Origin of the sequence: Permianibacter fluminis (assembly GCF_013179735.1) — a bacterium.
Lineage (GTDB): Bacteria > Pseudomonadota > Gammaproteobacteria > Enterobacterales > Permianibacteraceae > Permianibacter > Permianibacter fluminis.
This window is the reverse complement of sequence record NZ_JABMEG010000001.1, coordinates 1089854-1147524: the sequence shown is the minus strand read 5'-3', so window position 1 is coordinate 1147524 and position 57671 is coordinate 1089854. Positions and strand designations below refer to the sequence as shown.

Here is a 57671-nt window from a genome sequence, read left to right as displayed (position 1 = left end):
GTAGAGTCGCACTGCGGTCGGCCACTCCCCCTCTGCCATGGCGATACGTGCTTCTTCGCCGAGACTCGCCACGGCGAGCTCCAGGGGATCAGCATTGCCGCTCGCCACGGCAGCGCGCAATTCAGCGAACATCGCTTTTGCGGCAGCCCACTCCTGTCTGCTTGCCAGCAAAACGCCCAACGAGTACTGCGTCCAACTGGTGCGGGATTTTCTTTCCGCTGGCGGCAGCGAGAGCACTCGTTCAAAGTAACTTTTTGCAAGTACTCGGTCATCGACCGCAACAGCGACGGCGCCGGCGGTATACCACCGAAGCTCTCTTGACAACGACTCGCCAACGGCTTCAGCCGACTGAGCATCGGTCATTGACCGCATCTTTTTCACAATTATCCACTGTTCCGACGGCAGTTCCTGCTGCTCGTATTCCGAGCGTAGGCGCGCCTGCTCCGGCACCGATTCGCCGTCATCGTCGCTTTCCCAGAAGTAGGAGTTCGGGCTGACGGTTGCTTCCGTTACCGTGGTCAGTCCTGGTAGTGGCATCCCGAAACGCAGCATCTCATAGCGAAAATTCCCTTCAGGCAACTCGCTTAACGTTGCCGCCCGGTCATCCAGTAACTGATTGGGAAACCGTGCTCCGCACGCATAAGTGTCGGAAGCAATGGGTAGTAATGCAGCTATGGCAACTACCATTGCGGACCTTCTAATTTGAGTCATTTGCAGCATCCTGTTCTATTTTTTTGCAATTCAGCCAACCAATCTGCACTGACTTCCCTGCGGCGAGCATGGTGCGCGAGTCGCTCCGTCTGAAGGTCGCAACTTCACCATCAAAAGAATAGCGATAGCCCGACACGCCATCACCCGCCTCACAATGATTTGCGTTCAGCACAACTTGGTCGGGAAGTGCCGCGGGAGCATTGCCTGTATTTCGGATTGAGACATCACCAGAAAAACCCTTTTGATACAGCAAAATTTCCAACTGAGAATATAGGGACCGCTCGGAAATCACAGCAGCCAGGGTTTGCCAAGGCCACGCTCGCCGGTCCGTTTCCAGCGGTAGTCGAAACCAGATAAGACCCACCAGATGTTTTGGCTTGTGGCTGCGCAGTTTACTTATCAGCCGTGCAACATCTTCTGGGTCGGAATGGAGTTCGTCGCGAGGGCTGTTGTTGTGCAAAATGGTTTCCGACTCCACGCTAACGCCGCCGGCACCGTGGATCAGCGCGACCCCATAGGCGGGGAGTGCCAGAAAAAATGGGCTAGGGCTGCGCTCCGCCCAACGCAAACTCCAAGCGAATGCCTGCTCAACGCTGAACAGCCCGTTTGTCGGTTGTTGAACCGCATGAACCTGCAGGACAGACTGATCGACAACTGCAAGCAGACCATCAAGCGCTGCGCTGTCGAGCCATGACGGCAGCGCCGTAATGCTCAAGGTAAGCGGCGCGGGCACCGCATTGCGCCAACGCACCAGCGCGGCTCGATAGCCAGCCAGCGCACTGGCGGGACAATCGTAATCAAACTCGATGCCGGTCAATCTGACGCCAGCATCGAGCCAAGTCGAAATAGTCCTCTTCAGCTGCAGGGAAACTTGATTGATAGGCAAATCGGCCAAAGCGCCATCCAGCCTAATTACCGCAACGACCGGCCGACCTTCGGCAGCAAGCAGTGGCAGATCAACCCGCGCGAATACCCAACCAGTTCGCGGATGGAGCTGACTGGACAACACTCGAAACCCCGAGATTAAACCCTCTGTTTTGCGTATAGATTCGCGATGCTCTGGTAACCACTGCCGTTGCCAGACATAAACTTGGTGCTCGAAGGTCGTCGGCGAACTGCCGTTTGGCAGTAAAAAGCAAAGCAGCAACGCCCGAGCTAATGCGACTGTCTTTAGCATCTTTTTGGCGGCCACGGGGTGATTCAGATGTCGAGAGTTTGGTGTCGCTATCCTAAATCAAGCATTGAAATTCGCCTAGCGAATGCTCGGCCACCTGCTTGTCGCCAACATGATATCGGTGTTGTGCTGCCATGGCTTGGCATCGCGTGCATTGCTATGCTGTTGGCAGTGACTCCATGAGCTTTGTCCTATGTCTGCCAATATTCTTCTGGTTGAAGACGAACCGGCCATTGCCGATGCGCTGGTTTTTGCGCTCCAGCGTGACGGTTTTCGGGTTAGCCATTGCCTGACCGGGCAGGCGGCGTTGTTGGCAGCTCAGGCACGACGCTTTGACCTATTGATACTCGATGTCGGCCTGCCCGATCAAACGGGGTTTGAGCTATGCCGTGCGCTGCGGGCGATTCAGCCGACGCCGGTGTTGTTCCTGACCGCGCGTAACGAAGAGGTGGATCGTATCGTCGGTCTGGAACTGGGGGCCGAGGATTATGTCGGCAAGCCGTTCAGTCCGCGTGAGTTGATCCTGCGCATCAAAGTGATTTTGCGGCGGCATGCTGAGCCGATGGCGGCCTCGCCTGCTCCAGCGCCAGATGACGAATGGATTCACGAGCCGACGCGCGCAGCAATCCGGTTTCGTCAGCACGATTTGCCATTGACCCGCTCGGAGTATTTGCTGCTGGCCTGTTTGCTGGCGCAGCCCGGGCGCGTGTTCAGCCGCGAGCAATTGTTGGCGGCGCTTGGGCCGCAATCCGAGGACAGTACCGACCGGGTCATCGATACCTTGATCAAACAGCTGCGCGCCAAATTGCGCGCGGTGGATTCGGCGGCTGACCCCATCATCACCCATCGCGGCTTCGGCTACAGCCTGAAGCGATCATCGTGATGGCCGCCGCGAGAACATGACGTCATGAAACTTGGCCTGCGGCTATTTCTCGGTTATTTCCTCATCGTTGGCCTGACGGCGTGGTTGAGCCTGAAGCTGGTATTGGATGAACTGAAGCCGGTGGTGCGGCAAGTCAGCGAGGAAAATCTGGTCGAGTTGGCGCAAACCCTGGCGCTGGTGGTGCAACCGAGCATGCAACGCGGCGATCTGGTCGGCAGCGACATTGCCCGACAATTGCAGACGCTGGCACAGACCCGTCTCGACGCGACGATTTGGCGCCAGCACAAAACCCGACTCGCGCTCCGGATTTATATCACCGATGCCAATGGCATCGTGCTCATCGACAGCAGCGGCGAAGCGGTGGGCAAGGATTTCTCGCGCTGGAACGATGTCTTCCTGACACTGCGCGGCGAATACGGCGTCCGCTCCAGCCGGCTGACACCGGACGACGAACAAAGCACCGTCATGCATGTCGCCGCGCCGATTCGCGACGGCGACAAGATAATCGGTGTGCTGACCGTTGCACTGCCAAATCAAAGCACCCAGCCGTACATTGATGCCGCGCGCGCGACGCTACTGCGCTACGGCGTGGTGCTGCTCGGATTTTCCTTGCTGATCGGCGTTGGCTTCACCAGCTGGCTGATCTGGAGCCTGCGTCAGGTCAGCCACTATGCGTTGGCGGTTAGTGACAACCAGAAATTGCAACCACCGCAGTTCGCCCGCGGCACCGAGCTGGAGAAGCTGACCGACGCGCTGGAAACCATGCGCAGCAAACTCGAAGGCAAGGATTACGTCGAGCAGTATGTGCATACGCTGACCCACGAACTGAAGAGCCCGCTGGCCGCAATTCAGGCCGCCACCGAACTGCTGGCTGATGCCCAAATGCCGGCGGACAAACGCCAGCAATTCCTGCGCAGCATTCATGAACAAAGCGAGCGCCTGCATCAACTGATCCAGCGTTTGCTGGAGTTGGCCAAGCTGGAGCAGCGGCGAGCGCTGGAGCACCGCGAAACCCTGCCGGTGTCGGTGTTGGTCGAAGCGGCCATCGGTCAGCTGACGGCTTTGCTGAGCGCAAAGCAACTGCATTGGCAACTGACTGGCGCGCCTACACTGGCGATCAGCGGCGAACGGTTCTTGCTCGAACAGGCCTTGGTCAACGTGCTCGACAATGCCATAGCTTTCGCTGACATCGGCAGCACAGTTTGCATCGATGCACAGCAAACGGCGTCCGGACTCGTCATCGATGTTCGCAATGACGGTCCGCCGATTCCGGACTATGCGCTGCCGCGGCTCGGCGAGCGGTTCTATTCGTTGCCGCGCCCGGATGGCCGCAAAGGCAGCGGGCTGGGTCTACGTTTTGCCCGCGAAGTCATGACGCTGCATGGCGGTCAATTGACGGTGCAAAACCACGCGACCGGTGTGCTGGTGAGCTTGCGGTTTGCAGCGGCCGATACCTTCGGCGCTGATTGAAGTCTGCCTGTTTGGCAATAAAGTTTGCCATCCTCACCCAATCCTCACCTGACGCTCATTCGCCACTCACCTGATACCGCCACTGTATCGCCACCCGTTCCGGTAATGGAGAGTGACATGCAGTGGCAATGGCTGTTCAAGGCAGGTGCGTTGTTTTTCTTATTTCTGGTGCTGCAAATTCCGCTGATCTGGACCCAGGATCTGGTTCAGGAACGCAGCAATTTTCGTCAGCAGGCCATCGATTCGGTGAGTCAGAGCAACGCCGGTACGCAGGCCGTGGTGGCGCCGGTACTGATCGTTCCGTTCGAGCATCGCTACTGGGCCGATGAACGCGACAAGGACGACAAACCGATACGCGTTCAGCGCACCCGTGCCGGCAAGTTGAGCTTTCTGCCACGGCAATTGCAGGTGGACAGCAAAGTCGACATTGAACAAAAACCGGTCGGAATCTTTCAGGTGCCGGTTTACCGGGCCGCGCTGCAGCTGACCGGCGATTTTGAGCTGCCGGCGGATTACGGCGTCACCGTGCCGACCGATGAACAGTATCTGTTCGACACGCCTTACCTGGCGCTGTCAGTCAGTGAGCAGCGCGGCATCAAGCAGCTGCAAATGCTGCAGTGGAATGCCGCGCCACTCGCCTTCGAGCCCGGCAGTCGACTGCCCTTGCACGATGAACAAGGCGTGCACGCGAATCTGCCACCCTTGCAGGCCGGTGGCCCCCAGCATTTTGTCATCAGCCTGCAATTGCAGGGTTTGAAAACGCTGTCGGTGGTACCGGTCGCCGACAACACCAGTTGGTCGCTTGGTTCCAGCTGGCCACACGCCCGGTTCTGGGGCAACGCAACACCGGATCAGAAAGATCTGCGCGAAGACGGCCTTGACGCCAACTGGCAGACGTCGGTGCTCGCAACCAATATGCCAAGCCGCTGGCAGAACTGCATGGAATCCGAACGCTGTGATGACGTGCTGAATCAGGCGTTCTCGGTCGATTTTCTGGACCCGGTCGATGTCTACGTCAAAAGCGACCGGGCGACCAAATATGCTTTCTTGTTCGTTGGCATCACCTTCGGCGCCTTCCTGCTGTTTGAAATCATGAAGCAACTGGCCATTCATCCGGTGCAATACGGCATGGTCGGGCTGGCGCTGGCGTTTTTCTTTCTGTTGTTGCTATCACTGTCGGAGCACATTGCTTTCGTCTGGGCGTATCTGATTGCGGCGGCCGGCTGTATCGGCGTGATCATCGCCTATCTCAGCGCGGTGTTGCGCAGCGTACTGACGGCTTTGGGTTTTGGCGTAGCACTGGCGGTGCTGTATGGCGCGCTGTACCTGATTCTGGGCTCGGAAGATTTTGCCCTGCTGATCGGTAGTGGCCTGCTGTTTGGTTTGCTGACGCTGGCCATGCTGCTGACCCGAAAGGTCGACTGGTATCACCTGCAACAGCGGGTGCTGACACCGCGCAGCAGCGAAGCGCGCTGAGTACGAATCGGTGACGGCATGGGCGTGACATGAGCGTGACAGATTCATTTGCCATGCCCATGCCAGTCACCGCGACAAGGAAATCCCTCATGCAAAAAATCTGGTTTGAACGCACCGACTGGTTCTGGCAACCGGTTCATGCTGCCGGCTGGTTGTTGCTGATTGGCAGCGGATTGACCGTTTTGCTGTTCGACGGTTTTCTGCTGAGCCAGCGGCTGGAGATCGGCCTGCTGTTGTTTCAGCTGATGCAGAGCAACGCGGTTGCCTGGCTCTGCTTTGATTGGCTGGCACGCCGGCACAGCTATCGTGATGGTCGCGCGCTGCAGCGCCGGCAACGTGATCCGGAGTCGTGGACATGAAGCGATTGTGGTTCTGGTTGCGCATCGTGCTTGATATGGCCGGCGCCGTGATGCTGGCGCTCGCGCTGTTTGTGTCGTATCTGCTGTTTTTTGAATTCCGCAGCCATTCCGCTGATCAGGAAGAAAACGCCAAAACCGCGTTTGTGCCGGACTACCACCAGCAACTGAACGGCATGCACCTTGGCAAGGCCAGCGATTGGCAATTGCAGGGCCATAGCGAACGCGCCTGCAAACCGGACACAAACCAGCACCTGTTGCAGTTCAAACAAACGACCGGAGATGCGCCGACCGCACTCGGCCAACACACTTGGCAACGGCTGGAAGCCAACCCGGCGCTGATCAGTGAACTCATCCGCACGCTGGAGCAATCGCCCTGCGCAGCGGCACTGGCTGGCGAACGGTTAAGCGGACGACTGCCATCGCTGTGGTTCCGGATTCATGAAGCCAATTGGTGGGATGGCCAGCTGCAGCAGTGGACGGTTTACATTTATGACCCGCGGCGCGCAACCGTGCTGATTTGGCAGAACGGGTTTCCGCCCTGACGCGACCAGCGCGGCATCGTGCACAGTTGATCCATCGCAAAGCGGAATGGCGATGGCGGACGACAATAAAGCCCGCTTTTTTATCAGGGTTTTGCCATGTCGCAACCGTTGCCACCGCTGCGCTGGACTCGGCTTTATTCGGTCGGACATCCCGCGCTTGATGCCCAGCATCGCAGGCTGTTTGTTCTGATCAACGATCTGGTCGGGCTGCAACAAGCCGATGCCACCGCCCAACGCCAAGCGGTGATCGACACGCTGCCTCGACTCGGCAAATATGCCGAGCGTCATTTCAAGGCAGAAGAGTTACTGATGGCGCGCGCTGGCGCCGATCATTTGGACGCGCATCGGGAAAAGCACCGCGCGCTGCTGGCGCAGGTGCAGCAATTGCAGGGCGAGATCGATGCCGGCAAACAACCGCCGTTTCACGAGCTGCTGTTGTTTTTACGGTATTGGCTGGCGGAACACATTCTGGTCACCGACAAACGCTATGCGCCGGCAATGGCGACGCTGCTGATGGCCGGTGAATTGAGCGAAGCAGCGGCGGAGCAAGCGGCCGAGGCGGAGCTTTGGTAGTTCAGTGAAAGTGAGCACGTTGAGAGTGAATTCGGTGAAGTGATGAAGATGGGCGTGAATCAATAGTCTGCCTGTGGCATTGAGTCACCGCAGACGGCAAATGAACGGCGTAAAACGAATCCATTTTTATCAAGCAATTGGGCCCCGGCTTTCGCCGGGTTGACCGCTTGATTTTGATTTCAAGACCTATTCACGGCGTCGCTGGAGCTGAAGCAGCTTTGACTTCAAGCCGGCTTGGCACAGCGCAACTCGCCAAAAGCCGCACATCCTTGTGCGTACTCTGGTCGCTATCGCCCGGCTCGCACCGGACGATAGCGAACGCAGCGATGCTAACGCCGTTTCAGCGATCCTGGGCATCGTGTTTTTGCGTCTTGATGCGCTCGCTCTGCACATCCTGGGCAACTTCCAGACGGGCCGACTCTTTGGCCGTGACCACGCCATCCGCCTCGGCCCGACGCTCCATCCGTTTGACGTGTTGCTGGCCGTGGATCATGCGCCGCGCTTCCGGCTTGGTCAGTTCGCCGCTGGCTACGCCATCGACGATACGGGCACGCTGGTTCTGCTGGCGTTGGTCAACGCGGTCTTCGGCAGCAGCGGCGAACGAGAACGTGGCGGCCAGCAGTGTGGCCAGCAGCGACAGGCGGCGAATCGTCATTTTGGCAGTCCTTTTCAACAAGGCCGGAAGTGGCCGTTGCTTCCTATAACGCCGACCGGGCCGGGTGGTTGACCGGGCGGGAGAAATAAGCCGGCCTAGTCGCTGATCGCGCTTGTGAATTGGTTGTTTTTTCGCCAGAATGCGCGCCCCGCGGGAACTGGCCCGACCGCCGCGGGTCTGTCTGGTCTTGCTTCTGGCCGAGCTCGTTTTCGACAGGGCCCGGTTTTGACAGGATCCGGTTTTGGCCAGTCACGGTTCTGTCGCTCGCTCTCGTTGGTTTTTGGTGAAGTCATGATTTGGCGTTTTGTTGTCGCCGCGCTCGGTTGGGTTCCTGCTTTGTTGCTCGCGCTGGGGGTAGTCTCGTTGCCGGCCCGTGCGTCCATTCGTGGTTGCGATCCCGGTTATCTGCAAGCAGCCTATGGCGAGCCGCATCGGCTGGCGGCGGTTGAGGGCGCCATTTACGCGCTGCTGGCCAACAACGCCTATGACGATCGGGAACAACCGCAATTTGCCCTGCCGGGGGATTGGCAGCTGGCCAGCCGCACCGCCGAAGGCGATCTGCAATACAGCCTGTTTGAACAGCATCGCGATGGCGTGATTGTGAAGGTGGTGATCGCGTTTCGCGGCACCGACAGCGAACGCGATTGGTGGACCGGCAACATCATCGGTGAACAATACGAACAGGCGGCGCAGATTGTTCGCAGCGTGCAGCAGCGTTATCCCGGCACCGCACTGATCGCCACCGGCCATTCGCTCGGCGGCGGTCTAGCACTGCATGTGTCGATGCGTTTTGCCGGTGTCAGTGCGTATGCGTTCAATCCGTCACCGCTGGTGCGGCAACCGGAAACCATTGCCCGCAATCGCCGGGTCATCTATTGGGAAGCCGATGATGTGCTGCACTGGGCTCGCTGGGCCTGGCAGAAAACGCCGGGCGCGGTGTACTGGCGGTTTTCGTTTGTCCGTGGCAATGGCCACAATGCGCTGGTGCTGGCAAAAGGTTTGCTGATGCTGGGGGCTTTGATGAATCCGGATTTGGCGAACACACTGCAGCAGAATTGCCAGATCAATCCGCTGCAGGATTAAACATCGACGTTCATGTGCCAGATCATGGTATTAGGCCAGCATTGATGCTCAATGCTGTCGGGCATGGCAGAGCGAAATAACCTGGAGCTACTGGCCCAACACAGCCGCCTAATCAGAGCACTGACTAACAAACAAACTTCGGGACTTCAAAGCCCCAAACATTCCAAAGCAGGTCAGTGAGAAGTGATGCCATCACTCCAATCGCGACGCACACCATCAAGCTGCGATAATTCTTTACAACGCTATTTTGAGAAACCAGCTTAAAGACTACTAGCCATTCCAAAACTCTGCCAATGCCAAACGCAATGACATAAGACCACCAATCACCAAGACCTTTTGCTTGAGCAAAGGCATACGCGGCGGCAATGCACACCCCAAACACCAAGCCAAGCAGCATTTTATAGCCAGCCCATTTGATGCTGAAATTTACTGTATTTTGGATTTCAACACGGAGCAGTTTGAACCAAACAACAAAGACGCCAACATAAGACAGGTATTTAATCAGAAGAAAAAGGGGAACCTCATGCACCTTGCTGACCTAACTAGTGATTGCTGGCCCTGTCAGTTTGAAACTGACATCTGCCAATGAATAGATGCGTTGATTCTTTCTGGATTCCAGCCAATTAGCAATCGAATTCCACTGAGGCGATCGCAGCGGCCATCGCCACCAATCTAGCGCAGAAAATTCCAGACACTGAGCAGCACAGTCAGGCTGCCGACCGAGGCAGTCAATGCTGGCACTGGCAGGACGTTCAGCACGTAAGTTGCGAACGGTGCGGCAATCATACTTCCAACTAGCAGCCCGAGCGGAATCTGCCAATGGCCGATGCCGAGCACGGCAATGAAAACCACAGCCGCCGCGACCGCGACAAAGAATTCCGCCGCTTGCACGGTGCCAATTGCATAGCGCTCCGGCACGCCCTGCGCGATCAGCTGTGTGGTGGTCAACGAACCCCAGCCGCCGCCACCCAACGCATCGAGAAAACCGGCACCGAGCCCCAATGAGATGGCGCCGCGCACGCGCGGCCGTGGCGCCTGTTTGCGCCAGACCCGCGCCAATATCCACACCCCCATCAGCAAGAGATACGCGCTGACCCACGGCTTCAACGTGGCACTGGAAAAATAGCTGAGCACACTCGCGCCAAGCAGCGCACCCACCACGCCCGGCAGCACCAGCCGCCACAGCAAACGCTTTTTGACATTGCCGTGATAGACATGGCTGGCCCAGGACGCGCCACTGGTGAACACCTCGGCAATATGGGTCGCGACACTGGCAATTGCCGGCGTGTGACCGAAACCGAGCAGCAAACCCGACGAGGTGACGCCATAGGCCATGCCGAGCGCGCCTTTGATCAGCTGCGCCAACAGGCCTATCAAGACAAAAGTGGTGAACTCCGGCGCCAACTCCACGGGGTCATGCTCAGCGGCGATATCGAGCCGGCAGTATCGGAGCCAGACCGTGGGACCGGAAATGACCCGGCCGAATGCGGATATAACCAGCCGTTCGGAACGGGATGGCGGCCGTGAATACTGCGCTTGCCGGTCACGACCGCGCCCGGCAGCATCGTGGCTGCGATGGCGCCCAAGGAGAGTCGCATGAAGTCCGAACAACTGGCCGAGCATTTGCTGCGATGCTGTCTCGCGCTGCTGATTTTCATCCATGGCGCACACCGCATTTACGACCACGGGGTCGCTGACTTTGGCAGTTTTCTCGAAGCCCAAAGCTTCCCGTTCGGGCCGGCGCTGGCCTGGGCGATCACGGTTTATGAGCTGGTCGGCCCGCTGCTATTGCTGGCTCGGCGCTGGGTGGCGCCGATCGCGGTGACGTCCGCAATCCAGTACGGCACCGGTATCTGGCTGGTGCATTGGCAGCACGGCTGGTTTGTCGTCGGCGGCGGCTTCAACGGCATGGAATACAGCCTGCTGCTGATCGCCGGGCTGCTAACGCTGGCCCTGTTGCAACCTCGGCGCGCGGGCTAACCCAATCACACATCCGCCAGCACGGTGACGAGGCCAACGCAGCCCTAATGCCACCCGGTTGTAAGCGTGTAACCGGTCGTCCTTTCCGCCCAGCCCGGTTCGGGCCCAGCATTTGGCCATCCAAATGTGGGACCCGAACCATGACTGCCTCTTCTCCGCTGCCGACTCCGCTCGGTGACTTCCGCCAACACCCGCTGGCGCGCGCGCTCGACGGCCTGCCGACCGAGCAGCTGTTGTGGCTGTCGGGCTATGCCTATGGTCTGGCCCAGCGCGGTGCCGCTGCCATCACGACGGTACCGGCCGCAGACAGCAAGCCGGCGCTGACCGCCACCGTGTTGTACGGCTCGCAAACCGGCAACGCCAAGCGCCTCGCTGAACAGCTGCACAGCGATCTGCAGGCACAAGGCATCGCTGCACGCGTGCTGCGCGCCAGCGACTACCCGACCCGCGAACTGGCCCAGGAAAAGCTGCTGCTTGTCGCCATCAGCACTCAAGGCGAGGGCGAGCCACCGGAAGACAGCATCGCGCTGTTCAAATTCCTCGGCAGCAACCGCGCACCCAAATTGCCGCAGCTGAAATACGCGGTGTTCAGTCTCGGTGATCGCAGCTACAACCAGTTTTGCGCCGCCGGCAAAAATTTCGCCGGCTTGCTCGACAAACTCGGCGCCAGCGAATGGCAGCCGCGCGTCGAGGCCGATGTCGAATACGAAGCCGAGGCGAAAAGCTGGCGCGCGCAGATCGTCGAACAGGCCAAGAAACTGCAGCCGGCTAGCACGCAAACCAGCGCCCAGATCAGCGCGCAAGTGCTGCCGCTGCGGCCGCACGCGGTCAGCGCCTACAACCGCGACAAACCGTTTTCGGCGCCGGTGCTGGCAGTGCAGAAAATCACCGCCCGCGACAGCAGCAAGGATGTTCGTCATATCGAATTGTCGTTGGCCGGTTCCGGCTTTGCTTACGAACCGGGCGACACACTCGGCGTCTGGCCGCGCAATCCCGATGTTGTCGTCAGCGAAGTCCTGACCGCGCTGCAACTCGATGGCGAGCAAACGGTCACGGTCGGCGACGAAACATTGAGCCTGCGCCGCTGGTTGCGGGAAAAGCGCGAACTGACGCAATTGTCCAAGCCGGTGCTGGACCGTTATCAACAACTGGCGCAAGACAGCAAGCTGGCTGCATTGCTACAGCCGGCGCAAACCGCAGCGCTGCAAGCTTTTCTGACCGCGCATCAGTTCATTGATCTGCTGCTGCAATTCCCGGCAAAGCTGAGTGCCGAGCAAGTGGTCACCACGCTGCGGCCGCTGACGCCACGGCTGTACTCGATTGCCTCGTCGCAAAAACTGGTTGACGACGAAGTGCATCTGACGGTCGGCGTTATTGACGAGCAAAGCGAAGCCGGTCGCCGCGTTGGTGCTGCCTCGCGCTATCTGGCCGATGTCAACGACAGCGACACCGTTGAGGTATTCATCGAACACAATCCATCGTTCCATCTGCCGGATGACGACAGCCGCGACCTGATCCTGATCGGCCCCGGCACCGGCATCGCACCGTTCCGTGCCTTTGTTCAGGAACGCGCCGAGCGCGCGGGTGCTGGCGTGACAGTAGGCAAGACCTGGTTGTTCTTCGGCAACCAGCATTGCACCTCGCAGTTCCTGTACCAGACCGAATGGCAGGCCGCGCTGAAATCCGGCGCGCTGAGCAAATTGTCGTTGGCCTTTTCCCGCGATCAGGCTGAGCGCATCTATGTCCAGCACCGGCTGCGTGAACAAGCAAAAGAGGTCTATGACTGGCTACAGCGCGGCGCGGCGATTTACCTCTGCGGCGACGCCAAGCAGATGGCGCCGGATGTGCACGCGGCACTGCGCGAGATCATCGCCGAGCAGAGTGACCAAGACGCCGCTTACGCCGACGAGTATCTCGACCGGCTGCGGGAAGAAGGTCGCTACCGCCGTGATGTGTATTGAACAAAGCCGCTGTCAGCTATGCGTGTAGGTTGGGTTAGCGGCAACGCCGCGTAACCCGACACATGGCGCCGGCCCTATCGGCGCAAGAGACAGGCTTCAAAAATTGCACCACGGTGGGTCGAGACCCACCCTACAAAACACAAAATTTTATGAGCGTGAAGATATGAGTAACCCCAGCGAAGTCGAAGGCATCAAGGCACGCAGTCAGTTTCTGCGTGGCACGCTGAAAGAAAGCGTCGCCGATGATCACACCGGCGCCATCCGAGCCGATGACACCACGATCATCAAATTCCACGGCAGCTATCAGCAGGACGATCGCGATCTGCGGGCCGAACGCGCCGAGCAAAAGCTTGAGCCGCTGTACAGCTTCATGCTGCGGGTGCGGATGCCGGCCGGTGTCGCGACACCGGCGCAGTGGCTGAAACTGGATGAGCTGGCACGCACGGTCGGCAATGAAACGCTGAAGCTGACCACCCGGCAGGCGTTTCAGCTGCACGGCGTGCTGAAACGCAATCTGAAAGCGACCATACAAGGCATCAGCAGTGTCGCGCTCGATACTATTGCGGCGTGCGGCGACATCAACCGCAACGTGATCCTGTCGGCCAATCCGGAACAAACCGATGCCTGGCAGCAGGTCTACCCTCATGTTCAGGCGGTTGCCACGCACTTGCTGCCGAAAACCAAGGCCTATCACGAGATCTGGCTGGACGGCGAATTGGTCGAAGGTGGCGAGCCGGAAGAAGAACCTATTTATGGGCCAACTTATCTGCCACGCAAATTCAAGACCGCATTCGTTGTGCCGCCGGTCAACGATGTCGATGTGTTCGCCCACGACATGGGTTTCATCGCGATTTTCGAACACGGCAAATTGGTCGGCTTCAACGTCAGCGTCGGTGGTGGCCTCGGCTCTACCCACGGCGACAAGACCACCTATCCACGGCTGGCTGACGTCATTGGCTTTGTCACGCCGGAACAATTGCTGTCGGTATCGGAACACATTCTCACCACCCAACGCGATCACGGCGAACGCAGCGTGCGCAAGCACGCACGTTTGAAGTACACCATCGCCAAGCACGGCATCGACTGGTTCAAACGCGAACTGGAAGCCCGTACCGGCTTTCCGCTGGCGCCGGCGCGCGCATTCAAATTTGACCATAACGGTGATCGCTTTGGCTGGGTCGACGGCAGCGACGGCCGCGCCCATCTGACCTTGCATATCGATGGCGGCCGGGTGGCGGATCGCGGTGACAAACGTCTGCTCAGCGGCCTGCGCGAAATCGCCAAAATCCACGGTGGCGATTTCCGGCTGACGCCAAACCAGAATCTGGTGATTGCCAATGTGCCGGCCCGGCAACGCGCCCGCATTGATGCGCTGGTCGCCGAATACGGGCTCGGCCAATACGCCCACGTGACGCCGCTGCGACGCGATGCACTGGCATGCGTGTCACTGCCGACCTGCTCGCTGGCGATGGCGGAAGCCGAGCGCTATTTGCCAGAGTTTGTCGGCAAGGTCGAGCAATTGTTGCAGCGACACGGCCTGCTCAGTTTTCCGCTGAATTTGCGCATCACCGGCTGCCCGAACGGCTGCGCGCGGCCATGGCTGGCCGAAGTCGGTTTGATTGGCAAGGCGCCCGGTCGCTACAACCTGTATCTCGGCGGTGACGCGGCTGGCACCCGCTTCAATCAGTTGCATCAGGAAAATATCGACGAGCCGACCATTCTGGCAACGCTGGAGCCGCTGATTGCCCGCTTTGCCAAAGAACGCAGCGCGACCGAACGCTTTGGTGACTGGTTGCACCGGGCGCAAATCGTGACGCCGGTTGCCGCCTGAATGACGCCGATTGCGCACGCAATGAAGACCAGCCATCGGTGGCGGGCCAGACGCGGCACGCCACCGTACGCGAAGGGGATACCTGCATCATGACTGTTGCTGTCACTCGTCTGGTCAGTGAACCAGAAGCCGGTTCGGAGGCCGCTGCCACCGCCTCTTCTTCTGATCGGGTTAGCACCGATGCCAGCGAAGCCAATCAATTGCTGGCACTGAAAAGTGCCCAGCAGCGCGTGCAATGGGCACTGGAGCATTTACCCGGCGAGTTTGCCCTGAGTTCGAGCTTTGGTGCGCAAGCCGCCGTGCTGCTGCATATGGTGACCGCGATCAAGCCAAACATTCCGGTCATCGTGGTCGACACCGGCTATCTGTTTCCGGAAACCTACCGGTTCATTGATGAGCTGACGGAACGCTTGAACCTGAATCTGAAGGTGTACCGGGCGCAGCTCTCGATTGCCTGGCAGGAAGCACGCTACGGCAAGCTGTGGGAACAAGGCCTGGCCGGCATCGAGCAATACAATCAATTGCGGAAAGTGGAGCCGATGCAGCGGGCGCTGCGCGAGTTGAATATCGGCAGCTGGTTTTCTGGCGTGCGTCGCAGCCAGTCGGCGTCACGCGCCAAGGCGCCACTGCTGCAGCGGCAGCAGGAGCGCTACAAACTGCATCCCATTGCCGACTGGACTGATCGCGATGTCGGTCAGTACCTGAAAAAGCACGGCTTGCCGTATCACCCACTGTGGGAAAAAGGCTATGTCTCGATTGGCGACTGGCACACCACGCGCCCGCTCGGCGAAGGCATGAGCGAAGAAGACACCCGCTTTTTTGGCCTGAAGCGGGAATGCGGCATTCACGATTTTTCGATTTGATTAGCCGTTTGCCGTTGGGAGAGGGCGGGCCCAATTGGCAGATAACTTTTGCTGTCGCCGCGGCGACAGCAAATGCGGAAAGTGCCGGTGGGATGCTGGCTCTAATTTTTTTCGCGACAAATGGATGCCGGCATTCGCTGGCATGACAGCGTCTGAGTCATGACGCCAGAATCAAGCACCTGTTCCAATCGCTGTACTCAATCAAAGGCCGCGCACTAATCAAGCTGAAAAACCATCGGCAGCACCATGGGCTTGCCGACCAGACAGGGCGCCGCTTCCGGCGGAAACTCGAACCGGGATTGTCGCAACGCGGCTTGTGCGGGCTCGGCAAATTCAGGATGGCTGACTTCGGCCACCGTGATCGCTTCCGCTTTTCCCTGTTCAGTGACGGTGAAGCCGAGCAGGACACGGGCTTTTTCGATGGCCGGGTCAGCATTGGATGGCCAGCGCGGGGTCGCGATGAACATGCGCCAGGAATAGCTTGCATCTCCGCAGGGAATGGTCATGACCTTGTAGTTGCCGCCGCCAACCTCGGTGTGTCGCGGCGTGGTCACCGGTGCAGTTGTGGATGCAGATGCGGGTGTAGATGCAGGTGAAGAAGCCGGCACCGGCAGCGATTGCACGGGTGCCGTGGCAGCACAACCTGCCAACATCGCCGTCATCAGCACCGATAGCGAAACCGGCAACAAGAGGGTAAAGATCGTTTTGCATTTCACTTGCATTTGTCTCGTCCTTGCCAGCTTTCGGTTTGTCAGGCGGTGACTCTCAGTTTGCCGCTGTCATCATCGGTAAACCAAGCAGGAATAGCACCAGCACAACATACGGAAACGCCACCGTCGGCCGCAGCGCATTGCCGAGATAATCGCGCAGCAGCGCCAGCTGTCCGGGGCGGCTCGCCAACCAGTCGCTGTGCAGTTGCCAGGCGGGCAGCGCATCGCCACTGGCACGCAATGCCTGTTCCAATTTCAATGACCGATCAGCCAGTCGTGCTTGCCAGGTCCGCAGCATCGCTTCCTGCAGCCACAGAATTGCGAGCAGCGGCAACAGGCGCCAATCGGCCAGCTGCAGCACGGCCAGCGCCGTCAGCACAACGGCCAATAACTTGATCAGCAGCGCCTGCTGTTCGTAGCGATAGAAATGCTGCTGCAACAGGCTCCATTCGCTGCTGAGCTCGGTTCGGTTTGTCATATCCATCATTCCTTGATCACATCATCACTTCAGTATGTGCATTTCAATGCATGCTTTTGAAAGCCAAGCACTCAATCACTGTTGTCTATTTGCTGCAACGTACTCCAGCACTCTGCTTCAGCACTTTGCCCCCCGTATTTTGCCGCAACAGCGTCACCGTCACATTCATTCCGTGACGTAGCCATCGCTGCGCGCTTCCTGCAACGATACCTGTTTCTTGCCGTTGGCGACCCACTGCGTTCCGACTTCATGAAAACCAAAGCGGGCGTGGAAACGTCGCGAGGCTTCATTTGGCGGCTCGGTATCAAATTCGCAGGTGATACGGGCCACACCGTGCTGGCGGGCAAAGCGGAACAGATCCGCATACAGCAGGACGCCAAGACCCTTGCCTTGATGGCTGGCGGCAACCACAACCCGATCGATGTAGAGAAACTGCGGGTAACGGGTAGCAAACCAGCGATAGTTCAGGCTGTCATAATCCGCCGCTTCCCGAAACGCCAGCAAAAACGCCGCCACCTCCCCGTCCTGTTCCAACACACGGCAATAGGCCGCCTGCGCAAACAGCTGACTAAGCCGCGGCGCATCCATCGGGCTCAGAAAATGCTCGGATTCGGCATTCAGCGCCAGCAGCGCCGGAAAATCGGCCGGGCCCGCATCACGAAGGGATGCCATTGCCGGGTTGTTCATGTTTCTTGCTCACTCATCGCGCTGCATTCTTTGCCAGATTTTAAAGCCAGGCTTTTATGTCCGGCGTTTATGTCAGCCATTCACATCAGGTCTGGCCGCACCGACTCGGCCATCCGGGTCGTAGCCTCTTTCGGCGGTCCATTCCGGCGGCCATGATGCCAGTTTCTTGATCAGGCTACAGGCCTCGTCCGTCGGCGGCTGCTTTAATGAAGCATTGCTGTGGGCCGTTGGCCCCGTTTCCGGAGTGTGATCATGTCGCCACGCTTGTTGAATCGTCCTGCCGATGTCGTCGAGTTGCTGCCGGATCACGGCTGGCTCTGGACCCAGTCGATGGCCGCGACGCCACGCATCCTGCTGAATGGTTTGGCCGAGCGGGTCCGCGAGCGCCGCGGCCTGCGGCTGATGCAGTTGCACACCGAACGGATGCAGAGCTTGGCGCGCGCCGAGCTGGCGCCACATCTGCGCCATCACTGCTTTTTTGTCGGCGCCCAGACCCGACCTTTGGTGCAGCAGGGTCATGCCGATTACGTGCCGATGTTCCTGTCCGAATTGCCGTTGTTGTTTCGGCGTGGCGAGCAACCGGTGGATGTCGCGCTGATTCAGGTTTCGCCGCCGGACCGTCATGGTCTGTGCACCCTCGGCATTTCGGTGGAGGCAACCAAGGCCGCCTGCGAGCGAGCCAGCACCATCATTGCCCACATCAACCCGCGGATGCCGCGGACACATGGCGACAGCTTTATCCGCTACGACGATCTGACCGCGATTTATGAAGCCAGCGATGACTTACCACTGCACGAAACCGCCGTCGCGGATGCGGTCAACAACGCCATTGGCCAGCATGTCGCCAGCCTGATTGTTGACGGTGCCTGTCTGCAGATGGGCATCGGTGCGATCCCGGATGCGGTACTCGCCTGTCTCGGCAACCACCGCGATCTCGGCGTGCACAGCGAGATGTTTTCTGACGGCGTGCTGGAGCTGGTCGCGCGCGGCGTCATCACCAATAGCCGCAAGCAGGTGCACCCGGGCAAATTGGTCGCGACCTTCGTCATGGGTTCGCAGCGACTGTACGATTTTGTCGACGACAATCCGGTAGTGGTGTTGCTGGAAGCCGATTATGTCAACGATACCCGCACCATTCGCCGCAATCACAATGTGGTCGCGATCAACAGCGCGCTGCAGGTCGATCTGACCGGCCAGATCTGCGCCGACTCCATCGGCACCAAAATTTATTCCGGGGTCGGCGGCCAGATGGATTTCATGCGCGGCGCCGCGTTGTCGGATGGCGGTAAAGCGATCATTGCCTTACCCAGCACCGCTGCCGGTGGTGCGGTCTCGCGGATCGCGCCGGTGCTGACGGTCGGGGCCGGCGTGGTTACCACGCGCGCGCATGCGCAATATGTGGTGACCGAGTTTGGCATTGCAGATCTGCGCGGCAAATCGCTGCGCGAGCGCGCCAGTGCCTTGATTGCCATTGCCCATCCGGCGTTTCGCGACACCTTGCAGCAGGCAGCGGCGGCGCAGTGGCAGTTGTCCTGCTGAACCGTTCAGGAATTCACTTCGACCCGATTGCGGCCATTGGCTTTGGCCATCAACAGCGCGCGGTCGGCACGATCCAGCGTCTGCTCGACCGACTCCTTGCCGCGACGCTCGGCAATGCCGATGCTGACGGTCGCGTGCAGCGTCAACTGACCGTGGCTGATGGTGATTGCGGCAAATGCCTTGTTCAGCCGTTCGGCAATCTGGCGGGCGCCGGCCAGATCGGTTTGCGGCAACAGCAAAACAAATTCCTCGCCACCCCAGCGCGCCAGACTGTCGCTGTGCCGCATGGTCTGCCGCGCCACCCCCACCAATGCCAGAATCATGCGGTCACCGGCGTGATGACCGTGCTGATCATTGATTTGCTTGAAATGATCCAAATCGCAAATCAGCAGCGACACCGGATGATGCCCCCGCTCCGCCTGCGCCAGCTGTTGTTTGGCCACCACCAGAAAACTGCGCCGGTTCAGGGTTTCGGTCAACGAATCCAGAGAGGAAAGCCGGACCAATTCCTCGGTGCCACGGTCGATCAAAATCAGCAGAAAGCCAAAACCGTTGACCACCATGCCGCTGAAATAACCCACCAGCGCAATCTGCTGGGCGAGGCCGGCGTGGCTGAAATTGTATTCCGAGCCGGCATGCGCCGCCTCCCATAGCCGCGCGCACATCGCCACTGCCGCGATCGCGTTGCCGAGCATCAGGCTGTTGGTCAGTGCGCGGCGACCGACTTCGGCGCGCCAGTACAGATAGCTCAGCAGAAAGAACTGCACGGTGATCAGCGCCGAGGCCAGCAGCAGGCGCTGCGCTTCCGAGTGGGTCAGTTCGCGGGCGATCAATTGCAACAGAATGATCACTACCGACACCAGCATCAAGGCGCGAAATTGCCGCTGCAGCAGCCGGGCCATGGCGTAGGTCATCATCGCCAGTGACAACGAAATCAGCGCGTTCGGCAAGCTGGTGTTGAGAAACAGATGTGACGGGTCAATCACCAGCCGGGCGATGTGACCGATGCCAGCAATGACCTGCGCCAATACCCACCAGCGCAGCACCTGCCGGGTAACGCCGGTTTCGTGCACGAGCAGGCTGGCGCACGCCGCCAGCAGCTGCATCACGCCGGTCAAAATCAGAATGGTGTAGCCATTCATCAAGGTCATCGATCTGTACCCAAGCGTTGAAGCACCGGGTTTGCTCCCTTCCATGCCACCACCAATGCCACCATCGATATCCCCATCAATGTCATCTCCTGTGCGCCGTCACGGCCATGCGCTCTGACATTCTGCCGAGTGACCGGTGCGCGGGTGCGACCAGGTTAGTTCACTGCAACGGTGCCCTCGCTCCGGATCAAGATAGTCGAAGTCGTGACCATCGTTGGCGGGGCGGAGTAAATGCAGAGCCGATTGGACACGAAGTGCCGGGCGTAAAAACACCGCAGGCTGAGCACAGGACCCAGGGCACAAACACAAGACTCACCGCGATCAGGCAGCCTCGACCCGGTTGCGACCATGCTGCTTGGCCCGCAACAAAGCTTGGTCGGCGCGGTCAATGGTGGCCTGTATGTCTTCATCCGCCTGATGCTCGGCCACGCCGATGCTGACCGTCGCACTGAGTCGCTGATCGCCGTGCGGCGTAGCACTGACGGCAAACGCCCGGTTCAAGCGCTGCGCCAATTGCTCGGCACCGCTGCGCTGGGTGTACGGCAACAGCAGCACAAACTCTTCCCCGCCCCAGCGGGCAATGCAGTCACCACCGCGCATGGTCCGGCGCGCGGCGGCCACCAGTGTCGAAATGACACTGTCGCCAGCCTGATGACCATGCTGATCATTGAATTGCTTGAAGTGATCGATATCGCACATCAAAACCGAAACCGGATACAGATTGCGCTTTGCCAGCGCCAGCTGTTGATTGGCGCTGTCGAGAAAGCTGCGGCGGTTCAGCGTTTCAGTCAACGGATCCAGCGATGACAACCGGGTCAACTCGATGGTGCCGCGCTCGATCAGGATCAACAGAAAACCGAAACCGTTGATGGTGACGGCAATGAATACACCAATCAGCGACAGACTCTGACCGAGCCCCGCGTGCTGGAAATCATAACCGGGCCCGGCGCCCGCCGCTTCGATGGCGCGCGCCAGCATGGTCATCACCACCAGCAGGTTCGCCAGTTGCAGTACGTTCATCAGCGTAGTTTTGTGCTGCCGATGGGCTTGTCCGTAGAGGTAGGTGTATTGGCAGAACTGAAAGGCGAACAACAGGCTCAGGCAGGTCAAGCGAACGGATTCAGACATGCCGAATTCACGCATCAGCAGATGCAGCAGCACGATAATCACGGTGCTGACAATGAATGCGCGCGAGCGCAATTGAAACAACTGGATCACCGCCAACAAGGCCAGTCCATAGGCCAGCGCCGAGGCCATATTGGGCAGCGTGCTCGACCATAACTCCGGCCAGTCAGCACGCATCAGCCGAAGCAATTGCGCCAGACCACCGATCACCTGCGCCAGCACCCAGAGCCTGACAATGGCACGGGTTTCCGGTTGGCCACGGATCAGCAGACCGGCTGCCGCGATCAGCAGATGCAACACCCCGGTCATGATCAAGACGGTAAAACCGTTCATCAACTGCATGCGTTACACCCTGACAACGTAAACAACGCGTAACACGCTTTGCTGCAGCATCCTTCTGCGCGGTGGTTGGGTACTGGTAGTTCGTTACTGGTAGTTCGTTATCGGTGGTTTGTTCTTGGTTGTCTGTTATTTGTGTTTGGCCCTGCTCATTCGCGACCATCGCACGGCACGCAACGGCCCGTTTGCTACGGTCAGGGCTGATGCTCGTACACCAGCACACCGTCAATCATCGTGGTAAGCACTTCAGTATGGCGCAATTGCTCGGCATTGGTAGCGAGCGGGCCATTGAGCATGATCAGATCCGCCGCCTTGCCAACCGTCAGCGAGCCCAGCTCCTGATCCCGGCCGAGCATACGGGCGGCATCGATGGTGTAGGCGCGCAACATCACCGGCAACGGCAAGGCTTGCTCCGGCAGCAACGGCGGTCGCGCCGGTTCGTCGGCATTGCAGCGACACAGTCCGGTCGCCATCGCTTCCCAGGGATTGAATGTACTGACGTTCCAGTCGCTACCGGCAACGACTACGCCGCCGGCCTTGCTGACCCCGGCCGCCGGGTACAGCCACTGCGACCGCGTCGGCCCCAGATACGGCTGCACCGCGTCAACGCTGTAGGCATCGGGCTGAGCCCAAAGCAGTTGAAATGACGCGTAGACATTGAGCGCGGCAAAGCGCGGCCAATCGGCCGGATCAATCAGCTCCAGATGGGCAATGCTGAAATGCGCGCGCGATTGCTCGCCGTTGCGTTTACGCGCCGCCGCAAACGCATCCAGCGTCGCCCGCACCGCCCAATCACCGATGGCATGAACATGGACATTGAAACCATCGCGATCCAGCGCAGTGACAAAATCCGCCATCTTCTCCGGTTCAAAATACAGGCTGCCGCGATCGGAGCGACCATTACCAGCCACCGGTTCATACGGTGCCAGCAGCGCGCCACTCTGGGTCGGGTACTCCAGCACGCCATCAGCGAACACCTTGACCGTATCGATCTGCACATGCGGCAGACCGCGATAGCGGTCGCGCAGCGCGGCCAATTCCTGCAAATGATTCGCCGATGGATCGGCAACACTGGTCAGCGCCACCGACACTTTTGCGCTGAGCTTGCCCTGTTCGGCCAGCGCCCTGTACACCTGCAGAATGTCTTCACCGGCCGACGCTTCCAGCAAGGTGGTCAGCCCGACTCTGTGCATGTCCTGCAAGGCGCGCTCGGTCAAACGTACTTTGTCGGCCAGCGATTTTTTTGGCAATTGCGCCAGCACCAGATCCACCGCCATGTCGATCAGATGACCGGTGGGATTGCCCTTGCCATCGCGGACAATGCGACCGTTATCCGGATCGACGCTGGCACGAGTCAGGCCCAATTTTTTCAGTCCCGCGGTATTGATCCACGCCGTGTGGCCGTCGGTGCCAAACAGGCCAAACGGCCGGTCGGCCAATAGCTGATCCAGATCCGCCGCGGTGGCGTGAAAATTGGCCGGATTCAGATTGATCACCGCCAACCATTCCGTGCTGGCGGCGTTGGGATTGCGCTGCAGGCATTCAGAGACGGTCGGCCGCATTGCCGCCAGCGACATCACTTCATCGCCAAGACTGCAATCATCCAGCTGCTCGGCGCCGATGACCGGATGAATATGGGTATCAATCAACCCCGGCAACACTGTCGCGCCATTGCCCTCGATGACGCGGGTGTGCTCGCCAATCCAGCGGCCGATCTCGGCGTCGCTGCCGACGGCGGCGATCCGGCCACCACGAACAGCCAGCGCTTGCGCGGTCGGCATGCGCTCATCCATGGTCAGCACGTGCGCATGGCGCACAACAATATCGGCGTGATCGTCTGGCGTGGAATGGCAGGCCGACAGACCGAACAGCAATCCGATCAACGATCCGGATAACAAGAACAGCAACGAAGGGCGTAACAAACGCGAATGATGTGACGACATGGCAATCCACCCAAATGGCAACGCATGGAGTTTTTAACCGGTGCTGGCTACAGTAGCGGCAACCACCCGAGTCTTGTCAATGCAGCCCTTGTCAATGCAGACCCAGTCAATACGGACCTTGCCAATGCCAACATCACGTACATCCTGCTTGCGCTTGCTGGCGCTGTTCGCGCTGCTGCCATTTCATACCGTTCTCGGCGCTGCACCGGCTGCCGACACCGCGGTGCGCACCGGCACACTGATCGACGTCGACGCCGGTCGGGTGCTGAGCCAGCAGGTCATCCTGCTTGCTGGCGATCGCATCGTCGCCATTCAGGACGCAAGTGTGCCGCTGCCAGCAACGCTGCGCGTCATCGATTGGTCGCGCTACACCGTGCTGCCCGGCTTGAGTGATGTCCACACGCATCTAATCGGTGACATTCAATCGGCCAATGTCGCGGCGCCGCTGATGAGCACCGGTGCCCGCGATGCCCTGATCGGCGCCATTCATGCCGAGGCGACGCTCAAAGCTGGCTTCACCAGCGTGCGCGATGTCGGCACCTACCGGGCGTTTGTCGATGTCGCGCTGCGCGAGCAAATCAATACCGGTTTGCTGCGCGGACCGCGAATGATGGTGGCCGGTGCCTACGTGACGATCAGCGGCGGCGGTGGTGAAGTCACTGGCATGGCGCCGGATGTGATCATTCCGGCCGATTTTCGCCGTGGCGTCGCCAACAACGCCGACGAAGTGCGTGCCCGTGTGCGTGAACTGATTGCCGGCGGCGCTGACTTCATCAAGATGATCGCGACCGGCGCCGTGCTGACAATGGGCACCACACCCGGCGCAGCTGAATTCAGCGAAAAGGAAATTCACGCCGCCGTCGAAGAAGCGCAAAAATACGGCAAAGATGTCACCGCCCACGCCCATGGCGCCGACGGCATCAAGGCCGCCGTGCGCGCTGGCGTCCGATCAATCGAGCACGGATCATTGATCGATGACGAAGGCATTGCCTTGATGAAAAAACGCGGCACCTGGCTGGTCGCCGATATTTATAACGGCGACTACATCGCCGAGGTCGGCAGCGCTGAACACTGGCCCGCAGAAATCCTGGAGAAAAACCGGCAAACCACCGACGCCCAGCGCGAAGGTTTTCGCAAAGCGGTCAAAGCCGGCGTCAACATCGCCTTCGGCACCGATGCCGGCGTGTTCCCGCACGGCGACAACGGCAAACAATTGGCTTACATGGTCCGCTACGGCCAGACGCCAATGCAGGCCATCCAATCCGCCACCATCAGCAATGCCCGCCTGATGCGCAAAGATACCGACATCGGCTCCATCGCGGTCGGCAAATACGCCGATCTGGTGGCAGTCGACGGTGATGTGCTGGCCAATATCCGCTTGCTGGAGCGGCCCAGTGCGGTGACGAAAGGTGGCGTACTGATTCAGTAAGTCCGCGCACCGTTTGACATCGCGGAAGCAAGGAAGGGGCTGCTGCCTGAGGGTTAACGGTTACGGAAGCCGCTCCTCCACACAACGATTGCGTGCCGACGAATCGGCAAGCGCCCTAAACGCCAGCCGGTTCGGATCGACGCGGTCTAAGCTGAAGTAAGCACAAGGACTATGCTTGCGTTCCCGCCGGCCCAATATCCCTGTCGGGATTCCATGTTGCCGGACTGCAAGCAAGGACTCCCCATGCTGACCACTGCTTCTGTGACAACCATGTTGCCGGTCATCGATATGGCGCGCGCTCGCGCCTTCTACGAAGGCCGGCTCGGTTTTCAACCCGGCGGCTTCAAACCGGATGGCAAATTTGTTTACGTCGTAGGCGGAACGACCTTGGCGCTGTTTCCGAAACCGGAAGGCACCAAGGCCGACCATACCGCCATCAGTTTTCAGGTCACCGATATTGCCGCCAGCATTGCGGATTTGAAGCGCGCTGGCGTTGTCTTTGAGGACTATGATTTTCCCGGCCTGAAAACCGTCAACCATGTCTGTGTGCTGGGCGCCGAGAAGGCCGCGTGGTTCAAGGACCCGGAAGGCAACTACCTGTGCATTCACGAAGACATTCCGCAACGCTAAGTTGCTGGCGTTTACTTTCAGCCAGACAGCGGCGCTGCTACTGAAAATGGAAAGCGGCAATGCACGCACCAGCTACCGGCGATCTCCGAGCCCCGTCTGCGTTGTTGCGCCGGCGTACAGGGTGTACCGCTCAGCCGTTTTTCGCGGCCGCAATCGCCGCCTCAAGCACGGCGATATCGATTCTCTGCATCGGCATCATCGCCTCGAAGGCGCGCTTTGCCACCATGCCGCCCTGAGCCATCGCTGACATCAGAATGCGCGGCGTAATCTGCCAGCTGATGCCCCACTTGTCCTTGCACCAGCCACACTGGCTGGCTTGACCGCCGTTGCCAACAATGGCGTGCCAGTACCGGTCCGTCTCGGCCTGATCTTCGGTGGCAATCTGAAAGGAAAACGCTTCACTGTGCTGAAACCGGGGACCACCATTCAGGCCCAGACAGGGGATGCCGGCGACAACAAATTCCACCGTCAGGACGTCACCGGCTTTGCCATTGGGATAGTCTGACGGCGCTCGGCAAATCGCGCCAAGCTGGCTTTGCGGAAATACCCCGGTATAAAACCGCGCGGCTTCGTCCGCGCCAGATTCATACCAGAGACAAACCGTGTTCTTGGCCATTGCCTGATCTCCTTTCAGTGGTTATTGCAAAGCATGCGCAGCATGGGAAAACATGCCGCCCGTAGGTACGAATCCGCGCAGCGGCTTCGTACGCATGATGTCCATGCCGCCTCGAACCCTACCCGGTGTAAATCGACAAGGTTCGCTATTACGAAACCGGCCCGGATCTCAGATGAGCCTGCATGTCACGATAGGCGGTTTCGATGAGCAGATGCAGTGCCGCCGCATTCACCTCGTTTTCCGGCTTCAGCTTGACGTGGCGCATGAATTTTCCCGTACCTTCGAGCAAGCCGTGCGGATCGGCCAGTTCGGCACCGAGAAAGAACCCGACATTGACGTGCGCACGGAAAACATTGACGTAAGCAAACGCAGCATCAGCAACGCAGGCGGTTGGATGACCATCATGCAGCAGCTCACGGACATCGTCGCCACAATGGCGCATCACGGCAAACCAGTAACGCGCCATCACCGCCAGCGCTTCCGGGTGCTGCTGCCACCAATCTTCAATCACTGACTCATGTCGGATGGCATCGGGAAATCGCATTAATCGGATCATGGTATTGGCTCGGTGATGGTCACCCGGCTCTTGCGACGTTCATGCCGCGAGAATCGGCGGACTTGGCCGGTTGCGGCGCCATCATTGCTGCTCCGCTACCGACTTGATATCGAGCAAGTCCTGCAGAATGGCATTCTTCGCCACGCCCTTGAACAGCAGCGACATCGGAATCACCATCAGTTTAGTCGCCAGTGTTTGCGGCAACGATTCGTGAATGCTGGTCAGGATCAGGCCGCCGCTGCCATCGGAAATACGATTGGTTGATAGAAAGATGAAGCCATCGCTTTCCGCCCGAGTTTTGTAAAACTCGTTCTCAACCGCCTCCGTGATCCATTTCTCCGCTGTCGCGGGCTTGCCGAACAGGATTCGGGTTTCCCGCCAACGCAAGCCAACCAAGCCGTTTGTGGGCTGCTCGACAATCTCAATCTGCTCGATACCGTTGATGGTGGTCGCAGCATTCGCGATATCGGTCATGGTGGCCCAGACCGCTGGACGGGAGGCGTTAATCGTTACCTGAGCGTCGACGATCATTGTACATTCCTCTTGACTCAGAAAACGGCACGAAAAGAACGGAAAATAGACTCTGAATGTCCGACCGAACATGCGCTTGCAACGCTATTCAGTTTTGAGCCACCAACACGTAGTCGAAAGACCGTCTTCAGCAGCACGGTGTCCGGCCTAGTGACGGCAGAAGACCGTAACGTTTTCAAACGTCGGATTTGGTCTTTCGAATGACGATATAGTATTTATATTCATCAGTGTCGACTTTTCCGATTTTGTGCGTGTTTGCGTCGATGACTGTATTGAGCGATTTATTATCAGTAACGCCCCATTCAACGTCTTCAAACAGATAAGGGAAGCCAGGACTGTTTGGGTTCGGATTCTCCGTGTGCATATATACCGCGTCGTTGTGTGCGTCAGGATGTATGCTGAGAAAGCATTGAAAGGGGTCTGCGCGACTTTTGCACCGCTCTTCAACAGAGCGAAGCAATTGATAGCCTAAAAAATATGAATAGGGCTTGTTTTCAACTCGTCCTCCCTTAGCCTTGTAGTCATAATGAATATGCCAAAGGTCAAACCAACTATTCCAGTCACACCTATCAATATTTGACATCGCCCTGGCGTGACACTTTTCCCAGTATCGAATCATTCGTTTAAGACGACGCTTATCCATGGCGAAAGACCTGGCGTTAGAAATTACAACTCAAATGGGCGAACCCGTACGGAGGCATCGTGCGAATAGAAACAACAAGCTTCCGAAACGCTATGCGGTTCGGACCTACATGAACCTGATTGAGTTTCTTGATTTCAACATTGAATGTCTGGCGCCTTGCCCGCCCAAATATTTGTCTTGTAGTAGGCTTGATAGAGAGGTAAGCACTCTTTTTTAAATCCAACGCCTTTATCGTCAAAGTGGACTGATACTTTGTCGTCAATTCGTGTGAAGTTTGGGATATAGGTGTGGCCGTTTTCGACGCTCACGCTTACCTCTATAAATGCATCTTTCCAAGTTGAGCTTGTCGCGGAAGGATTAAAGTCAGCAAAAGCCTTTAGTAAAATTTTGTAGTCGCCGGCCAAAACATGAAACTCAGCGGCAGTTGTGTCATTGACTGGCTTTCCATTTATTTCCTTAATTTGCAGAGACATGCGACTCTCTGGGTAAAGGCCCAAAGCAGATATAACAGCAAAGTCTGTTCTGGGCAGATCAGAGCCGCTATACATTTTAAAGGCAGCAGGGGCGCAGCCGCACATTAAGGTAATTACCAGCACTAACAATATATGACGCATAACATTCTCCTGAAATCTAACAACTGAATTGACCGACGCCGGAGCGCGGCAGGATGGGTAGAGCGTAAGCGAAACCCATCGCCCTTATCAACGCGGCGAGATCTGATGGGTTTCGGCGCATCGCGCCTCTACCCATCCTACTTCAACCTGTTTGCCCAACATGGAAGTGCCGCCGGAACGCGACTTCTCCGCGTGGGGTTTCATCCAGCTCGCGGGCATAGCGGTGGCCGGCGTACACCGCATGAGCGATCAGCCCCGGCGCTTCGGCATCGCCGATGCAGCGAACCGTTTTGACGCCGGCGCCGGCCCATTCCGCTTCTCGAGCCAGCAAGGCTTGATACAGCGCATCGTTGGGCAGCCGGGCGGTTACCGCGACCACGGCGGCACAAGCGAGTGTTGAAGTCTTGCCTGACCAGCTGTGCTCCAGTGTTAACTGCTTGCCATCCCAGTTTGTGATGTTCTGTGCGACCACTTGCTGCACGCCCAGCTCGTGCATGCGCCATTGGATGTGGCGGTAGTCGAGCGTGTTGCTGCTCCAGGACGCGATGGTGTCGTCGGGAGTGATGAACAGCACCTCGCGACCAGCTTTACGCAGCGCTTCGGCCATGACGCTGCCGTAATAAAAGTAATCGTCATCGAACACAGCGACCGCGCCGGCTGGCAGCTGCTCGAAAAATGTTTTATCTCCCGAATACAGCGCAGCCATCACATCATCGGGCGTCAGCACCGATTGCGCAGTGAAGCCGGCGATGCCGCTGCCATTGCTGCGGCCGTAACCGTCACGGCGCCAGTGGCAGCCGGTGGCAAGCACAACCTGATCAGCAGCAAAATCCAGCACGTCTTGCGCACTGAGATTCGAATCGCGATAGACATTGACGTTGTTCAGTTTGTTGATTTGGCCCAGGCGCCAGTCACGCACACGCGCCCACTCCGCCAAACCGGGCAGGCGCGACTCCAGCGTGACCCGGCCGCCGAGCTCTTTGCCGGCTTCGGCCAGATGTACCTCGTAACCACGCTCGCCGAGTGCACGCGCGGCTTCCAGTCCGGCCGGGCCGGCGCCAACGATCAAGATCTTGCTGTCGGATTTCTTGCTGGCGATTTTTTCCGGGTGCCAGCCTTTGCGCCACTCTTCGCCCATGGTCGGGTTTTGCGTGCAACGGATCGGCGTGATGGTCATGTCGCCGCTGACGCAGATATTGCAGCCGATGCATTCGCGGATGTCGTCGATAAGACCCAGCTCGATTTTCTTTGGCAAAAACGGATCGGCTATCGACGGCCGCGCCGCGCCGATCAAATCCAGCACACCGCGTTTGATCTGCGACACCATGGTGTCGGGCGAGGTGAAGCGGCCGACGCCAACGACCGGCTTGGTCGTGACTTTTTTCACCCAGTCGATGAACGGTTCCTGCGCGCCTTCACGAGCAAAGCGCGAGGGAATCGAGTCGTTGTACCAGGCGGCGAGATTGACGTCCCAGAGATCGGGCAGGTCGGCCAGCATGTGCACGACTTCTTTGGCTTCGGTCAGCGTGACACCGCCGTCACCAAGCAGTTCTTCGGTGGCAAAACGGACCGCGACGGCGCAGGTATCACCGACCGCGTCTTTGGTGTCTTCGATGATCTCCCGCAGCAGCCGGGTGCGATTTTCCAGACTGCCGCCGTATTCGTCATTACGATGATTACGACGCTTTTGCAGGAAATGCATGGCCAGGCTCAAGTCATGCGCGGCGTAAACATAGATCACATCAAAGCCGGCGCACTTCGCCCGCAGCGCGGCATCGCGATGCCAGCGTCGGTAATCGGCGATATCACGTTTGCTCATTGCCTTGGCTTGGTGCGGGTAGCCGTATTTGCTCGGTTGATGTGAAGGCGCGATCAGGATGTCGCGTGAATACAGGTTCGATGCGGTCGGGCCGTTGTGGGTCAGCTCGACGGCCGCGAGCGCGCCGTGCCGGTGCACCTTCTCGCACATCAATGCCAGCGCCGGAATGTCGGCATCGTCCCAAAGCCGCGCTTCGACATAGGGCGAGACATCGCCGCTCGGGTGGATCTCGCATTCTTCGGTGGCGATTACACCCCAGCCGCCTTCGGCTTTGATCTCACGCATCGCCGCATGCGCTTCCGGCATCGCGTGGCCCATGCCATTGCAATGCGGCACCTGAAAGAACCGGTTCTTGGTGGTGACCGGGCCAATGCGGACCGGTTCAAACAGAATGTCGTAACGCGGATCGCGGGACATGGGTTACTCCGATATTTTCTCGTCCATCCGGCGTGGAGTCTGGCTGCGCTCAACCACCCCTAGCCCCGCCCGGCCAAGCGCAGAACGCTTGGCGCTACGCGGGCGCACAATGCACTCGCATTGTGCTCTCTCCCCGCTCGCCCTTGACAAGGAGGGGAACGCCTTACACTCCCCTCCTCTCACGAGGAGGGGTTGGGGGTGCTGTTGGTTTGCTGTCACTTGGTGCAAAACTTAGCTTGCCGCCGCTACCGCCCTCGCCTCCCGCCGACGCTGCCAGCGCATCCACAGATACACCGGCAGGCCCATCAGCGCGAGCGCGAGCGCCCACAAAAATGATTCGTGACCGATACCGATAAACGCCCAGACGGCATAGGCGATTGCCAGCACGGCAGCGACCAGCAAGCTGCCTTCTTTTTTGCCGAGGGTGGCAATTTCGCCGCGCTTCCACAGCACCAGCACCGACAGCGAGCAGAACAGGTACAACGGCAAGTTGGCCGCGGTGACCACGACGCTGAAAAACGTGAAGCCCTGCGCCATCGATTTGCTGTAGTTCATCAAGATCATCACGCTGGCGAGGCCGGCGGTCATCACAAAGGCCAGCACCGGCACACCTCGGTGATTGGTGGCGCCAAACACTTTCGGAAAGCCACCGTGACGGGCGAATGACTGGGTCAGTTCACCGGCGAGCAGGGTCCAGCCATTCAAGGCACCGAGGCCGCTGATGACGACGAAGCCGGCCAGCAGCTGACCAAAACCGGAGCCGATGCGTTGGCTGAACAGATCCGCAAACGGTGCGTTGCTTTGCGTCAGCGCGTCCTGCGGGATCAGCAACATGGGCACCGCCGATACCGCGATATAAATCACCGCGGTCAGAATGGTGCCAAACAAGGTCGCGCGCGGAATGGTGCGCGCCGGGTCGCGCACCTTGCCGGCCGGAATGGTGGCGCTCTCGATGCCGAGCATGGCAAACAGCGCTATGGTTGACGCGGTCACCGTGGCGTCCATTGACAGCGGATTGCTCGGCACATGTTGTTGATAAGCGCCGGCATCCGTCAGCAGCAACCAAGCTCCGAGCGCCATCACCGCCAGCATCGGCAGCAGCTTGAGTACGGTGGTAATGATCTGCACCCAACCGGCCGTGCGGACACCGCGCAGATTGATCAGGACAAAGCCCCAGAGCAGCGCCAGCGCGGCCACCGGCGGTAACCACGGCGACGCATTCAGCGCCGGCACAAAGAACGAAAGATAGCTGACCACGCCGACTGCCAGCGTCGCATTGGTCACCCACACCGACACCCAGTAACACCACAGCACGGTGAACGCCACGCCACCGCCGAGCGCCCGCCGGGTGTAGCCATACGGTCCGTCTTCGTGGGCCAGATGCTGAGCCAGACCCGCGAAAATCTTCGCCAGAAAAATGCAGCCGATGACGGTGACCAGCCAACCGCTGAAGGCATTCAGGCCATACGGCGCCAGCGACGCCGGCATCATGAAAATACCAATGCCGATGGTGTTGCCAATGACCAACGCGGTGCACATCCAGAAACCCAGTTCGCGTCGTGGTTGTTCGTGCTGGCTCATGCTATCTCCCGATTTCTGTTTATTGTTTTTTGCTCACCGACGAGCGAATTGGAACAGAACTACTCGACATGTACCTGTCGCCCCGGCGCACGACTGCATGGATGCAGGAGGTAGAGCAACGCAGGAGAAGTTGCCGAAGCCGGCATGACAAATTAGCAGGGTCACTGCTGCACCGGTATGGCCTGGCGATAGGCGTCACGCAACAGGTTCTGAAAATGCCAGACACCGCTTTCGCGTTTCGGGCAGAGCCGGCCGGCTTCGTAACTGCCGGATTGCAGGCCGCGCTGCACCGCCAGACAAATGTCGATGTCTTCCTGCTGGATCTCGTCACTGAAAGACTGCTCGTTCTGGATGCGGGCGTGCACGGCCGGATCGTCGCTGTAGTAGTAGTCAAACTCGATGCGGCAACGGTTGTAGCCAAGCGGCAAGATGCGGTTGGTCTGCATCCGGCCCGGGACGATATTCAGCATGATGTTCGGATAAACAAAGTAGTACCAGGCATTGCCATCGCCGTAGATGCCGTCGTTGTTGCGGATGGGCGAATGCTGCAACGAATACCAGCGATGCAGCTCGGTGTCATAGGAACGGTAATCGAGCACCTTGGACAAGCCCGGATGCACATGCGGCAGGTGATAGCCTTCGAGGAAGTTGTCGATGTAGACCTTCCAGTTGCAATCGATGTCGTAATGCACCCGGCTGTGAAAGCGCAGCGCGCTGATATCAATCGGTTTGATACGCTCGACAATGCCGGCAAACATCTCGTCAAACGCTGGTGCATCCGCGGCTAGGGCAACAAATACCAGCCCCTGCCATTCCCGCACGGCAATTTCCGGCAACTGGATTTGCGTGACATCAAAATCACAGGCGCCTTGCATTTCCGGCGCCGAGCGCAGCTGGCCGGCGAGCGTGTAGGTCCAGCCGTGGTAGGCGCAGTGCAGCGCCTTGGCGCCCCGACCATTGCAGGTGGCGATGGGGCCGGCCCGATGCCGGCAGACGTTGTAAAACGCTTTCAGTGAATTGTCCGCTTGTCGAACAATCAGTACCGGCTTGCCGGCGACATCGGTCGCGACGTGATCACCAGCGGCCGCCAAATCACCGGTATGCGCCACCAATTGCCAGCTGCGGGCAAACACCTGCTGCTGCTCGTGCGCCAGCCAGATGGGATCGTTATAGAACGACGCGTGCAAGGCCCGCGCGTGATCCAGCTCGAGTTTTTGGCAGTGCAACAAATGACTCATCACTTACTCCGACTGTGAAAAGGCCAGCATTGAGATTCGGCGTCGGCCATGTTGAACTGTCGCCAGGTTCCACTGTGCGAGTCCTGCCATGCGCAATTTCCTGCATCGCCATCTTCGGCCCGGAAAAATCGGTCCGGCTCTGGTTTTCAATTGCCTTTTACTGTTATTACCGGTCAGCCAGGCTGCCGACTCGCGCGCTGAACCAGCGCCCGTACGTGCCCGTGATTTGGGCATCCCGTTTGACGGCACGCCGGGGCGCTGGAATACGTTGACCGACGTCGCCGGTGTTACCGTGGGTTATCACACGTTGCAGGCCGATGACGCAAGTGGCGCCGCCATCCGAACCGGTGTCACCGCGATTCTGCCGCGTGGTCATGACAGCGTGAACGAGCTGGTTTATGCCGGCCTGTTTTCGCTGAACGGCAATGGTGAATTCACCGGCAGCCATTGGCTCGATGAAAGCGGTTTTCTGGAAGGTCCCATCATGATCACCAACACCCACAGTGTTGGCGTGGTCCACGACGCGGTGATTGCCTGGCGCATCAAACAGGGTGGCGCCGATGACAGTGGTTATTGGTGGTCGTTGCCGGTGGTCGGGGAAACCTGGGACGGTTGGTTGAATGACATCAACGGTTTTCACGTCAAACCGGAACATGCATTCGCGGCGCTCGACAGCGCGCACAGCGGACCGCTGGCTGAAGGCAATGTCGGCGGCGGCACCGGCATGATCTGCCATCAATTCAAATGCGGTACGGGTACCGCCTCGCGCGTCATCGCGGTAAACAACATCAGCTACACCGTCGGGGTGCTGGTGCAAGCCAATTACGGTGTCCGCGAAGAGCTGCGCATTGCCGGTGTGCCGGTTGGCAAGCATCTGACAGCGGACAAGGCCTACGACGAACCGACCGCGACCCAGCCAGCCGGCGATACCGGTTCGATCATCATTGTCGTTGGCACCGATGCGCCGCTGTTGCCGCACCAGCTGAAACGGCTGGTGAAGCGCGCCGCGCTCGGACTGGCGCGCAATGGCAGTTACGCCGGTGACGGTTCCGGCGATATTTTCCTGGCATTCAGTACCGCCAACAAAGACGCCAGCCAAACCGAATTGCAAACCGTGCAGACACTCGGCAACAGTGCGCTGGACCCGCTGTTTCTGGCGACCGTGCAGGCAACGGAAGAAGCGATCATCAATGCGCTGGTCGCGGCCAGGACCATGACCGGTGCCGACGGCCACCGGGCCGTGGCAATTGATCACAAGTCGCTGCAAAAGGTGATGAAGCAGTACAACCGGTTGGGGCCGGTGTTGAGGCGTTGAATGGGTGAACGCTGAGCCAGCGATTTTGTTGCGGGTGATGCCTGCGGCGAATTGGGAGCGGCAATTACCCCACCCCGACCCTCCCCTTGACAGGGGAGGGAGTGACTTGGCACCTCCCCGGCCTTGATGAGCGATGAGCCGAGATGCCCCCTCCCCTGTGAAGGGGAGGGTCGGGGTGGGGTAGTTGCCGCTCCGCGCAACACCGCCCGCACCGAATCCCTGATATTTTGCCTTCACGTTTTTCCTCACCCCGCACACTCGCTACGGCGTTTTCAGAAAACGTTCATACCACTCCAGATTGCGCTGCAAGCGGTCCTGCAAATAGCTCGGTACCGTCAGGCCATGATTCTCGCCGGGGAAAATCACCAGCTGGGTCGGCACCCGCAGTGAGCGCAGCGCCTGATACATCTGCTCGGCGCCGAGACAGGGCACATTGAAATCTTTTTCCGCGCACTGGAACAGCGTGGGCGTGCTGATGCGGTCGGCATGCAGGAACGGGAAACTGACTCTGGCGTAGGCGTCAAAATTCTCCCAGGGTCTGCCAAGCTCCAGCTCGTATTCGCGCACGTATTGATCGTGACCGTAATTGCCGAGCATGTTCGAGGTGCCGGCACCGCTGACGGCCGCTTTGAATCGTTTGTCGCTGGCAATGACGTAGTTGGTCAAGATCGAACCATAGCTCCAGCCACCGACGCCGAGCCGGTCCGGATCGGCAACGCCCAGTTTGACCACATGATCGACGCCGGCCAGTACGTCTTTGACATCGACATTGCCCCAGTCGGCGTAAATGGCCTTGGCGAAATCAAAACCGCGACCGGACGAACCGCGCGGATTGACCGCAACCACGGCAAAACCCTTGGCGGCATAGAACTGCCAGTCAAACATGAATTCGTGCGAGAACTGATAAACCGGGCCGCCATGGATGCGCAGGATGGTCGGGTAACGCTTGCCCGGTTCATAGCCAACCGGTTTCATCAGAAAGCCGTCGATGCGTTGGCCGTCACTGGTAAAGCTGATGTCTTCGGCGGGTTGCAGCTTACGCTCGGTCAGGAACTGATTGTGCGCGGTCAGCGCGCGGCCCGGCTGCTTGGCACCGGGTTCCAGCGCGGTCAGTTCAAACGGCGTGCGGTCATCGCTGTCGAGCAGTGCGATGCGGCCATTTTTGCTGAGCGCGTAGTCGTAGCCAAAGCGGTTGCCGTCGCTGACGTAGCGAATGGCGTTGGCTGGATTGCTTTCATTGGGATCGATTTGGGCCAGCCAGGTATTGCGGCTTTGTTCGACCAGCGCGTAAATTGATTTGCCATCAGCCGACCAACGCGGTTTGTAGAAACAGCGATCAATCCGGGCCGGCGTGGTGATTTTGCCGCTGACCAAATCGGCGACGGTCAGCTGCCACGGCGCGTAGTAAATCCATTTGTCTTCACCGCTTTGCAGCCAGACCAGTTTGCGACTATCCGGTGACCACTCGGGGCGTGATTCCCAGTATGGATCGACATCGGTGCCGTTGAAGGCGCTGATCCGGCGCGCCTCACTACCGACGGCCGGGGCGACTGTGTAGACATCAAAGTTCAGCGTGCGCTCGGCATCACCTGCTGTGCCAGCAACGCGACGCGAGACAAATGCGATCTGCTTACCATCGGGCGACCAAGCCGGCAGCATATCGTCCTGACTGCCAGTGGTAATCTGCTCGGCACTGCCGTCGGCGACATTCAGCAGATACAGATGCTGGTAGCGATCGGTCAGATAATCGCGGCCGTCTTCCTTGAATTGATAGCGGGTGATGACGCGCGGCGGTTCCGGCTTGTCCTTGCCGCGCGAATCTTTGCCCTGCTCCGGCGCCGGGTCTTCCGCCACCAGCACGATGCGCTTGCCATCCGGCGCCCAGTCAAAGTCCTCGATGCCGGCTTTCAGGGAACTGAGCTGACGCGCTTCACCGCCATCGGCTGGCAGCAGCCAGAGTTGCGTACTTTCGTCGTCACCGCGATCGGACAGAAACGCCAGCCATTTACCATCCGGACTCCAGCGTGGCGACCATTCACTGGCAAACGGCGTCTGGGTCAATTGCCGTGGCGCGCCACCCCGATACGAGACCAGCCACAGATCGCTGACGCTGGCATCACTGTCGGTATTGGCCGTGCTCACGACATAGGCGATGCGCTCGTTGTCGGGAGCAAATACCGGCGAACTGACGTCTTGCAGTCGGGCCATGTCGGACAGCTCAAGCGCCGGTTTTTCCGCCGCGGTGGCCACACACGCAATGCCGAGCAGCACGGTCGCCCAGGCCGGGTTGGCAGCAAACTTCATGTTCACGGACATTCTCCTTTCTGGCGCCGCAACGCACCGGCGCAATTCACGCAAAAGTGTTCTGATGAATTCGACTCATTGCTGAACCGGCACTGCGAGACTATTTCGATAAAAATCGCCAGACATGACGCGCCCTTTTTATTTCGCCGCCGGTTTCGCTTTTTCCTCAAACACCGCCCGGCCGGCCCGCAGATACTGCAGGGTCTTCTCGCGCTCCTGTTCGGTGTTGTAGTCGGTGCGCTGACCGGCATCGTCGATGATCCGATCAATCCAGCGCAGAAAATAGGCGGCATCTTCCGGCGCGCGCTGTGGCTTGCCCGGCAGCTCCAGCCAGACCGGATTGGTACTGCCGTAGGCGTACAGATCCTGCACCAGCGCATGCGGCTCCGGGTTATAGGCGCGCAGCAAAATCCAGCCGCTTTCCGTCAGCTCCAGCGCACCGGAAAAGTCGGCGCGCATACCGCTGCGGTCGGTTTTGATCCGCTTCAACACCTTGCCGTTGTGCAGAATTTCCACCATCGGCACCGGCGTGTTCGAGCGCACGGCGGCGTGGATCTCCACCCGTGTTGCTCCGGCCGGCAATTGCAGCGTGTCACCGGGCGCAACACCGTTGACGGTCAAGCCAAGCAGCGGCGCATTGCTGACAAAGCCGTGACCGTTTTTGATCGCCGCTTTCAATGCCGTCGGGGACGGCTTTTCGACCGCGAGAAACACCCGATTCAAGCCGACCGGACCGCGCAGCGAGGCGTAGTTGGTCATGGCATCGGTGCCGGCCGCGGCGGCTAGCTTGAACCCCAGATTGAGCAACCGATGCCACACTTCGGCGGTGGCCAGATGGTCGGCGAATGACACCAGCTCGTAGTAATCGGTCTTGCCGAGTGCAACATCGACCGGCAGCAGATTGGTCAACTTCTTTTCTTGTTCCGGCACGATGCGCCAGTCGAAGGGATGCACATAACCCATCAACGCCTGTTGTTCATGCGCCAGATCGGCAATGACGCCGTTATGCGGATACGGCGAGGCGAGTGCGGTATGCCGGTAGCTGCTGAAATCAGGCGTCAGATAATGGTCATCCAGATGCAGCAGGCCGAGATGGCCCCAGTAGCTGGTATGAAATTCCTGACCTTGAAAAATCGTGGTCGGCCCGAACTGGTCGGCTGTGGTCTTGAATTCGCCGATATCCGGAATTCGCTGCTCTTTGTTGACGATCAGGTTGTAAACGACATCCAGATCTTCGGCCTGCGCCTGTGCCGCCAAGCCGGCGAGCTGCTGGCGGTACTGGCCACCGTAGTTCATGTGCACATGCAGATCGGCGCTGAGGTGCGAGCCAAATTCGGCTGGCAGCGCATTGTCGTGCAGGGTCACGGTCAGCTCGCGGCTGCCCGGCTTCAGTTGCAGCGTTTGCTGCGCGATGCTCATCGCGAAACCATGCTGGATGATCAGCGTCAGCTCACCCACCGGCGCGGTCAGCACGCAGCGTTGCTGGCAATGAAAGTAGTGATGTTCATGGGCTTGTTGGCGCCGGTCAAAACCGTCATCGGCATGCAGCCAGCTGTCATCGGGACCGTAATGGCGGCCGTCACTGGCCAGCGCGGTCACCCGTGCCGCCAGCGGCTGGCCCCGGTCGTCACGCAGTTGCAGTCGCAGCTCGGCTATCGGGCGCTGAAAGTGGCGGCTGTTGGCGGTAATTTGTTGCCGTTTGCCGCCGATGACATCCTGCAGCCAGAGACTGCTGTTGCCCTGCTCGTTGCTGATATAAAGCACACGCTGACCATCACGTGACCAGCGGGCATTGCGCCGATCAAACTCACCAAACGTCAGCGGCAATGGCGATTGCCCAGTCGCCGTGGTCAGCCACAATTGATGCCATTGTCGACCTTGATAGCTGCTGTACAGCAGGCGTTTGCCATCGGGAGCAAATTCCGGTTTGGCGGCCCAGGTGGTTTCTTCCACCAGCACCCGATAACGATCATTCGGATCGCTGACCGACACCGACCACAGATCACCGCTGCCCCAGGCGACCTCCGGGTTGCCGACGTAAACAATGCGTTTGCCATCCGGACTCCAGGACGGATTCACCGCGTGATCAAACGTGCTGTAGTAATAGCGATCGATTTTGCTTTGCCGGTTGGCGACCAACGGCCGGATATTGGCCAGCCCCGCATCGGTCACATCAGCCAGATAGAGATTGAAGCGGCCGGCATTGTCACCGTGCTCGTCGGCCCGGGTGGAAACAAACGCCAGTTGCCTGCCATCCGGCGACAGCCGCGGCTCGACATTGCTGACCCCGCTGCGTGTCAGTTGCTGCTGTTTGCCGGTTGTGAGATCCAGCCGCCACAGTTCGAGCGCATCCTGATCGTGGCGAACAAAGATCAGGCTGCGACCGTCCGGCGCAACGTCCGGTTGATAGTCGTAACCGGGGCCATGCGTCAGCTCGCTGGCGTCGTCGCTGCCAAGCGCTTGTCGCCACAACGATCCCGCCATGCTGTACACCACCGACTTGCCATCCGGCAAAAACGCCGCAGCGGACGGCCCGCTGCTCAGCTGCGGCAGATACATCTCGCGCCAGTAATAGCTGTGCGGCAGCTGGATTTGTTTGAGCACCGGTTCGCGTGCGGCGTTGGCATTCGCTGCGCACAGCAAACCCAACCCAATTGAGGCAAACGCTATCCACATACGGGGCATTACGGTGACTCCGGATTTTGTTGTTGTGTGGCTGGTGTGAAGCGGCAATTACCCCACCCCCGCCCTCCCCTTCACAGGGGAGGGAGCGGTACGGTTCCGCTCCGTCGCAAGGGAAGCGCTGTAGCGTTCCTCCCCCTGTGAAGGGGGAGGTCAGGAGGGGGTAGTTGCCGCTCCCAACTTTCCGCAAACGATTCCGCTGCTACTGCCCTAGCACCTCAGCCCAGCGCTTCCTTCAAACTCACTTCGATGATCGTCATCGCTTCGTCAATCTGGGCGCGGCTCACCAGCAGTGGCGGCATGAAGCGCACGGTGCTGCTGCCGCAGGACAACAGTAACAAGCCGTTGTGATAGGCGCGGGTGATCAGCTGGTCGCAGAGTTCCTTGGCCGGCTTTTTGCCGCGGCGATCCAGCACCAGCTCCATGCCGATAAACAGGCCTTTGCCGCGCACCTCACCGATGCAGTCGAACCGGGTTTGCAGCGCGCGCAGTTTGGTCATGAAGTACTCACCAACTTCAGCGGCATTGGCGCAGTATTCGCTTTCCACCAGATCGAGCGTGGCAGTTGCCGCGGCACAGCAGAGTGGATTGCCGCCGTAGGTGTTGCCATGGGCGCCGCGCTGCCATTTTTCCATGTGTTTTTTCTTGGCAACGACCAGCCCGATCGGCATGCCGGAGCCCAAGCCTTTGGCCAGTGTCATGATGTCGGGCGCAACGCCCCAATGCTGACTCGCAAACATCTTGCCGGTGCGCCCGACACCCGATTGCACTTCATCGAAGATCAGCAGAATGCCGTGCCGATCGCAGAGTTCGCGCAGACCTTTCAGAAAGCCATCCGGCGGCACCAGATAGCCGCCCTCTCCCTGCATCGGTTCGATCACGATGCCGGCGACTTCGCTGGCTGGCACATTGCTCTGGAACAACACGTTTTCGATGTAATTGAGCACGGCGACGCCCTGATCTTCTCCGTGCAGCAGCGGCCGGTAATTGTTCGGGTACGGCACATGGGTCACACCCGGCATGCTCGGAAAGAAACCTTTTTGCTGGGTGTATTTGCTGGAGGTAAACGACAGTGACCCCATCGTGCGGCCATGGAAGCCGCCGAGAAAACCAATGAAGCGTTGCCGACCGGTGACATAGCGCGCCAACTTTAATGCGCCTTCAACCGCTTCGGTACCGGACTGACACATGAAACTCAGCACCGGCTCGGCCATCGGATTCAGTTCGTTGATGCGCTCACCGAGTTTGACTTGATGTTCGTGCCAGTAGTCACTGGAAATGTGCAGGAACTGATCGGCCGCCGCCTTGATGGCGCTGACCACCGTCGGATGACTGTGGCCGGTTGAACAGACAGCAATACCGGCCGCGAAATCGAGAAAGCGATTGCCGTCGACATCCCAGACTTCGACGCCTTTACCATGCGACATCGCAAACGGATAATCACGCGGATAGGACGGTGAAATCACTGCCTTGTCGCGAGCAATCAAGGCTCGGGCCTTAGGGCCCGGCAATTCGGTTTTGATGTGGGCACTGTTCATGCTGTCAATCTCGCTTGCAGGCCGGCGACGCTTTGTTTCGGCCAATGGTTAAAAAACTCAGGCCGTTTTCGGCAACACGATGCGAACCGGATTGGCATGAGCCTGCTCGGTACGCGCATGCAGCGAGCGTAACGCGCTCAACTCTGCTGCAGTCGGTTCCGGCAGTACCGTCAAGGTCGGGGCAATTCGCAGTGACCAGCCGGTGGCCGCGCTGACCTCCGCTGCGGTTACCCCGGGATAGACTGCCACCAGAGTCAATTCATCACTGACCGGATCCGGTTTCAACATGCCGTAGTCGGTGATCACGACTTGCGGCCCGGCGCCCGCGCTTGCATCAGCAAACTCGCCGTGCCGGCGCTGACCATTGCCGTTCATGAAGCCGCAGGAAGTGCGAAAACCCAGGCTCTCGACGAAACTGCGCGGCGATTGCTTCATGACGATCAGCACCTGCTTGGCATGCATGGCAATTTCCGGTGCACCGCCAGCGCCCGGCAGCCGCGTCGAGGGCCGCAGATAATCGCCAATCACCGTGCTGTTCAGATTACCGAAGCGATCAATCTGGGCGGCACCGAGAAAACCGATGTCAACGCGGCCACCTTGCAGGTAGTAACTGAAAATGTCCGGCAGCGGGATCACGCAATCAGCGGTCTCCGCCAGCTCACCATCACCGATGGACAGCGGCAGCACGCTCGGCTTGGTACCGACCGTGCCGGATTCGTAAATCAGCACCAGCTCCGGGGCATGCGTTTGCCGGGCCAGATTGCAGGCGGCACTGGGCAAGCCAATGCCAACAAAACAGACTGCGCTGTTTTGCAGCTGGCGCGCGGCGGTGACGGTCATGATCTCGTCGCGGCTGTAGTTCGGGACAGAATTCTGTCCCGAACTCTGTTCCGAATTCATTACTGCGATACTCATGCGGCCACCTGCAAACGTTGCAGAAGCTCAGCATGGTCGCGCAGTGCCAGCACATGGCTTTGCATCCAGCTGAGGAATTTTTCCCGGTCGCGGGCAATCTCATCCCAGGCCAGATAAAAGGCGTTGTCGCGCGGATAATGGCCTTGCGCATACGATGGATAGGCGCCACCCGGCACCACGGCAATGGCGGCGATCAACCAGCGTGGCAACACGATTGCGTTCATGTCGGCATCGATTTTTTCCACCTGCTGCTCAACCGTGACGATGACCGTTTTCGCCGCCAGCGCTGCCTCGCGTGCGGCGCCGACAATGCCGCGGATCAACACATTGCCGTCGGCATCGGCTTGCTGGGCATGCAAAATGGTGACATCGGGTTTGATGGCGGCGATCGCGCTCAGCCATTGCCCGGTGAACGGACACTGCTGCGGCTGGATTTGCGCCGGATTGACTTCCGCCAATTGCGTCGCCGGATAGCCTTTCATGAAGCCGCAGGGCATGCCACTGGCACCGGCCTGATAGGCGACCGCCATTTCGGCGTGACTGTGTTCATGCAAGGTCAGCGGCTGCGGCCACTGTTTTTCCACGGCATCACGCAAACGGTGCAACGAGCCGACACCGGGATTGCCGCCCCAGGAAAAGGTCAGTTCGCTGGCGCAGCCCATGCCGATCAATTGGTCGTAAATCAGATCCGGCGTCATCCGGATCAGATGCAGATTTTTTTTCTGCTGGCGGATGATTTCATGGCCGGCGGCAAATGGAATCAGATGCGTGAAGCCTTCCATGGCAACGCTCTGGCCGTCGTGAAGGTATTGCGCTATGGCTTGTTGCAAGCTCATGAACATGGCTAAACCTGAAAGCAGCGGGTGGACAGGGTGGAGCGTGCGCGCCGCGCGGGGCGAGGCAAGGCGTAACCCGGGGCGAGGTTGAACACCTCGCGAGGAGTTGCAACGCAGCATCGTGCCGCGCGGGGCGTGCGATCTGCCCTGTGGCGGTTGGTCAATTGCACAAACATGGCTGTCACAGTAGTGCGAACCCTCTTGGCGAATTGCGTATAGCGGTCACCCGCTGTTTTCAGGTTTTTACTCCACGACAGTTTGTGACTGTTCGCGCAGGTATTGCGCGAGGTAATAGAACGAGGCGATTGCCTTGCCGGTGGTGCTGGAACCTTTCCAGCCACCAAACGGCTGATAGCCGGGCCAGGCACCGGTGGTCGCCCCCTGCGGCCGGTTGGCGTAGGTGACGCCGGCTTCGATGTGCTCGTGAAACCAGCTGACCTCGTCGCGGCTGCCGTAAATGCCGGCAGTCAGACCCAGTGGCGTCGCATTGGCCTTGGCCATGGCTTCATCGTTACTGCTGCAGCGGTTGATCATCAGAATGGGCAGGAACATTTCCTGCTGCCACAGCGGATGTTGATCACTGGCTTCGGCCAGCGTTGGTTTGACGTAGTAGCCACGGCTGTTGTCGCCATCACGCAGATAGTGTCCGCCGATCAACAACCGGCTGCCTTGCGTGCGCAGCAGCGCACTGTATTCGCCATAAGCACGGTAACCGGCTTCGGTGGCAACCGGCCCCAGCCAGTGTTTTTGTTCGAGCGGATTGCCGATGCGGATTTCACCTAGGTGCTGCTGCAGTTGTTCAATCAACTTGTCGGCAACGCTGCTGTGGACATAAAGCCGTGACAGTGCCGAGCATTTTTGGCCAGCCATGCCAAACGCCGAGCGGGTGATGCCGAGCGCAGCACGCTCCAGATCGGCCTCGGCGGTGACGATGCAGGCATTCTTGCCGCCCATCTCGGCAATGCACGGCCGGGGATAGGCACCGCTCAGCATTTTTCTGGCGATGGCCATGCCGGTTTCGTAGGAGCCAGTGAAGGTGACGCCGGCGGTCAGCGGATGACTGATCAGCGCCTCACCAACGACCCGGCCGCTACCACTGACATAGTTGAAAACGCCGGCCGGAAAACCGGCATCGCGCATGCAGTCGGCCAGCAGGCGTCCGGCCCATGGCGTGGTTGTTGCGCCTTTCAGCACCACGGTATTGCCGGTGACAAGTGCGGCAGCCACCGGGCCGCCAGCGAGGGCAAACGGGAAATTGAATGGCGTGATCACCACCCAGGCGCCGTGCGGTTTCATGACGCTGCGATTGCGCGAGATATAGCCGTTGACCGGATCGTTTGGCAGCGGATGATAAAAGCCGCCTTCGCGTTCATAGTGATCGCAATAGACGCGGAAGAAGTCGACCGTTTCCTGGGCTTCGCCGAGTGCTTCCATCCGGTTTTTGCCCACTTCCAGCGTCAGTGCGGCGGCGATTTCATACACCCGGGCTTCCATCAGCACGGCCGCTTTGCGCAGCAGGCGCATGCGCTCGGTCATCGAGGTTTTTCGCCACTGGGCAAACGCACGATGCGCGGCCTGCATGGCAATGTCGGCTTCGGCAGCGCTGGCATCGGCGAACTCGCCAAGCACCAGCTCGCGATCGATCGGACTGTGCAGCATTTTGGTGGTGGCCGGCGACCGATCAGCGCCATCGATAAAACAACCGTAGCGACGTCCGAGTCCGGCGACCACGCGCGCGACCGCCGCGTCAAACCGCTGGTGCAACTCCGCTGGCGGATTGAACATGGTCGAATAGGTCAACTGAAAACTCATGACGACAACATCCTCACTTTGGCGGCTGACAAGCGATGTCAGCCGCGTGAAATTTCGTTTGGTAGTTCCTGATTACAGCTTGTCCTGATTACAGCCCGGTCTGATTAATTTTCCGTTCGCGCCTGCATCAAACACGGTTGTCATTGACGGCATTGGCCGTGCCGTCATTCGCCAGCGTTTGTCCGAGCTCGCCAAGCAGACGATCGAGCAGGGCAATGGCATCGCCGAGATCGGGTTCGCTGATCACCAGCGGTGGCGCCAGAATGATCAGATTGCCGCGGGTGGCAAACGAAACGTTGGCAGCCAGCCCCGACCGCACCAGTTCTTTCAGCGCCGGATGACTTTCCGGCCACGGCGCCAACGGTTCCTTGCTGGCGCGATTGCGGATGAGCTCGACCACGGCAAACAAGCCATGACCACCGCGCACTTCACCGATGACCGCATGCTTGCGCTGCAAGCCTTGCAGGGATCGGAACATCTGCTCGCCGAGCACGCGCGAGCGCTCAATCAGATTTTCGTTTTGATAGCTTTCGACGGCGGCCACGCCAGCCGCACAGGCGAGCGGATGACCGCAGTAGGTCAGGCCGGTGTAGAGCATTTGCGGCGCCAGCACGCGCGCCACGTCGGCGGACACGACCACGGCACCCAGCGGCACATGGGCGCCGGTCAAGCCTTTGGCCAGCGTCATCAGATCGGGCCGGTTTTCGTCGCCGTAGCGCTGCCAGGCAAACCACTGGCCACAGCGACCGAAGCCGCTCATCACTTCATCGGCAATCAGCAGCACGCCACGCTTGCGAGTCAGTTCGCGCAGCGCAGGCCAATAGTTGTCGGGCGCGACAATGCCGTTGGTGCCGGCATTCGGTTCCATCAACACGGCCGCGACCGGATCGTCGGTGTGATCATCAATCAGTGCGGCGATTTGATCGGCCGCGAGTTGCGCGCATTCACTGACGCTGTCGCTGGCAAACGGACAGCGATAGCCATACGGCGGCCACGCCTGCAGCACCCGATGCGCTTCCGGATCGACTTGCTGACGGGTGCGACTGTCGCCGGACAGGGCCATCGCGGCGTAGCTGGCGCCGTGGTAGGAACGATCGCGGGTGATGGCCCAGCCGCGCGGCAAACCGCGCGCCTGACGGGCAAATTTGATGGCGTTTTCGTTGGCGTCGGCACCCCCGAGCGTGAAGAACACCCGGCCACCATCAAAACCACTTTTCTCCAGCAGCAATTCCGCCAGTCGGGCGCGCGGTTCGGCGCCCCAGGCATTGGTGACAAAACAGAGCTGGCTGGCTTGCGCCTTGATGGCGGCGACAACGTGAGGATGCTGGTGGCCGAGGTTGTTGCATTCGGCCAGGCTGCTCATGTCGAGAATGGCCCGGCCATCCGCGGTGAAAAAGCGGGCGCCCGCGCCCCCGGTGACGGTGGGCGCGTCCCATTCCGTCTGCCTGCACCAGCTGTGCAGCACGGTTTGCCGTTCGGGAAGCATGGTCGGGGTCGGTCCCTCGTGGCCGGTTGTCGCCGGTGCTAGTCCATCCCGTCCGGGGTCGACCCGGGCAGGCACCTCACTTGAATTATGTGCGATATTCGCACTGTTATTCTTATTGCGAACAACTGTAAAAGCCCTTACCTTTGCCTGTCAATGACCTTTCCTTTGCCCTCAATGATGGACCCTGCCCTGATGGACGCTGCCACTATGGACAACCATCCCGAAACCACCAGTGCGACCCCGGTCGCCTTTGATGACAGCCCGGACTACATCCAGTCGCTGCATCGCGGCCTCGATGTGATCCGCGCCTTCAGCCGGGAAAACCCGGCCATGACCCTGTCCGAGATTGCCGAAATTACCGGCCTGTCGCGGGCCGTGGTCCGGCGGGTCTTGCTGACCCTGCAATTCCTCGGCTTTGTCGGCCAGCAGGGCCGGCAGTTTTATCTGAGCCCGCGCATTCTCGAACTCGGCTTCAGCTACCTGTCGTCGCTGCCATTCACCGATCTGGCGCTGCCCTTCATGGAAGAGCTGGCCCAGCAGGTACACGAATCCTGTTCGCTGTCGGTGCTCGATGGCAGCGACATTGTTTACGTGCAGCGGGTGCCGGTGCGCAAAGTGATGACGATCAGTCTCGGCATTGGCGCCCGGCTGCCGGCATATTGCGCCTCGATGGGCCGGGTGCTGCTGGCCGCACTCGATCCGACCGAGCTGGCACTGCGCCTGCCGGAAACGCTGCCGGCGCGGACTCCGCACACGCTGACCAGCCGCAGCGCCGTGCTGCGCGAAATCGCTCAGGTTCGCGAGCAGGGTTTTGCCTACGTCGAGCAGGAACTGGAACTCGGACTTTGCTCGCTGTCGGTGCCGGTGCGTGATCGCAACCACCGGGTGATCGCGGCGCTGAATATCGGCATGGCGTTTCGTACCGGCGCCCGCGACCGCGCGATTCACGAACTGTTGCCGGCACTGCGCGAGACCGCCAGCCAGATTGAAAAAGCCATGCCGAATGACTGGACCCGCGGCAAAGGTCATCGATGAGTTCGGCGAACATGAATGCGGTTTTTCTGGTCGATGCCATCCGCACACCCATCGGCCGTTACGCCGGTGCATTGGCGACCATTCGCACCGATGATCTGGCGGCATTGCCGCTGCGCGCCTTGCTGACCCGGCAACCACAGCTCGAACCGGGCCTGATCGATGAAGTGGTGTTTGGCTGCGCCAACCAATCCGGCGAAGACAATCGCAACGTCGCCCGCATGGCGAGCCTGCTGGCCGGGTTGCCAGTCAGCGTGCCGGCGATCACGGTCAACCGGCTGTGCGCCTCCGGACTCGACGCCATCATCCACGGTGCCCGTGCCATTGCCTGCGGCGATGCCGACATCATCGTTGCCGGTGGCGTCGAATCGATGAGCCGGTCACCGTTCGTCATGGCCAAACCGAGTGCAGCATTCGGCCGCGACCAGAAGCTGGAAGACAGCACGCTCGGCTGGCGTTTCATCAATCCGAAAATGGCGGCGCAATACGGCGTCGACACCATGACCGAAACCGCCGAGAACCTGGCGCGCGAGCAACAAATCAGCCGTGAGGATCAAGATGCCTACGCACTGCGCTCGCAGCAGCGCACCGCTGTCGCGCAAACCGAACAGCGCTTCGCCGGCGAAATTCTGCCGGTCGAAGTCGACGGCAAACTGATCAGCACCGACGAACATCCGCGCAGCGATACCACGCTTGCCAAACTCGCCAGCCTGAAACCGCTGCTGCGCAACGGCAGCGTCACCGCCGGCAATGCCTCCGGCCTGAACGATGGCGCTGGCGCCATGCTGCTGATGTCGGAGCGCGCACTGAATCGCCATGGCTTGACGCCGCGCGCGCGACTGCTCGCCAGCGCCAGTGCCGGCGTGGCCCCGCGCACGATGGGCATCGGTCCAGTGCCTGCCATCAACAAACTGCTGCAACGCCTGCGGTTGTCGGTGCAGGATTTTGCCCACATCGAAATCAACGAGGCGTTCGCCGCGCAAGTGCTCGCCTGCAGCCGCGCGCTCGGCCTCGCTGACGACGCCCACCAGCTCAATCCGGATGGCGGTGCCATCGCTCTCGGCCACCCGCTTGGCCTGTCCGGTTTGCGCCTGGTGCAACACGCCATGCTGAGCTTGCAGCAGCGACAACAACCGCGCGCGCTGTGCGCGCTATGTGTAGGTGTTGGCCAGGGCGTGGCAATGGCGATCGAGCGGGTTTGATTTTTTTTGGGCAAAACACGAAATTAAAAAAAAGAAAACGCACAGCATCCCGAGCGCAAACAAAAAAACAAGGAGCACGTCATGGTAGCAAGCACGCAAACCCTGAACCGAGTGACTCAAGCCATCGGCTGGGCCTTGGCCCTGATCCATTTGCCAGCATCCGCGCAGGATGCGGACACCGAGAAAGAGCCAGAAGCTGAGCGGGTCGTGGTCACCGGCTCGCTGATCCGCCGGGCCGAATTCAAAGGTGAACAACCGGTTGAAATCATCAGTGCCGAACAAGCCGCCGCGCAAGGCGTCAGCAATGTCGGAGAATTGCTGCGCCGGATCACCGTTGCCTCTGGCTCACCGCAGGTCACGGCCGCACTTGGGGTCGACTTTGTCAACAGCGGCGGTGAAGGCGTTGAAACCATCGGCCTGCGCGGGCTTGGCGCCAACCGTACCTTGGTGCTGTTAAACGGTCGCCGGGCCGGACCCGCCGGTACCCGCGGTGGCACGTCGTCATTCGATTTCAACGTGCTACCGATCGCCGCAATCGACCGGGTTGAAATTTTGAAAGACGGTGCCTCGTCCTTGTACGGATCCGACGCGATTGCCGGCGTCATCAACATCATCACCAAGAAAGGCGATGGCGGCGAAGTCAACGTTTATGTCTCGCAACCGGAACAGTCGGGTGGCGAAGAAAACCGTTTCAGCGCGACCTGGGGTGCCAGCTCCGAGAACGGTTCGTTCCGCATCGTTGCCGACTACAACAAGCAATTCGAGCTGGCCCGCGGCCAGCGTGATTTCGCCAGCTGCAGCCGGCGCAATCTGTTCGACCCGAACAGCGGTGCCCGCCGCGACCCCATCGACCCGCGCACCGGCCGCGCCCATTGCCTCGATTGGCGCTGGGGCCATGTCTGGATATACGACTATCAGGATCCGGATAATCCGGATGGCAACTATCGCGACTTCCAGTTGATGCAGTACGACTATGACGGTTCGTTGGCGCAGTTTGCGCCTGACGGTTCGGTTATGCCAAACGTATATGATCCGCTCAATCCAGATCGCATCGTGACACCGGCTGGTTGGTACGCCGTCAATTACGATCGGGAAACCGATGCACTGACCAACGCCGATCATCCCTTTCAGAACGCCCAGTCGCTGGTGCCGGAATCCGAACGCACGACGATTTACGGTCAGGGCGATCTGCAGCTGACCGATTCGGTGACGCTGTATAGCGAAGTACTGCTGAACCGACGCAAGAGTTACACCAACTCCTATGCTCAGTTCTGGGGCTACGTCTACAACGAGACCCATTCTTTCGACGAAGACGGCAACATGGTCGAACAAGGCGGCAATCCGCTTTCTGCTGGTTGGGCCGGCGCCCAGTGGCTCAGCCCCACCGCCATTACCGATCACTTCGACTCCAGCACCAAAGTGGATTACCTGCGCGCAGTCGTTGGCCTGAACGGCGAACTCAACGATTGGTACTGGGATGTCTCCTATCAATTCAGTCGTTCCGACGGCGATTACAGCAACGACGAGATTTACGGCGACTCGATTTGGGATCAGAACTGGGGATTCGGTTCCTGTGCCGGCAACCCGACATCAACCCGCGGCGTCGACTGCATCGACATTCCGTGGCTGGATCCGGAATTCCTGCGTGGCAATATCTCGCCTGAGCTGCGCAAATTCCTGTTTGGCAGACAAACTGGCAATACCCTTTACGAACAACATGCTTTCGACGCCGTGATCACGGGCGATTTGTTTTCGCTGCCCGCCGGCACTGTGGCCGTCGCGACTGGCATCCACTACCAGACTGACAAGATCAACGACACTCCCGGCGATATCTGGCTGCAGCAAAACTCCTGGCACGGCTGGTCGGCAGGCATCACCAAAGGCGAAGACACCACCACCGCAGCGTTTGCCGAATTCAAACTGCCGTTGCTGGCCGACCTGCCCGGGGTTGAATACCTGGAGCTTTCGCTGTCCGGCCGCTACACCGATGTCGACAGCTCGGGCAGCGCCAATACTTACAAGTCCAGCTTGAGCTGGCAGATTGGCGCTGGCGTCAGCGTGCGCGCTTCCTACGGCACGTCATTCCGGGCGCCGGCGCTGTTCGAACTGTATCTGGCTGACGAAGTCAGTTTTGCTTCCCAGCGCGATATCGACCCCTGCATTGATTGGGGCGCAGCACTGGCCAACGGCGACATCTCGCAACGAATCGCTGACAACTGCGCTGCGGACGGTTTGCCTAACGATTTCGGTGGCGGCGCGATCACGGCCACGGTCTACACTGGTGGTGGCCTCGGCCAGCTAAAACCGGAAACAGCCAAAGCCACAACCTACGGCGTGGTGTGGAACGCCGACTTTGCCGAGCTGGCGATCTCACTCGACTATTTCGACTTCAAGGTCGAAGACGAAGTCACCATTCTTGGCGCCCAGAACATCGTGCGGCAATGCTATGACTCGCTGAATTTTCCGACCGACCCCTTGTGTGATCTGTTTGATCGGGCAACACCGGAGTCCGGCGAGGAACCGGTCGATTACCGCATCGAGCCGGTGAGCGACCGCTACATCAACATCGCCCAGCAGATTTATCGAGGCTACGACTTCGCCATTGATTACCACACTGAAATTCCGTTCGGCACGCTGATCCTGCAGACTCGCCATACCTTCCAGGAAGAAGAAACACAGCAGTTGTTCGCGGGCGCCGAAGAAGACTTCAAGGGCGAATATGGCCACCCGGACCACACGGCGACGTTCAATGCCACGGTTGAAGTCGGCAACTGGCTAGTTGATTGGGGCGTGCAATATTTCGGTCCGGTGTCGAACAAACGCCGGTTGGGCGGCGATGTGGTCGATTATCGCGGTGACGACGTTCGCATAGTGGTGGGCAATGACGGAATCTATTACCACTCCTTGTCGACCTCCTATCAACCCGAGGACAAGCGCTGGGAAATGACGGTTGGCATCGCCAACCTGACCGACAAAGAACCGCCTACCGTTAGTACCTATCGCAGTGAACTGCGCAGCATCGGTGATGCCGCCGCTTATAGTCAGTACGATTTGTTTGGTCGGCGCTTCTTTGCCGACTTCACCTATCGGTTCTGATGACAGCGCCGATGCGGCTGGCAACAGCCGCATCGGCCTGAGTTGTCAGGGCGCTTTGCAATTTTGCTCATCGGGTTTAATGTCCTGACCTTATTCCGACCCAAATGCGGTATGTCATGCCTGTTATCCACGCCAAAGCAGACCAATTGAATGAGATTTGTGGCCAGTTTCCGCAACAGCCGCTCACGCAACCGGTCTTTCTGAACTCGGTACCAAAGTGTGGTACGCATCTGATCAGGAATATTGTTCGGATGTTTGTGCCGGTTGCCCAGCAATACCATAGAGCCTTTATCCAGTATCCCGTCCTGCACCAGCACCGGGCCGCCTTTGATGGCCGCGCGCCCATGCTCAGCTGGGGGCATCTGCTGTTTTCCGATGAATCTGCCCAGGCCGTGCACGGCGTTAATCATGTACTGATCGTACGTGACCCCTATGACTGGGTACTGGCGCGCGCACGCTTTTTTCTTTCAGACAACTTTCAAGGCTCACTTGAGCATCTGAAGAATGGCAAATACTCCGTTGACCAGTTGCTGAACATGATGATTTTCGGCATTTACGACAAGGCACCGGAATTGCGCGAGATTTTCACTCATAACGCAGTTGCCTGGCTCGGGTCGTCAACCAAGCTGATTCGCTACGAAGATCTGGTCTTTCATCTGAAACATATCGACCGAGGTGCAGCCGAGGATTATTTTGCCGAGCTGTTGGCATCGTGTGGAGTAACACAGTTGCCGACAGACTGGAAGCAGCGGGTATTGATCGGGTCCGATCGAAAACACAGCGCAACGGCGCGCGAAAACCTATCCGGACCACAATTGCAATGGCCAGATGAACTGCCCGCCTTGCAGAAGCAAATGGTCGACTATGTTGCCCCGGGGTTGCGCGCCATGCTGGGCTACCGATAACAAAACGACAGCGACGTCTGAAATGCCAAACCCCGATCATGAACGGCGTTGCCGGAGACACTATGATGAAAACCTTTATTTATCTGCTGTTGCTTTCCACGTTTTGCCGCGGAGCTGAAGCCAATGAAGTCGTCGCCATCAAGGCCGGTCGGTTACTGGATGTCGACAACAGCAAACTGCTCCAGGATGTCGTGCTGACCGTTGTCGATGGCCAGATCACTAACACTGGCAATACGGTGCCAGCCGGCGCCCGCGTGCTCGACTTCAGCGATAAAACCGTGCTGCCAGGTTTGATCGATGTCCATGTTCATCTGAGTGTCAATGCCTACGATGGCAGTTATGAATCGCTCGGTATTTCGGTGCCGGCACAAGCGATCTCGTCGGCGGCCAATGCCCTGAAAACGCTGCAAGCCGGTTTCACGACGGTGCGCAGTGCCGGCGCGGCCAATTACACCGATGTTGCAACCCGCGATGCGATCGGCAAGGGCGAAATCACCGGGCCGCGCATTCTTGCTGCGGGCAATTTCATTGGCATGACCGGAGGCCATTGCGACACCAATTTGCTGGCGCCGGAATTCGGCCAGCGCGATCCGGGCGTCGCCGACGGGCCGTATGCCTTGCGAGCCAAGGTGCGCGAGAACGCCAAATACGGTGTGGATGTGATCAAGTTCTGCGCGTCAGGCGGGGTAATGACCAAGGGCGATGATCCGGGCACTCAGGAACTGACACTGGAAGAAATGCAGGCCATCGTTGACGAGGGTCATCGCATGCACAAAAAGGTGCTGGCGCATGCGCACGGCACCGAAGCCATTAAAACGGCGATACGCGCCGGTGTCGATTCGATTGAACACGCCAGCCTGATCGATGATGACGGCATCAAGCTCGCGAAAAAGAACGGCACCTATCTGGTGTTCGATGTCTACAACGACGAATTCATTCGTGAGGAGGGCCGCAAGGCCGGTTTGCTGGAAGAAACGCTGGCAAAGGAAAAACTGGTCGCCGATGCCCAGCGCGAGAATTTTCGCCGCGCCGTCAAGGCTGGCGCCAAGATCGCATTCGGCACCGATGCCGGCATTTATCCGCACGGCGAAAATGCCAAGCAGTTTGCCTGGATGGTCAAATACGGCATGACCCCGATGCAGGCGATCCAGTCCGCGACAATTGATGCCGCCACATTGCTCGGCAAAGACAAGCAGCTCGGCAGTCTGGCGGTCGGAAAAGTTGCCGATTTCATTGTCGTCAGCGGCGATCCGCTGGCCAATGTTCAGGCACTGGAACAGGTCGACAAGGTATTTGTTGCCGGCAAGCTGGTTTACTCAAAGCCGTGATCGCTGCGGCAGTATTTTCCGCACCGTAATGGCGGACGGCTCTTGGCAAATGGGCTGAAATGGCCTAATTTGCCGGCCGGCCTGGAATGGGCCGACCTCACTTTGCGCACGGAACGCTTTTCTGACGGTTGTACTTGGATAGCGTTTTTCTGCCCATCATGTTCAGCTACGTATTGCTCAGTTTGACCAAAGGCCTGTCGGCGCTGTTTTATCGCTTTCAGGTGGAGTGGCTCAGCGACGAACGCTTCGAAGCCAGTGATCAGGTGCGCCTGTTGGTGCTGCTGAATCACACCAGCTTGTTCGAACCAGTGTTCGTTCGCATCGCGCCGCAGCGCTTGTTGCGCCATATTTCGCAGCGCTTGCTGATTCCGGTGGCGGACAGCACCATCGAGCGGCCGGTGGTCGGCAAGATTCTGACGACGCTGGTCCCGGGCACGGTGCCCATCTCACGCAAGCGTGATGAGTCCTGGCAGCAGTTCCTGAGTCAGGTGTCGGAAAAGACACTGGTCGCGATTCTGCCCGAGGGTCGGATGAAGCGCGCCAATGGTCTCGACAAGCATGGCAACCCGATGACCGTGCGCGGCGGGGTTGCCGATATTCTGAGCCGACTGGATAGCGGCAAGATTTTGTTTGTCTACAGTGGCGGCTTGCATCATGTGCAGAGCCCGGGACAACCGATTCCACGTTTGTTCAAATCGATCAAGGTCCGGCTGGAGATGGTCGACATTGCGGCGTACAAGCGCCAGCATCACGCCGACGATCATCCGCAATTTGTTCGCCAGGTCATTGCCGACATGCAAACGCGGCTGCATCAATTCGTGCCACATTGCCCGCAGCAGCCCTGTAATCGCTAATTGCTGATCGCCGTTTTTTTATCGCTTCATTGACCGCTGGCAATATGGCGCGGAATGAGGCTTATGTTGCTGCCGTCACCGCGACAGCTCGTTGAATCGGCCGCTGCTCGACCTGGTTGCGACCGGCGGCCTTGGCGGCATACAGCGCGGCGTCGGCCGCGGCTATCAAATCAAGCAGATGCTCGCGCTGAACCGCAGTGGCCATGCCGACGCTGACGGTCAGTCGAATCGATTGCTTGTGCCAGTCCAGCACCGTGGTTTCGACCATGTGCCGGATGCGCTCGGCGATGCGTTTGGCCGCTGCGGTATCCGAACCCGGCAACAGCACAGACAGTTCTTCGCCGCCGTAACGCGCCAGCACATCGCCGGCGCGCAATTCCTGCCGGATGATTTCGGTAATGGTTTTCAAAACGTAGTCACCAGCCAGATGACCGTGACGGTCGTTGACTGTCTTGAAGTGATCCAGATCGAGCATCAACAGCGATACCGGCAACTGGTGCCGATCAATTTGCGCCAGCGCGGTGCTGGCAATAGGCTCGAAGGCATGCCGGTTGTAGGCGCCGGTCAGCGCGTCGGTGGTCGCGCGGCGGGCCAGATCCCGCATCAGCCGTTCACGCGCCATCAGCATGAAGCCGATGCCCATCGCATAAAAAATGACGAACACCGCCAGATAAAATACCGAATGCACCCAGCTGACATCGTGCAGGCCCTGGGAAACGTGTACGCCGGACAGGCCGGTCAGCAGCCGTATCAGCATCAGCAGCGCGATCGTCAGAAAGGTGATGCCGAGAAAGCGCCGGGCTGGTTCATCGTGTTCACAGCCGCGCAGCAGAATCCAGCCGGGGTAGGCACCGAGTGGCAGCATCAGCACCGAGATGGCATTGACCCGCTGCTGATAATCGCTGCCGATGAGCGCGACGAGAATAAAGATCAGCATGACCGAGCCGACGATGGTGGCCATGGTCCAGCGCACACGCAGCGGTAATTCCAGCGCTTGCCGGACCGCTTCGGTCATCAACCCGACCGCCAGAAAAATCAGCAGATTCGGTAACACAACCGACACGGTTGAAGGCGTACTGGCGCGCATCGCCATCAGCAGAAACGCCAGCGAAAACGCCACATAGGACAGCGCCCAGGTGAGGATGCCTTGACCGGCCTGCTGACGACGCTGGGTCAGCCACATCAACAAGCTGGACACCAAGGTGCTGAACACCAGCATCACAATCATCGTGCGGGTATCCAGCATGAACAGAGCTCTCCTTAACCGACGGGTACGGCGCCGATTCGGCTGCGGCGGCGCTCGCGCTCAAGTGTAGCTGCAGACGGTTCGTCTGGTAATGGTGGATCCGGTCAGGCTGGTTCTGGCAAGAGACGTTCCGGCAACAGGCGTTCCGGATAGCGTGATTGCGTATGGAGCGGTTACAACAACGGATACAACCGCAATTGTCACCGCCACAGCAGCGAGTTGTCTGCTGCGGCGGTAATCGCCGTTGCCCGGCTGCGCCGGTCCGACGCTGCTGCAGCTTACGGCTTGTCGCTGCCGGCCGGACGCGCTTGCCGATGCCGACCAGACGCCGGTTGTGCGCTTCGGCGCAAACTGCCCTGCTGCGGATGTGGCTTGTTGGTTTTCGGGGCATGACCGCTGCGGGCTTGGCCTTCGGTGCTCTTGCCGCTGCGGCTACCGTCACTTTTTGCGCCAGCCGGTCGCGCCCGACGCGCTTGCGGCGGCCGTGCGGGCCGCTCGTCTTCATCCGGTTGACGCGGTGCGTTCGGATCCGGTTTGAAGCCCGGCACGATCTGACGCGGCAAGCTTTGCTTGGTCAGCCGTTCAATGGCTTTCAGCAATTTTTCTTCGTCGCGCTCGACCAGCGATACGGCTTCACCGCTGGCACCGGCACGGCCGGTACGACCGATGCGGTGTACGTAATCTTCGGCGACGTTCGGCAATTCAAAATTGACCACATGCGGCAGTTGCTCGATGTCGAGACCGCGCGCAGCAATGTCGGTCGCAACCAGTACCCGGACATTGCTGGCCTTGAAATCGGCCAGCGCCTTGGTGCGGGCGCCCTGGCTCTTGTTGCCGTGAATCGCGGCGGCGGTGATGCCATCGCGCTCCAGTTTCTCAGCGAGCCGATTGGCGCCATGCTTGGTGCGGGTGAACACCAGCACCTGCTCCCAGTTGTGATCACGAATCAGTTTGCTGAGCAGCTCGGTCTTGCGACCGCGATCGACCGCATAAACGGTTTGCTCGATGCGCTCGGCCGTGGTGTTGCGCGGCGCGACGTCGATTTGCAGTGGGTTCTGCAACAACCCGGCAGCGAGGGTGCGGATTTCGCCGGAAAACGTTGCCGAGAACAACAGGTTCTGCCGCTGTTTCGGCAACAGCGCCAGCACTTTCTTGATGTCGTGGATAAAGCCCATGTCGAGCATGCGATCGGCTTCATCCAGCACCAGAATTTCAACTTCGTTGAAACGCACGGCGCGCTGGTTGTACAGATCCAGCAAACGGCCCGGTGTTGCCACCAGCACGTCGACGCCTTTGCGCATCGCCATCATTTGCGGATTGATGCCGACGCCACCAAACACCACCGCCGAACGCAGCGGCAGATGCTTGCCATAGGTCGCGACACTTTCCTGCACTTGCGCCGCGAGTTCGCGGGTCGGCGTCAGCACTAGGGCGCGAATGCAATTCGGCGAGACTTTCTTGCCTTGCTCCTTGCCCGACTGCAGCAAGCGCTGCAACAGCGGCAAGGTAAAGC

At 59.3% G+C, this 57671-nt stretch carries 49 protein-coding genes (2 of these 49 running past the window's edge); 21 read left to right on the top strand and 28 right to left on the bottom strand.

The window, feature by feature from the left end; all coding sequences use genetic code 11:
* Together HPT27_RS05105 and HPT27_RS05100 are read right to left on the bottom strand one after the other, a co-directional pair.
* Positions 1–711 carry the 5' end (the start) of a tetratricopeptide repeat protein gene (locus HPT27_RS05105; protein ID WP_172239859.1) on the bottom strand. The gene continues 1419 nt to the left of window position 1, outside the view, so only the first 711 of its 2130 coding nucleotides appear in the window; its start codon is at positions 709–711; the stop codon falls past the left edge of the window.
* Positions 698–1903: a DUF3142 domain-containing protein gene (locus tag HPT27_RS05100; RefSeq protein ID WP_172239856.1), complete on the bottom strand. Its 1206-nt coding sequence runs from the start codon at positions 1901–1903 to the stop codon at positions 698–700. The genes HPT27_RS05105 and HPT27_RS05100 overlap by 14 nt, the downstream gene beginning before the upstream one ends.
* A 175-nt stretch (positions 1904–2078) precedes the next feature.
* On the opposite strand from HPT27_RS05100, the gene creB reads away from it, so the two are divergent.
* From creB to HPT27_RS05070, 6 genes are all read left to right on the top strand, one after another.
* Positions 2079–2768, top strand: a complete 690-nt coding sequence (gene creB / locus HPT27_RS05095; protein WP_172239853.1) for a two-component system response regulator CreB — start codon at positions 2079–2081, stop codon at positions 2766–2768.
* Positions 2769–2792: 24 nt separating this feature from the next.
* On the top strand, positions 2793–4238 hold the full coding sequence (gene creC, locus HPT27_RS05090; RefSeq protein ID WP_172239850.1) for a two-component system sensor histidine kinase CreC: 1446 nt from the start codon (positions 2793–2795) through the stop codon (positions 4236–4238).
* A 117-nt stretch (positions 4239–4355) separates the two neighbouring features.
* Complete coding sequence (creD, locus tag HPT27_RS05085) at positions 4356–5714, top strand: cell envelope integrity protein CreD (RefSeq protein WP_172239847.1); 1359 nt, start codon at positions 4356–4358, stop codon at positions 5712–5714.
* Between the two features lie 89 nt (positions 5715–5803).
* Positions 5804–6073 (top strand): hypothetical protein, encoded by a 270-nt coding sequence (locus HPT27_RS05080; RefSeq protein WP_172239844.1) that lies wholly within the window; start codon positions 5804–5806, stop codon positions 6071–6073.
* Positions 6070–6615: a hypothetical protein gene (locus HPT27_RS05075; RefSeq protein WP_172239841.1), complete on the top strand. Its 546-nt coding sequence runs from the start codon at positions 6070–6072 to the stop codon at positions 6613–6615. Before HPT27_RS05080 ends, HPT27_RS05075 begins: the two co-directional genes overlap by 4 nt.
* Positions 6616–6711: 96 nt before the next feature.
* The gene (locus HPT27_RS05070) at positions 6712–7188 is read left to right on the top strand and encodes a bacteriohemerythrin (RefSeq protein WP_172239838.1); all 477 of its coding nucleotides are present in this window, start codon (positions 6712–6714) and stop codon (positions 7186–7188) included.
* Positions 7189–7528: 340 nt separating this feature from the next.
* Here the strand turns inward: HPT27_RS05070 and HPT27_RS05065 are convergent, their stop codons facing one another.
* On the bottom strand, positions 7529–7843 hold the full coding sequence (locus tag HPT27_RS05065; RefSeq protein ID WP_172239834.1) for a hypothetical protein: 315 nt from the start codon (positions 7841–7843) through the stop codon (positions 7529–7531).
* Between the two features lie 291 nt (positions 7844–8134).
* Between HPT27_RS05065 and HPT27_RS05060 the strand changes: the two genes are divergently transcribed.
* Entirely contained in the window at positions 8135–8926 is a 792-nt protein-coding gene (locus HPT27_RS05060) for a lipase family protein (protein WP_172239831.1), read from the top strand.
* Between the two features lie 124 nt (positions 8927–9050).
* Here HPT27_RS05060 and HPT27_RS05055 read toward each other — a convergent pair whose 3' ends face one another.
* Positions 9051–9455: a hypothetical protein gene (locus HPT27_RS05055; protein WP_172239828.1), complete on the bottom strand. Its 405-nt coding sequence runs from the start codon at positions 9453–9455 to the stop codon at positions 9051–9053.
* 143 nt (positions 9456–9598) lie between these two features.
* Positions 9599–10336, bottom strand: a complete 738-nt coding sequence (locus tag HPT27_RS05050; RefSeq protein WP_211197860.1) for a sulfite exporter TauE/SafE family protein — start codon at positions 10334–10336, stop codon at positions 9599–9601.
* Positions 10337–10522: 186 nt separating this feature from the next.
* On the opposite strand from HPT27_RS05050, the gene HPT27_RS05045 reads away from it, so the two are divergent.
* The 4 genes from HPT27_RS05045 to HPT27_RS05030 all read left to right on the top strand — a co-directional run bounded on the left by HPT27_RS05045 (position 10523) and on the right by HPT27_RS05030 (position 15561).
* Positions 10523–10906, top strand: coding sequence for a DoxX family protein (locus HPT27_RS05045; protein ID WP_172239822.1), 384 nt, complete (start codon positions 10523–10525; stop codon positions 10904–10906).
* Between the two features lie 140 nt (positions 10907–11046).
* Positions 11047–12867: an assimilatory sulfite reductase (NADPH) flavoprotein subunit gene (locus tag HPT27_RS05040; protein WP_172239819.1), complete on the top strand. Its 1821-nt coding sequence runs from the start codon at positions 11047–11049 to the stop codon at positions 12865–12867.
* A gap of 163 nt (positions 12868–13030) precedes the next feature.
* Positions 13031–14698: an assimilatory sulfite reductase (NADPH) hemoprotein subunit gene (cysI, locus tag HPT27_RS05035; RefSeq protein WP_172239816.1), complete on the top strand. Its 1668-nt coding sequence runs from the start codon at positions 13031–13033 to the stop codon at positions 14696–14698.
* 89 nt (positions 14699–14787) lie between these two features.
* Positions 14788–15561, top strand: coding sequence for a phosphoadenylyl-sulfate reductase (locus HPT27_RS05030; RefSeq protein ID WP_172239813.1), 774 nt, complete (start codon positions 14788–14790; stop codon positions 15559–15561).
* Positions 15562–15776: 215 nt separating this feature from the next.
* On the opposite strand, the gene HPT27_RS05025 is transcribed toward HPT27_RS05030, so the two are convergent.
* The 3 genes from HPT27_RS05025 to HPT27_RS05015 form a co-directional block, all read right to left on the bottom strand.
* The gene (locus HPT27_RS05025) at positions 15777–16283 is read right to left on the bottom strand and encodes a TonB family protein (RefSeq protein ID WP_172239810.1); all 507 of its coding nucleotides are present in this window, start codon (positions 16281–16283) and stop codon (positions 15777–15779) included.
* A gap of 43 nt (positions 16284–16326) precedes the next feature.
* Positions 16327–16749, bottom strand: a complete 423-nt coding sequence (locus HPT27_RS05020; protein WP_211197859.1) for a hypothetical protein — start codon at positions 16747–16749, stop codon at positions 16327–16329.
* A 165-nt stretch (positions 16750–16914) separates the two neighbouring features.
* Positions 16915–17421 (bottom strand): GNAT family N-acetyltransferase, encoded by a 507-nt coding sequence (locus tag HPT27_RS05015; protein WP_172239807.1) that lies wholly within the window; start codon positions 17419–17421, stop codon positions 16915–16917.
* A gap of 267 nt (positions 17422–17688) precedes the next feature.
* On the opposite strand from HPT27_RS05015, the gene HPT27_RS05010 reads away from it, so the two are divergent.
* Positions 17689–18975, top strand: coding sequence for an acetyl-CoA hydrolase/transferase family protein (locus HPT27_RS05010; RefSeq protein ID WP_172239804.1), 1287 nt, complete (start codon positions 17689–17691; stop codon positions 18973–18975).
* Positions 18976–18980: 5 nt separating this feature from the next.
* Here the strand turns inward: HPT27_RS05010 and HPT27_RS05005 are convergent, their stop codons facing one another.
* The 3 genes from HPT27_RS05005 to HPT27_RS04995 form a co-directional block, all read right to left on the bottom strand.
* On the bottom strand, positions 18981–20126 hold the full coding sequence (locus HPT27_RS05005; protein ID WP_172239801.1) for a GGDEF domain-containing protein: 1146 nt from the start codon (positions 20124–20126) through the stop codon (positions 18981–18983).
* Positions 20127–20447: 321 nt separating this feature from the next.
* Positions 20448–21593, bottom strand: coding sequence for a GGDEF domain-containing protein (locus HPT27_RS05000; protein ID WP_172239799.1), 1146 nt, complete (start codon positions 21591–21593; stop codon positions 20448–20450).
* Positions 21594–21784: 191 nt separating this feature from the next.
* Positions 21785–23533, bottom strand: a complete 1749-nt coding sequence (locus HPT27_RS04995) for an amidohydrolase (protein ID WP_172239797.1) — start codon at positions 23531–23533, stop codon at positions 21785–21787.
* Between the two features lie 124 nt (positions 23534–23657).
* Between HPT27_RS04995 and HPT27_RS04990 the strand changes: the two genes are divergently transcribed.
* Together HPT27_RS04990 and HPT27_RS04985 are read left to right on the top strand one after the other, a co-directional pair.
* Entirely contained in the window at positions 23658–24962 is a 1305-nt protein-coding gene (locus HPT27_RS04990) for a Xaa-Pro dipeptidase (RefSeq protein WP_172239794.1), read from the top strand.
* A gap of 243 nt (positions 24963–25205) precedes the next feature.
* Entirely contained in the window at positions 25206–25592 is a 387-nt protein-coding gene (locus tag HPT27_RS04985; RefSeq protein WP_172239792.1) for a VOC family protein, read from the top strand.
* Positions 25593–25722: 130 nt separating this feature from the next.
* On the opposite strand, the gene HPT27_RS04980 is transcribed toward HPT27_RS04985, so the two are convergent.
* The 8 genes from HPT27_RS04980 to HPT27_RS04945 all read right to left on the bottom strand — a co-directional run bounded on the left by HPT27_RS04980 (position 25723) and on the right by HPT27_RS04945 (position 33607).
* Positions 25723–26208 carry a VOC family protein gene (locus HPT27_RS04980; RefSeq protein ID WP_172239790.1) on the bottom strand — a complete coding sequence of 162 codons (486 nt, stop codon included), beginning with the start codon at positions 26206–26208 and terminating at the stop codon, positions 25723–25725.
* A 148-nt stretch (positions 26209–26356) separates the two neighbouring features.
* Positions 26357–26764, bottom strand: coding sequence for a DUF1801 domain-containing protein (locus HPT27_RS04975; protein ID WP_172239787.1), 408 nt, complete (start codon positions 26762–26764; stop codon positions 26357–26359).
* A gap of 81 nt (positions 26765–26845) precedes the next feature.
* Positions 26846–27295 (bottom strand): SRPBCC family protein, encoded by a 450-nt coding sequence (locus tag HPT27_RS04970; protein ID WP_172239784.1) that lies wholly within the window; start codon positions 27293–27295, stop codon positions 26846–26848.
* A gap of 175 nt (positions 27296–27470) precedes the next feature.
* Positions 27471–27938 carry a hypothetical protein gene (locus HPT27_RS04965; protein WP_172239781.1) on the bottom strand — a complete coding sequence of 156 codons (468 nt, stop codon included), beginning with the start codon at positions 27936–27938 and terminating at the stop codon, positions 27471–27473.
* 134 nt (positions 27939–28072) lie between these two features.
* Positions 28073–28552, bottom strand: a complete 480-nt coding sequence (locus tag HPT27_RS04960) for a hypothetical protein (RefSeq protein WP_172239778.1) — start codon at positions 28550–28552, stop codon at positions 28073–28075.
* 142 nt (positions 28553–28694) lie between these two features.
* Positions 28695–30788, bottom strand: a complete 2094-nt coding sequence (locus tag HPT27_RS04955) for an oxidoreductase (RefSeq protein ID WP_172239775.1) — start codon at positions 30786–30788, stop codon at positions 28695–28697.
* A 231-nt stretch (positions 30789–31019) separates the two neighbouring features.
* Positions 31020–32369 (bottom strand): APC family permease, encoded by a 1350-nt coding sequence (locus HPT27_RS04950; RefSeq protein ID WP_172239772.1) that lies wholly within the window; start codon positions 32367–32369, stop codon positions 31020–31022.
* Between the two features lie 161 nt (positions 32370–32530).
* Positions 32531–33607: an aromatic ring-hydroxylating oxygenase subunit alpha gene (locus tag HPT27_RS04945; RefSeq protein WP_172239769.1), complete on the bottom strand. Its 1077-nt coding sequence runs from the start codon at positions 33605–33607 to the stop codon at positions 32531–32533.
* Positions 33608–33833: 226 nt separating this feature from the next.
* On the opposite strand from HPT27_RS04945, the gene HPT27_RS04940 reads away from it, so the two are divergent.
* Positions 33834–34922 (top strand): DmpA family aminopeptidase, encoded by a 1089-nt coding sequence (locus HPT27_RS04940; protein ID WP_235950846.1) that lies wholly within the window; start codon positions 33834–33836, stop codon positions 34920–34922.
* A 261-nt stretch (positions 34923–35183) separates the two neighbouring features.
* On the opposite strand, the gene HPT27_RS04935 is transcribed toward HPT27_RS04940, so the two are convergent.
* From HPT27_RS04935 to HPT27_RS04905, 7 genes are all read right to left on the bottom strand, one after another.
* Entirely contained in the window at positions 35184–37226 is a 2043-nt protein-coding gene (locus tag HPT27_RS04935; protein WP_172245100.1) for a S9 family peptidase, read from the bottom strand.
* Between the two features lie 138 nt (positions 37227–37364).
* Complete coding sequence (locus HPT27_RS04930; protein ID WP_172239764.1) at positions 37365–39911, bottom strand: CehA/McbA family metallohydrolase; 2547 nt, start codon at positions 39909–39911, stop codon at positions 37365–37367.
* Positions 39912–40126: 215 nt separating this feature from the next.
* Positions 40127–41446: an acetyl ornithine aminotransferase family protein gene (locus HPT27_RS04925; protein ID WP_172239761.1), complete on the bottom strand. Its 1320-nt coding sequence runs from the start codon at positions 41444–41446 to the stop codon at positions 40127–40129.
* 57 nt (positions 41447–41503) lie between these two features.
* Positions 41504–42361: a CoA-transferase subunit beta gene (locus HPT27_RS04920; protein WP_235950845.1), complete on the bottom strand. Its 858-nt coding sequence runs from the start codon at positions 42359–42361 to the stop codon at positions 41504–41506.
* Positions 42358–43197 carry a CoA transferase subunit A gene (locus tag HPT27_RS04915; protein ID WP_172239758.1) on the bottom strand — a complete coding sequence of 280 codons (840 nt, stop codon included), beginning with the start codon at positions 43195–43197 and terminating at the stop codon, positions 42358–42360. The genes HPT27_RS04920 and HPT27_RS04915 overlap by 4 nt, the downstream gene beginning before the upstream one ends.
* Positions 43198–43440: 243 nt before the next feature.
* The gene (locus tag HPT27_RS04910) at positions 43441–45009 is read right to left on the bottom strand and encodes an aldehyde dehydrogenase family protein (protein ID WP_172239755.1); all 1569 of its coding nucleotides are present in this window, start codon (positions 45007–45009) and stop codon (positions 43441–43443) included.
* Positions 45010–45136: 127 nt separating this feature from the next.
* Complete coding sequence (locus HPT27_RS04905; protein WP_172239752.1) at positions 45137–46495, bottom strand: aminotransferase family protein; 1359 nt, start codon at positions 46493–46495, stop codon at positions 45137–45139.
* 192 nt (positions 46496–46687) lie between these two features.
* Here HPT27_RS04905 and HPT27_RS04900 point away from each other — a divergent pair, with 192 nt between their 5' ends.
* The 6 genes from HPT27_RS04900 (at position 46688) to HPT27_RS04875 (ending at position 54912) form a co-directional block, all read left to right on the top strand.
* Complete coding sequence (locus HPT27_RS04900) at positions 46688–47530, top strand: IclR family transcriptional regulator domain-containing protein (protein ID WP_211197856.1); 843 nt, start codon at positions 46688–46690, stop codon at positions 47528–47530.
* A gap of 11 nt (positions 47531–47541) precedes the next feature.
* A complete protein-coding gene (gene pcaF / locus HPT27_RS04895) occupies positions 47542–48729 on the top strand; it encodes a 3-oxoadipyl-CoA thiolase (RefSeq protein ID WP_172239749.1) in 1188 nt (395 codons plus the stop codon).
* 81 nt (positions 48730–48810) lie between these two features.
* Positions 48811–51825 (top strand): TonB-dependent receptor domain-containing protein, encoded by a 3015-nt coding sequence (locus tag HPT27_RS04890; RefSeq protein WP_172239746.1) that lies wholly within the window; start codon positions 48811–48813, stop codon positions 51823–51825.
* Positions 51826–51929: 104 nt separating this feature from the next.
* Positions 51930–52730, top strand: coding sequence for a hypothetical protein (locus HPT27_RS04885; RefSeq protein WP_211197855.1), 801 nt, complete (start codon positions 51930–51932; stop codon positions 52728–52730).
* Between the two features lie 62 nt (positions 52731–52792).
* Positions 52793–54058 (top strand): Xaa-Pro dipeptidase, encoded by a 1266-nt coding sequence (locus HPT27_RS04880; protein WP_211197854.1) that lies wholly within the window; start codon positions 52793–52795, stop codon positions 54056–54058.
* A 134-nt stretch (positions 54059–54192) separates the two neighbouring features.
* Positions 54193–54912, top strand: coding sequence for a 1-acyl-sn-glycerol-3-phosphate acyltransferase (locus HPT27_RS04875; protein WP_172239743.1), 720 nt, complete (start codon positions 54193–54195; stop codon positions 54910–54912).
* Positions 54913–54973: 61 nt separating this feature from the next.
* On the opposite strand, the gene HPT27_RS04870 is transcribed toward HPT27_RS04875, so the two are convergent.
* A complete protein-coding gene (locus HPT27_RS04870; protein WP_172239740.1) occupies positions 54974–56158 on the bottom strand; it encodes a GGDEF domain-containing protein in 1185 nt (394 codons plus the stop codon).
* Positions 56159–56436: 278 nt separating this feature from the next.
* Positions 56437–57671: the 3' portion of a DEAD/DEAH box helicase gene (locus HPT27_RS04865; protein ID WP_172239737.1), read on the bottom strand. It continues 160 nt past the right edge of the window; only the last 1235 of its 1395 coding nucleotides appear in the window; its start codon lies beyond the right edge, outside the window — the gene reads right to left on this strand; its stop codon occupies positions 56437–56439.

Excerpts from the sequence above, each read along its gene's own strand:
- creB (WP_172239853.1), top strand. The coding sequence starts at position 2,079 with ATGTCTGCCAATATTCTTCTGGTTGAAGACGAACCGGCCATTGCCGAT.
- creC (WP_172239850.1), top strand. The coding sequence starts at position 2,793 with ATGAAACTTGGCCTGCGGCTATTTCTCGGTTATTTCCTCATCGTTGGC.
- creD (WP_172239847.1), top strand. The coding sequence starts at position 4,356 with ATGCAGTGGCAATGGCTGTTCAAGGCAGGTGCGTTGTTTTTCTTATTT.
- HPT27_RS05080 (WP_172239844.1), top strand. The coding sequence starts at position 5,804 with ATGCAAAAAATCTGGTTTGAACGCACCGACTGGTTCTGGCAACCGGTT.
- HPT27_RS05075 (WP_172239841.1), top strand. The coding sequence starts at position 6,070 with ATGAAGCGATTGTGGTTCTGGTTGCGCATCGTGCTTGATATGGCCGGC.
- HPT27_RS05070 (WP_172239838.1), top strand. The coding sequence starts at position 6,712 with ATGTCGCAACCGTTGCCACCGCTGCGCTGGACTCGGCTTTATTCGGTC.
- HPT27_RS05065 (WP_172239834.1), bottom strand. The coding sequence starts at position 7,843 with ATGACGATTCGCCGCCTGTCGCTGCTGGCCACACTGCTGGCCGCCACG.
- HPT27_RS05060 (WP_172239831.1), top strand. The coding sequence starts at position 8,135 with ATGATTTGGCGTTTTGTTGTCGCCGCGCTCGGTTGGGTTCCTGCTTTG.
- HPT27_RS05045 (WP_172239822.1), top strand. The coding sequence starts at position 10,523 with ATGAAGTCCGAACAACTGGCCGAGCATTTGCTGCGATGCTGTCTCGCG.
- HPT27_RS05040 (WP_172239819.1), top strand. The coding sequence starts at position 11,047 with ATGACTGCCTCTTCTCCGCTGCCGACTCCGCTCGGTGACTTCCGCCAA.
- cysI (WP_172239816.1), top strand. The coding sequence starts at position 13,031 with ATGAGTAACCCCAGCGAAGTCGAAGGCATCAAGGCACGCAGTCAGTTT.
- HPT27_RS05030 (WP_172239813.1), top strand. The coding sequence starts at position 14,788 with ATGACTGTTGCTGTCACTCGTCTGGTCAGTGAACCAGAAGCCGGTTCG.
- HPT27_RS05025 (WP_172239810.1), bottom strand. The coding sequence starts at position 16,283 with ATGCAAGTGAAATGCAAAACGATCTTTACCCTCTTGTTGCCGGTTTCG.
- HPT27_RS05020 (WP_211197859.1), bottom strand. The coding sequence starts at position 16,749 with ATGACAAACCGAACCGAGCTCAGCAGCGAATGGAGCCTGTTGCAGCAG.
- HPT27_RS05015 (WP_172239807.1), bottom strand. The coding sequence starts at position 17,421 with ATGGCATCCCTTCGTGATGCGGGCCCGGCCGATTTTCCGGCGCTGCTG.
- HPT27_RS05010 (WP_172239804.1), top strand. The coding sequence starts at position 17,689 with ATGTCGCCACGCTTGTTGAATCGTCCTGCCGATGTCGTCGAGTTGCTG.
- HPT27_RS05005 (WP_172239801.1), bottom strand. The coding sequence starts at position 20,126 with ATGACCTTGATGAATGGCTACACCATTCTGATTTTGACCGGCGTGATG.
- HPT27_RS05000 (WP_172239799.1), bottom strand. The coding sequence starts at position 21,593 with ATGCAGTTGATGAACGGTTTTACCGTCTTGATCATGACCGGGGTGTTG.
- HPT27_RS04995 (WP_172239797.1), bottom strand. The coding sequence starts at position 23,533 with ATGTCGTCACATCATTCGCGTTTGTTACGCCCTTCGTTGCTGTTCTTG.
- HPT27_RS04990 (WP_172239794.1), top strand. The coding sequence starts at position 23,658 with ATGCCAACATCACGTACATCCTGCTTGCGCTTGCTGGCGCTGTTCGCG.
- HPT27_RS04985 (WP_172239792.1), top strand. The coding sequence starts at position 25,206 with ATGCTGACCACTGCTTCTGTGACAACCATGTTGCCGGTCATCGATATG.
- HPT27_RS04980 (WP_172239790.1), bottom strand. The coding sequence starts at position 26,208 with ATGGCCAAGAACACGGTTTGTCTCTGGTATGAATCTGGCGCGGACGAA.
- HPT27_RS04975 (WP_172239787.1), bottom strand. The coding sequence starts at position 26,764 with ATGATCCGATTAATGCGATTTCCCGATGCCATCCGACATGAGTCAGTG.
- HPT27_RS04970 (WP_172239784.1), bottom strand. The coding sequence starts at position 27,295 with ATGATCGTCGACGCTCAGGTAACGATTAACGCCTCCCGTCCAGCGGTC.
- HPT27_RS04965 (WP_172239781.1), bottom strand. The coding sequence starts at position 27,938 with ATGGATAAGCGTCGTCTTAAACGAATGATTCGATACTGGGAAAAGTGT.
- HPT27_RS04960 (WP_172239778.1), bottom strand. The coding sequence starts at position 28,552 with ATGCGTCATATATTGTTAGTGCTGGTAATTACCTTAATGTGCGGCTGC.
- HPT27_RS04955 (WP_172239775.1), bottom strand. The coding sequence starts at position 30,788 with ATGTCCCGCGATCCGCGTTACGACATTCTGTTTGAACCGGTCCGCATT.
- HPT27_RS04950 (WP_172239772.1), bottom strand. The coding sequence starts at position 32,369 with ATGAGCCAGCACGAACAACCACGACGCGAACTGGGTTTCTGGATGTGC.
- HPT27_RS04945 (WP_172239769.1), bottom strand. The coding sequence starts at position 33,607 with ATGAGTCATTTGTTGCACTGCCAAAAACTCGAGCTGGATCACGCGCGG.
- HPT27_RS04935 (WP_172245100.1), bottom strand. The coding sequence starts at position 37,226 with ATGAAGTTTGCTGCCAACCCGGCCTGGGCGACCGTGCTGCTCGGCATT.
- HPT27_RS04930 (WP_172239764.1), bottom strand. The coding sequence starts at position 39,911 with ATGCCCCGTATGTGGATAGCGTTTGCCTCAATTGGGTTGGGTTTGCTG.
- HPT27_RS04925 (WP_172239761.1), bottom strand. The coding sequence starts at position 41,446 with ATGAACAGTGCCCACATCAAAACCGAATTGCCGGGCCCTAAGGCCCGA.
- HPT27_RS04920 (WP_235950845.1), bottom strand. The coding sequence starts at position 42,361 with ATGAGTATCGCAGTAATGAATTCGGAACAGAGTTCGGGACAGAATTCT.
- HPT27_RS04915 (WP_172239758.1), bottom strand. The coding sequence starts at position 43,197 with ATGAGCTTGCAACAAGCCATAGCGCAATACCTTCACGACGGCCAGAGC.
- HPT27_RS04910 (WP_172239755.1), bottom strand. The coding sequence starts at position 45,009 with ATGAGTTTTCAGTTGACCTATTCGACCATGTTCAATCCGCCAGCGGAG.
- HPT27_RS04905 (WP_172239752.1), bottom strand. The coding sequence starts at position 46,495 with ATGCTTCCCGAACGGCAAACCGTGCTGCACAGCTGGTGCAGGCAGACG.
- HPT27_RS04900 (WP_211197856.1), top strand. The coding sequence starts at position 46,688 with ATGGACGCTGCCACTATGGACAACCATCCCGAAACCACCAGTGCGACC.
- pcaF (WP_172239749.1), top strand. The coding sequence starts at position 47,542 with ATGAATGCGGTTTTTCTGGTCGATGCCATCCGCACACCCATCGGCCGT.
- HPT27_RS04890 (WP_172239746.1), top strand. The coding sequence starts at position 48,811 with ATGGTAGCAAGCACGCAAACCCTGAACCGAGTGACTCAAGCCATCGGC.
- HPT27_RS04885 (WP_211197855.1), top strand. The coding sequence starts at position 51,930 with ATGCGGTATGTCATGCCTGTTATCCACGCCAAAGCAGACCAATTGAAT.
- HPT27_RS04880 (WP_211197854.1), top strand. The coding sequence starts at position 52,793 with ATGATGAAAACCTTTATTTATCTGCTGTTGCTTTCCACGTTTTGCCGC.
- HPT27_RS04870 (WP_172239740.1), bottom strand. The coding sequence starts at position 56,158 with ATGCTGGATACCCGCACGATGATTGTGATGCTGGTGTTCAGCACCTTG.